This is a genomic window from Dyella marensis (genome assembly GCF_049532885.1).
Classification (GTDB): domain Bacteria; phylum Pseudomonadota; class Gammaproteobacteria; order Xanthomonadales; family Rhodanobacteraceae; genus Dyella_D; species Dyella_D marensis.
Genome location: NZ_CP064029.1, coordinates 515,691 through 571,751, shown reverse-complemented (window position 1 = coordinate 571,751; position 56,061 = coordinate 515,691). Strand labels below are relative to the sequence as shown.

54 protein-coding genes (2 of these 54 running past the window's edge) are annotated in these 56,061 nt (G+C 68.7%); 23 read left to right on the top strand and 31 right to left on the bottom strand.

Annotation, left to right across the window (positions count from 1 at the left end; translation table 11 throughout):
- The 9 genes from ISN75_RS02425 to ISN75_RS02385 all read left to right on the top strand — a co-directional run.
- Positions 1-2,923 carry the 3' portion of a TonB-dependent receptor gene (locus tag ISN75_RS02425; RefSeq protein WP_167252622.1) on the top strand. 74 nt of this gene lie to the left of the window's left edge, so the window shows 2,923 of its 2,997 coding nt (coding positions 75-2,997); its start codon lies beyond the left edge, outside the window; the stop codon is at positions 2,921-2,923.
- A 79-nt stretch (positions 2,924-3,002) separates the two neighbouring features.
- Positions 3,003-4,286 carry a diaminopimelate decarboxylase gene (lysA, locus tag ISN75_RS02420; protein ID WP_343819538.1) on the top strand — a complete coding sequence of 428 codons (1,284 nt, stop codon included), beginning with the start codon at positions 3,003-3,005 and terminating at the stop codon, positions 4,284-4,286.
- Positions 4,283-5,491, top strand: a complete 1,209-nt coding sequence (locus tag ISN75_RS02415; protein WP_343819539.1) for a dipeptidase — start codon at positions 4,283-4,285, stop codon at positions 5,489-5,491. Before lysA ends, ISN75_RS02415 begins: the two co-directional genes overlap by 4 nt.
- Entirely contained in the window at positions 5,475-7,016 is a 1,542-nt protein-coding gene (locus tag ISN75_RS02410) for a serine hydrolase domain-containing protein (RefSeq protein ID WP_343819540.1), read from the top strand. Before ISN75_RS02415 ends, ISN75_RS02410 begins: the two co-directional genes overlap by 17 nt.
- A complete protein-coding gene (locus ISN75_RS02405) occupies positions 6,955-7,716 on the top strand; it encodes a M15 family metallopeptidase (RefSeq protein WP_168649271.1) in 762 nt (253 codons plus the stop codon). Before ISN75_RS02410 ends, ISN75_RS02405 begins: the two co-directional genes overlap by 62 nt.
- Positions 7,717-7,728: 12 nt before the next feature.
- Positions 7,729-8,766 carry a serine hydrolase domain-containing protein gene (locus ISN75_RS02400; protein WP_343819541.1) on the top strand — a complete coding sequence of 346 codons (1,038 nt, stop codon included), beginning with the start codon at positions 7,729-7,731 and terminating at the stop codon, positions 8,764-8,766.
- A gap of 346 nt (positions 8,767-9,112) precedes the next feature.
- Positions 9,113-9,646, top strand: coding sequence for a hypothetical protein (locus tag ISN75_RS02395; RefSeq protein ID WP_167252628.1), 534 nt, complete (start codon positions 9,113-9,115; stop codon positions 9,644-9,646).
- Positions 9,647-9,658: 12 nt separating this feature from the next.
- Positions 9,659-11,134, top strand: a complete 1,476-nt coding sequence (locus tag ISN75_RS02390) for a DUF2235 domain-containing protein (RefSeq protein ID WP_343819542.1) — start codon at positions 9,659-9,661, stop codon at positions 11,132-11,134.
- Positions 11,135-11,150: 16 nt separating this feature from the next.
- Positions 11,151-11,714: a hypothetical protein gene (locus ISN75_RS02385; protein ID WP_168649268.1), complete on the top strand. Its 564-nt coding sequence runs from the start codon at positions 11,151-11,153 to the stop codon at positions 11,712-11,714.
- Between the two features lie 112 nt (positions 11,715-11,826).
- On the opposite strand, the gene ISN75_RS02380 is transcribed toward ISN75_RS02385, so the two are convergent.
- From ISN75_RS02380 to trpE, 3 genes are all read right to left on the bottom strand, one after another.
- The gene (locus ISN75_RS02380; RefSeq protein WP_343819544.1) at positions 11,827-12,513 is read right to left on the bottom strand and encodes a hypothetical protein; all 687 of its coding nucleotides are present in this window, start codon (positions 12,511-12,513) and stop codon (positions 11,827-11,829) included.
- Between the two features lie 218 nt (positions 12,514-12,731).
- Positions 12,732-13,445 (bottom strand): hypothetical protein, encoded by a 714-nt coding sequence (locus ISN75_RS02375; protein ID WP_343819546.1) that lies wholly within the window; start codon positions 13,443-13,445, stop codon positions 12,732-12,734.
- Between the two features lie 13 nt (positions 13,446-13,458).
- Positions 13,459-14,949, bottom strand: a complete 1,491-nt coding sequence (gene trpE / locus ISN75_RS02370) for an anthranilate synthase component I (RefSeq protein ID WP_167252632.1) — start codon at positions 14,947-14,949, stop codon at positions 13,459-13,461.
- Positions 14,950-15,104: 155 nt separating this feature from the next.
- Here trpE and ISN75_RS02365 point away from each other — a divergent pair, with 155 nt between their 5' ends.
- Positions 15,105-16,127: a hypothetical protein gene (locus ISN75_RS02365; protein WP_343819548.1), complete on the top strand. Its 1,023-nt coding sequence runs from the start codon at positions 15,105-15,107 to the stop codon at positions 16,125-16,127.
- Between the two features lie 108 nt (positions 16,128-16,235).
- Here the strand turns inward: ISN75_RS02365 and ISN75_RS02360 are convergent, their stop codons facing one another.
- The 5 genes from ISN75_RS02360 to ISN75_RS02340 all read right to left on the bottom strand — a co-directional run bounded on the left by ISN75_RS02360 (position 16,236) and on the right by ISN75_RS02340 (position 21,646).
- Positions 16,236-18,263 carry an ATP-binding protein gene (locus ISN75_RS02360; protein WP_343819549.1) on the bottom strand — a complete coding sequence of 676 codons (2,028 nt, stop codon included), beginning with the start codon at positions 18,261-18,263 and terminating at the stop codon, positions 16,236-16,238.
- Between the two features lie 106 nt (positions 18,264-18,369).
- The gene (gene pdsR, locus ISN75_RS02355; protein ID WP_167252635.1) at positions 18,370-19,059 is read right to left on the bottom strand and encodes a proteobacterial dedicated sortase system response regulator; all 690 of its coding nucleotides are present in this window, start codon (positions 19,057-19,059) and stop codon (positions 18,370-18,372) included.
- A 660-nt stretch (positions 19,060-19,719) separates the two neighbouring features.
- Positions 19,720-20,388, bottom strand: a complete 669-nt coding sequence (gene rpe, locus ISN75_RS02350) for a ribulose-phosphate 3-epimerase (RefSeq protein WP_214569344.1) — start codon at positions 20,386-20,388, stop codon at positions 19,720-19,722.
- 146 nt (positions 20,389-20,534) lie between these two features.
- The gene (djlA, locus tag ISN75_RS02345; protein ID WP_167252637.1) at positions 20,535-21,338 is read right to left on the bottom strand and encodes a co-chaperone DjlA; all 804 of its coding nucleotides are present in this window, start codon (positions 21,336-21,338) and stop codon (positions 20,535-20,537) included.
- Positions 21,335-21,646 (bottom strand): c-type cytochrome, encoded by a 312-nt coding sequence (locus tag ISN75_RS02340; RefSeq protein ID WP_167252638.1) that lies wholly within the window; start codon positions 21,644-21,646, stop codon positions 21,335-21,337. Before ISN75_RS02340 ends, djlA begins: the two co-directional genes overlap by 4 nt.
- A gap of 117 nt (positions 21,647-21,763) precedes the next feature.
- Here ISN75_RS02340 and ISN75_RS02335 point away from each other — a divergent pair, with 117 nt between their 5' ends.
- The 3 genes from ISN75_RS02335 to ISN75_RS02325 are packed head-to-tail and all read left to right on the top strand — an operon-like array spanning position 21,764 to position 23,564.
- Positions 21,764-22,660 (top strand): phosphoribosylaminoimidazolesuccinocarboxamide synthase, encoded by an 897-nt coding sequence (locus tag ISN75_RS02335; RefSeq protein WP_343819552.1) that lies wholly within the window; start codon positions 21,764-21,766, stop codon positions 22,658-22,660.
- Between the two features lie 8 nt (positions 22,661-22,668).
- A complete protein-coding gene (locus ISN75_RS02330; protein ID WP_343819554.1) occupies positions 22,669-23,160 on the top strand; it encodes a DUF962 domain-containing protein in 492 nt (163 codons plus the stop codon).
- A complete protein-coding gene (locus ISN75_RS02325; protein ID WP_343819555.1) occupies positions 23,157-23,564 on the top strand; it encodes a hypothetical protein in 408 nt (135 codons plus the stop codon). Before ISN75_RS02330 ends, ISN75_RS02325 begins: the two co-directional genes overlap by 4 nt.
- Positions 23,565-23,594: 30 nt before the next feature.
- Here ISN75_RS02325 and ISN75_RS02320 read toward each other — a convergent pair whose 3' ends face one another.
- From ISN75_RS02320 to ISN75_RS02310, 3 genes are all read right to left on the bottom strand, one after another.
- The gene (locus ISN75_RS02320; protein WP_343819586.1) at positions 23,595-25,691 is read right to left on the bottom strand and encodes a beta-agarase; all 2,097 of its coding nucleotides are present in this window, start codon (positions 25,689-25,691) and stop codon (positions 23,595-23,597) included.
- A gap of 148 nt (positions 25,692-25,839) precedes the next feature.
- A complete protein-coding gene (locus ISN75_RS02315; protein WP_168649261.1) occupies positions 25,840-27,171 on the bottom strand; it encodes an APC family permease in 1,332 nt (443 codons plus the stop codon).
- Positions 27,172-27,276: 105 nt separating this feature from the next.
- Positions 27,277-27,960 carry a type 1 glutamine amidotransferase domain-containing protein gene (locus ISN75_RS02310; protein WP_343819558.1) on the bottom strand — a complete coding sequence of 228 codons (684 nt, stop codon included), beginning with the start codon at positions 27,958-27,960 and terminating at the stop codon, positions 27,277-27,279.
- Between the two features lie 202 nt (positions 27,961-28,162).
- Between ISN75_RS02310 and dinB the strand changes: the two genes are divergently transcribed.
- Positions 28,163-29,257 carry a DNA polymerase IV gene (dinB, locus tag ISN75_RS02305; RefSeq protein ID WP_343819560.1) on the top strand — a complete coding sequence of 365 codons (1,095 nt, stop codon included), beginning with the start codon at positions 28,163-28,165 and terminating at the stop codon, positions 29,255-29,257.
- 67 nt (positions 29,258-29,324) lie between these two features.
- Positions 29,325-30,008, top strand: a complete 684-nt coding sequence (locus ISN75_RS02300; RefSeq protein ID WP_343819562.1) for a hypothetical protein — start codon at positions 29,325-29,327, stop codon at positions 30,006-30,008.
- A gap of 5 nt (positions 30,009-30,013) precedes the next feature.
- On the opposite strand, the gene dapB is transcribed toward ISN75_RS02300, so the two are convergent.
- Positions 30,014-30,817: a 4-hydroxy-tetrahydrodipicolinate reductase gene (gene dapB, locus ISN75_RS02295; RefSeq protein ID WP_343819564.1), complete on the bottom strand. Its 804-nt coding sequence runs from the start codon at positions 30,815-30,817 to the stop codon at positions 30,014-30,016.
- Positions 30,818-30,949: 132 nt separating this feature from the next.
- Between dapB and ISN75_RS02290 the strand changes: the two genes are divergently transcribed.
- Together ISN75_RS02290 and ISN75_RS02285 are read left to right on the top strand one after the other, a co-directional pair.
- The gene (locus tag ISN75_RS02290) at positions 30,950-31,630 is read left to right on the top strand and encodes a hypothetical protein (RefSeq protein ID WP_168649259.1); all 681 of its coding nucleotides are present in this window, start codon (positions 30,950-30,952) and stop codon (positions 31,628-31,630) included.
- 473 nt (positions 31,631-32,103) lie between these two features.
- Positions 32,104-33,132, top strand: a complete 1,029-nt coding sequence (locus ISN75_RS02285; protein ID WP_167252648.1) for a hypothetical protein — start codon at positions 32,104-32,106, stop codon at positions 33,130-33,132.
- Positions 33,133-33,191: 59 nt separating this feature from the next.
- Here the strand turns inward: ISN75_RS02285 and ISN75_RS02280 are convergent, their stop codons facing one another.
- The 6 genes from ISN75_RS02280 to ISN75_RS02255 form a co-directional block, all read right to left on the bottom strand.
- Positions 33,192-33,962: a substrate-binding domain-containing protein gene (locus ISN75_RS02280; protein ID WP_423385162.1), complete on the bottom strand. Its 771-nt coding sequence runs from the start codon at positions 33,960-33,962 to the stop codon at positions 33,192-33,194.
- Positions 33,963-34,026: 64 nt separating this feature from the next.
- Positions 34,027-35,349, bottom strand: coding sequence for an MFS transporter (locus ISN75_RS02275; protein ID WP_423385122.1), 1,323 nt, complete (start codon positions 35,347-35,349; stop codon positions 34,027-34,029).
- Between the two features lie 315 nt (positions 35,350-35,664).
- Positions 35,665-37,449, bottom strand: coding sequence for a dihydrolipoyl dehydrogenase (gene lpdA, locus ISN75_RS02270; RefSeq protein WP_167252651.1), 1,785 nt, complete (start codon positions 37,447-37,449; stop codon positions 35,665-35,667).
- A gap of 16 nt (positions 37,450-37,465) precedes the next feature.
- Positions 37,466-39,163 carry a dihydrolipoyllysine-residue acetyltransferase gene (aceF, locus tag ISN75_RS02265; protein WP_423385121.1) on the bottom strand — a complete coding sequence of 566 codons (1,698 nt, stop codon included), beginning with the start codon at positions 39,161-39,163 and terminating at the stop codon, positions 37,466-37,468.
- Positions 39,164-39,458: 295 nt separating this feature from the next.
- Entirely contained in the window at positions 39,459-40,283 is an 825-nt protein-coding gene (locus ISN75_RS02260; protein WP_343821687.1) for a mechanosensitive ion channel family protein, read from the bottom strand.
- Positions 40,284-40,449: 166 nt separating this feature from the next.
- Positions 40,450-41,292 (bottom strand): DUF2884 family protein, encoded by an 843-nt coding sequence (locus ISN75_RS02255; protein WP_343821689.1) that lies wholly within the window; start codon positions 41,290-41,292, stop codon positions 40,450-40,452.
- Positions 41,293-41,478: 186 nt separating this feature from the next.
- Here ISN75_RS02255 and ISN75_RS02250 point away from each other — a divergent pair, with 186 nt between their 5' ends.
- Positions 41,479-43,137 (top strand): FAD-binding dehydrogenase, encoded by a 1,659-nt coding sequence (locus ISN75_RS02250; protein ID WP_343821691.1) that lies wholly within the window; start codon positions 41,479-41,481, stop codon positions 43,135-43,137.
- Positions 43,134-44,150, top strand: a complete 1,017-nt coding sequence (locus tag ISN75_RS02245) for a 2-dehydropantoate 2-reductase (RefSeq protein ID WP_343821693.1) — start codon at positions 43,134-43,136, stop codon at positions 44,148-44,150. The genes ISN75_RS02250 and ISN75_RS02245 overlap by 4 nt, the downstream gene beginning before the upstream one ends.
- 106 nt (positions 44,151-44,256) lie before the next feature.
- Here ISN75_RS02245 and ISN75_RS02240 read toward each other — a convergent pair whose 3' ends face one another.
- From ISN75_RS02240 to ISN75_RS02200, 9 genes are all read right to left on the bottom strand, one after another.
- Positions 44,257-45,483, bottom strand: a complete 1,227-nt coding sequence (locus tag ISN75_RS02240) for a low temperature requirement protein A (RefSeq protein WP_343821695.1) — start codon at positions 45,481-45,483, stop codon at positions 44,257-44,259.
- Positions 45,484-45,548: 65 nt separating this feature from the next.
- Entirely contained in the window at positions 45,549-45,863 is a 315-nt protein-coding gene (locus tag ISN75_RS02235; protein WP_343821697.1) for a DUF2845 domain-containing protein, read from the bottom strand.
- A gap of 117 nt (positions 45,864-45,980) precedes the next feature.
- Positions 45,981-46,256 carry a DUF2845 domain-containing protein gene (locus ISN75_RS02230; protein ID WP_167252659.1) on the bottom strand — a complete coding sequence of 92 codons (276 nt, stop codon included), beginning with the start codon at positions 46,254-46,256 and terminating at the stop codon, positions 45,981-45,983.
- Between the two features lie 33 nt (positions 46,257-46,289).
- Positions 46,290-46,871 carry a DUF924 family protein gene (locus tag ISN75_RS02225; protein WP_343821699.1) on the bottom strand — a complete coding sequence of 194 codons (582 nt, stop codon included), beginning with the start codon at positions 46,869-46,871 and terminating at the stop codon, positions 46,290-46,292.
- Between the two features lie 8 nt (positions 46,872-46,879).
- Positions 46,880-47,317, bottom strand: coding sequence for a PA2169 family four-helix-bundle protein (locus tag ISN75_RS02220; RefSeq protein WP_343821701.1), 438 nt, complete (start codon positions 47,315-47,317; stop codon positions 46,880-46,882).
- A 129-nt stretch (positions 47,318-47,446) separates the two neighbouring features.
- The gene (locus ISN75_RS02215) at positions 47,447-48,193 is read right to left on the bottom strand and encodes a DUF2884 family protein (protein ID WP_343821703.1); all 747 of its coding nucleotides are present in this window, start codon (positions 48,191-48,193) and stop codon (positions 47,447-47,449) included.
- Positions 48,194-48,262: 69 nt separating this feature from the next.
- Entirely contained in the window at positions 48,263-48,736 is a 474-nt protein-coding gene (locus ISN75_RS02210) for a hypothetical protein (RefSeq protein WP_343821705.1), read from the bottom strand.
- Complete coding sequence (locus ISN75_RS02205; RefSeq protein ID WP_168649246.1) at positions 48,736-49,296, bottom strand: peroxiredoxin; 561 nt, start codon at positions 49,294-49,296, stop codon at positions 48,736-48,738. The genes ISN75_RS02210 and ISN75_RS02205 overlap by 1 nt, the downstream gene beginning before the upstream one ends.
- A 101-nt stretch (positions 49,297-49,397) precedes the next feature.
- Positions 49,398-49,850: a hypothetical protein gene (locus ISN75_RS02200; protein WP_167252665.1), complete on the bottom strand. Its 453-nt coding sequence runs from the start codon at positions 49,848-49,850 to the stop codon at positions 49,398-49,400.
- Between the two features lie 199 nt (positions 49,851-50,049).
- Here ISN75_RS02200 and ISN75_RS02195 point away from each other — a divergent pair, with 199 nt between their 5' ends.
- The 3 genes from ISN75_RS02195 (at position 50,050) to ISN75_RS02185 (ending at position 51,826) form a co-directional block, all read left to right on the top strand.
- The gene (locus ISN75_RS02195) at positions 50,050-50,388 is read left to right on the top strand and encodes a glycine zipper 2TM domain-containing protein (protein ID WP_343821708.1); all 339 of its coding nucleotides are present in this window, start codon (positions 50,050-50,052) and stop codon (positions 50,386-50,388) included.
- A 33-nt stretch (positions 50,389-50,421) separates the two neighbouring features.
- On the top strand, positions 50,422-50,835 hold the full coding sequence (locus tag ISN75_RS02190) for a universal stress protein (RefSeq protein WP_168649244.1): 414 nt from the start codon (positions 50,422-50,424) through the stop codon (positions 50,833-50,835).
- Between the two features lie 169 nt (positions 50,836-51,004).
- The gene (locus ISN75_RS02185) at positions 51,005-51,826 is read left to right on the top strand and encodes a ferritin-like domain-containing protein (RefSeq protein ID WP_167252668.1); all 822 of its coding nucleotides are present in this window, start codon (positions 51,005-51,007) and stop codon (positions 51,824-51,826) included.
- Between the two features lie 155 nt (positions 51,827-51,981).
- On the opposite strand, the gene ISN75_RS02180 is transcribed toward ISN75_RS02185, so the two are convergent.
- The 4 genes from ISN75_RS02180 to ISN75_RS02165 form a co-directional block, all read right to left on the bottom strand.
- Positions 51,982-52,245 carry a hypothetical protein gene (locus ISN75_RS02180; RefSeq protein WP_168649243.1) on the bottom strand — a complete coding sequence of 88 codons (264 nt, stop codon included), beginning with the start codon at positions 52,243-52,245 and terminating at the stop codon, positions 51,982-51,984.
- Positions 52,242-52,700 carry a DUF6491 family protein gene (locus tag ISN75_RS02175; RefSeq protein WP_167252670.1) on the bottom strand — a complete coding sequence of 153 codons (459 nt, stop codon included), beginning with the start codon at positions 52,698-52,700 and terminating at the stop codon, positions 52,242-52,244. Before ISN75_RS02175 ends, ISN75_RS02180 begins: the two co-directional genes overlap by 4 nt.
- Positions 52,701-52,766: 66 nt before the next feature.
- Positions 52,767-53,507, bottom strand: a complete 741-nt coding sequence (locus tag ISN75_RS02170) for a hypothetical protein (RefSeq protein ID WP_343821712.1) — start codon at positions 53,505-53,507, stop codon at positions 52,767-52,769.
- Positions 53,508-53,570: 63 nt separating this feature from the next.
- Positions 53,571-54,458 (bottom strand): LytTR family DNA-binding domain-containing protein, encoded by an 888-nt coding sequence (locus ISN75_RS02165; RefSeq protein ID WP_343821714.1) that lies wholly within the window; start codon positions 54,456-54,458, stop codon positions 53,571-53,573.
- Positions 54,459-54,614: 156 nt separating this feature from the next.
- Here ISN75_RS02165 and ISN75_RS02160 point away from each other — a divergent pair, with 156 nt between their 5' ends.
- Positions 54,615-56,061: the 5' portion of an FAD-dependent oxidoreductase gene (locus ISN75_RS02160; RefSeq protein ID WP_343821716.1), read on the top strand. 374 nt of this gene lie beyond the right edge of the window; only the first 1,447 of its 1,821 coding nucleotides appear in the window; it begins with the start codon at positions 54,615-54,617; its stop codon lies beyond the right edge, outside the window.

Here is a 56,061-nt window from a genome sequence, read left to right as displayed (position 1 = left end):
GGCGCATGCCGCCAACAACGACGGCACCATCGTGGGCCGCACGCAGCCCGGCGCGGTGGTGACCGTGCGCGACCCGGCCACCGGCCTGTCGCGCAGCACCACGGCGGACGAGAAAGGCAATTACCGCATTCCGTTCCTGCCGGTGGGCAGGTACGTGCTGGAAAGCCGCAAGGACGGCAACCTCACCACCCAGCCGGCCGACGTGACGGTGACCCTGGGCAATGCCACCACGGTGAACCTGGGCGTGAAGGAGCTGGAAGGCGTGAGCGTCAGCGCCACCAGCGTGATCACCAAGGTGGACGTCACTTCCACCGAGTCGGCGGTCAATATCAGCCGCGAGGAACTGCGCCGCCTGCCGGTGGATCAGAACATCGCCTCGGTCGCCCTGCTCGCGCCGGGCGTCAACAAAGGCAATTCCAGCTTCGGCGGCATCAGCTTCGGCGGTTCGTCGATCGCGGAGAACGCGATCTACGTCAACGGCCTCAACGTCACCGATTTCTACAACCGCAACGGCTTCTCCGAAGCGCCGTTCGCGTTCTACCAGGAGTTCCAGGTCAAGACCGGCGGCTACTCGGTGGAGTTCGGCCGCACCACCGGCGGCGTGATCAACGCGGTGGCGCGCTCGGGCAGCAACCAGTTCAAGTGGGGCACCGAGCTGACCATGGAACCGGGCGCCTGGCACGACAAGCCCAAGAACCGCTACGACGCGCAGGGCAACCGCTACCTCGCCTCCAGCGAGGACCGCGACTCACTGATGAAGACCAATGTCTACGCGTCCGGCCCCATCGTGAAGGACAAGCTGTTCTTCTTCGCCATGTACGAGGCGCGCGGCAGCTCGCCGCGCAATACCAGCGACGACGGCACCACCTTCACCAGCAACGGCGCCCACAACGGTTTCTGGGGCGCCACCATCGACTGGCACATCAACGACAACAACCTGCTGTCGCTGATGGCGTTTTCCGACAAGAGCAAGAACACCGGCGACGTCTACGACTACACCTTCGACACGCGCACGCTCGGCGCCAAGACCAACGAGATCTACACCGACTCCGGCGGCAAGAACTGGGCGCTGACCTACACCAACTACCTCACCGACGACCTGTCGATGAAGCTGCTGTACGGCAGCAACAAGCGCAACGCCTATACCCGCTCGCTCAGCGATATCGAATGCAACCGCGTGGTGGCCGAAACCAAGGTGACCAATGCCGTGCCGGTGCCGGGCGGCGTGCCGCTGGGCTGCACCACCAATTCCACCGTGGAGAAGCGCGACGACACCCGCAAGGAGATCCGCGCCGATTTCGAATGGAAGCTCGGCGACCACCTGGTGCGCTTCGGCTATGACCACGAGAAGGACACCTCGATCTACCAGCGCCACTACACCGGCCCCGGCGCGGTCTACTACAACCTCTACTACGCCACCCCGGGCTCGACCATCAACAACACCGGCGGCGTGCTGCCGGCCGGGTATACGGCGTACGTGCGTGCGCGCCGCTACGAGATCGCCGGCACCTTCGAGACCACCAACTCGGCGTATTACCTGGAAGACAACTGGCAGATCACGCCGACCTTCCTGTTGAACGCGGGCATCCGCAACGACGGCTTCGACAACAAGGCCGCCAACGGCAGCAGCTACATCAAAATGAAGAACATGTGGGCGCCGCGCTTCGGCTTCTCCTGGGACATCAAGGGCGACGGCACCACCAAGCTGTTCGGCAACCTGGGCCGTTACTTTTTGCCGGTGGCCAACGTGATCAACATCAAGCAGGCCGGCGGCCTGCTCGACGAGCGCACCTACTACGCCTTCAGCGGCTGGCAGATCGTCGACCGCAACGGCAACAAGTACGCGATGCCGGTGCTCGGGCCGCAGCTGGGCGGCGTGGACACCTCGCAGGGCGACGGCAAGGTCGGCGACCTGCGCTCGCAGGTGAACAAGGACATGGACCAGGTGTTCCAGGACGAAGCCATCCTCGGCTTCCAGCAGATGCTGGACAAGAGCTGGTCCTGGGGCGTGAGCGCCACCTACCGCCGCCTGCACAACGCGATCGACGACATGGAGATCAGCGCCACCGGCAAGTGCGGCGCCAACGGCTATATCGGCTGGGTGATGGGCAACCCGGGCAAGAAGAACACGGTGTGGGGCGACACCAACTGCGACGGCGTGGCCGACGGCTGGGTCACCGTGGACACGGCGAAGGAAGGCTGGGCGATGTACGACGCCGACGGCAATTACCTGGGCCAGCGCGGCTGGGTGAAGCCCAAGCGCACCTTCACTTCGGTGGAGTTCCAGCTGGACCGCGCCTGGGACAACCAGTGGGCGTTCAACGCCTCGTATACCTTGTCGTGGAACCGCGGCAACGCGGAAGGCCCGGTCAACTCAGACACCAACTTCGACGACACCGGCCGCACCGAGAACTTCGACAACCCCTGGGTGAACTTCGGCGGCGACGGCTATCTGCCGAACGACCACCGCCACCAGCTGAAGCTGCGCGGCACCTATGCGCTCACCCCGCACTGGCAGTTCGGCGGCGACCTCACCGTGCTGTCCGGCGGCCCGATCACCGGCTTCGGCGTGGGCAATCCGTACGACGCGACCAACTACCACAGCTACTACATCTGCGTGGCCAACTGCTCGTCCGACCGTTCGGAAGACCGCGTGTACGAGCGTTCCCCGCGCGGCAAGTACGGCACCATGCCGTGGACCTACAACCTCGGCGCCAGCGTCACCTACCTGCGCTCGCTGGGCGAGACCGGCCAGCTGCGCGTGAAGTTCGCCATCTACAACCTGCTCAACCAGCAGCGCACGGTGGCGGTGGATCAGGACCTGCAGACTTCGATCAGCGACGGTACCAATTCCACGTTCCGCCAGGCGCTGCGCTTCCAGGATCCGCGTTTTGCCCAGCTCACCGTGTCGCTGGATTTCTGAGCATGCATCGCTGAAGGTGTACTCCCCAAGGCGGCCCGCGTGAGTTCGGGCCGCCTTTTTTTCAGCACACGGCAGAAACATGTCCCACACCTCGTCCCTTCCCGCCGAACCTGCGCTCCACCCCGACACCCTGTTCGACGGCGTCGACCTGCGCCGCCTCGCCGAACGCATCCCCACCCCGTTCCACGCCTATTCCGCCAGCGCGATCCGCGCCCGCATCGATGGCTTGCAGCAGGCGCTGCAAGGCCTGGATGCCACGCTGTGCTACGCCGTCAAGGCGAACAGCAATCTGGCCATCCTGCAGCTGATGGCGAAAACGGGCGTGGGTGCGGACATCGTCTCCTCCGGCGAGCTATGGCGCGCCCTGCATGCGGGCATTCCGGCGCAGCGCATCGTGTTCTCCGGCGTGGGCAAGACCGCGGCCGAGATCGCCGAGGCCCTGGCCGCCGGCATCCAGCGCTTCAATGTCGAATCGGCGGACGAACTGGACCTGCTGCAGCAGATGGCGGCCGAACTGCACGTCACCGCGCATGCGGCGGTGCGCATCAACCCCGACGTCGACGCGCAGACCCACGCCAAGATTTCCACCGGCAAGGCGGAAAACAAATTCGGCGTCAGCATCGACGAGGCGCGCCGCTGGTTCGACCACGCGGCGCGCCACCCGAACGTGCGGCTGGACGGCCTGCACGTGCATATCGGCTCGCAGATCCTCAGCGTCGAACCGTTCCGCCTCGCCTTCGCGCGCGTGGCGGCGTTCTGGCGCGAGCTGGAAGACGCCGGCCACGCCATCGCCAGCATCGACGTAGGCGGCGGCCTGGGCGTGCGCTATCGGGACGGCCAGGTGCCGATCGCGCCGGCGGACTACGCCGCGGCCATCCGCGAAGCCCTGGGAGCGTTCAAAGGGCGCCTGCTGCTGGAACCCGGCCGCTACCTGGTCGCCGAGGCCGGCGTGCTGCTCACCCGCGTGATCCGCGTGAAGCAGGGCGACCGGCGCCGCTTCCTGGTGCTCGACGCGGCCATGAACGACTTGCTGCGCCCCAGCCTCTACGAGGCCTGGCACGACATCGTCCCCCTGCTCGACGGACCGCGTCCGCACTGCCGCTACGACGTGGTCGGCCCGGTCTGCGAAACCGGCGACACCTTCGCGGTGGAACGCGAGCTGCCCGAGCTGCGCAGCGGCGACCTGGTGCTGATCCGCACCACCGGCGCCTACGGCGCCTCGATGGCGTCCACCTACAACTCGCGCCCGCTCGCCGCCGAGGTGCTGCTCGAGCGCGGCCGCCATGCCATAGTGCGGCGGCGGCAGAGTCTCGAAGACATGGTCGCCGGCGAACAGCCGGCCTCGCATTGGGAAAGCGCATGAAGCTATGGCCTTATCTCGGCGCGCTGGCGCCGCTGCTGCTGTGGACCGGCACCGCCACGGCGGGCGAGGACCCGCCCGTCACCATCGACACCCACGTCGATATCCCGCTGGCCTACATGCACGAGCCGCGCTTCGACGCGGGTCACGACACCCCGCTGCAGGTGGACCTGGGCAAGATGGAACGCGGCGGATTGAATGCCGCGTTCTTCGTCATCTACGTCGAGCAGGGCCCGCTCAATGCCAAGGGCTATGCCAAGGCGGTAGCGCAGGCCAGGCGCAAGTACGAGGACATCCACCTGCTGGTGCAGCGCTATCCGCGGCGCATCAAGCTGGCCACCACGCCGGAACAAGTCCTCGCCAACCGCAAGGCCGGCGTGCTGTCGGCGATGATCGGCATCGAGAACGGCTATTCGCTCGGCCACGACCTGAAGAACATGGACTGGGTGTTCGCCCAGGGCGCGCGCTATATCGGCCTCACCCACGTCGGCCACAACGATCTTTGCACCAGTTCGATGCCCACCGCCGAGCTGGGCGATCCGCCGCTGAGCGACGCAGGGCTGAGTGCGTTCGGCAAGCAGGTGGTGGAGCGCGCCAACCGGCTGGGCATCATGGTCGATGTCTCGCACAGTTCGGATGCCTGCGTGCGCGACGTGCTGGCGCTGTCGAAGGCGCCGGTCATCGCCTCGCATTCCGGCGCGCACGCGCTGGTGAACCATCCGCGCAACCTGCCGGACGATCTGCTGCGTGCGATCGCGGCAAAGGGCGGCGTGGTGCAGGCGGTGGCGTACAAGGGTTTCCTCAAGCTGGATCCGGGCCGCGAGCTGGCGGAGAAAGCCTTGCAGGCGCAGGTGGCCAAGCAGGCGGGCGACAAGCAGTACGACAGCGAGAAGCACGATTTCCTGCCGGCGTATGTCCAAGGCATGGCGCGCATCGACAAGGCCTTTCCCTTGCCGACGCTCGACGATTACCTGGCGCAGATCCGCCATATGGTCGACGTCGCCGGTATCGACCACGTCGGCATCGCCTCGGACTTCGACGGCGGCGGCGGCATCGACGGCTGGCGCGACGCCAGCCAGACCCGCAACGTGACCGCGGCGCTACGCAAGGCCGGTTTCAGCGATGCGGACATCGCCAAGCTGTGGGGCGGCAATCTGCTGCGCGTGTGGAAGGCAGTGGAGCAGACGGCCGATGCGCCGGCTCGCTGAAGTCCTGTCGATCGCACTGCTGCTCGCCGCCGGTGCGGCGCAGGCGCAGACGCCGAAGGACCGCTTCGATCCGCTGGTCGATGCCGTGGTGGCGCGCTATCGCCTGCCCGGCATCGCCGTCGGCGTGATCGAGAACGGCGAGGTGGTGTACCGGCATACGGCGGGCGAACTGGCGCTGGGATCCGGCCAGCCGGTCACCCCCGATGCGCTGTTCAAGATCGCCTCCAACAGCAAGGCGATGACCTCCGCCCTGCTCGCGCGCCTGGTGCAGCAGGGCAAGCTGCGCTGGGACGATCCGGTGAAACGCTGGATTCCGGCTTTCCGTATGTACGACCCATGGGTGACCGAGCATATGCAGGTCGGCGACCTGCTGACGCATCGCAGCGGGCTGGGCGAAGGCGCGGGCGATCTGATGCTGTGGCCGGAGCCGAACGGCTTCACCCGCCAGGACATCGTCGCCGCGCTGGCCTATCTGAAGCCGCGCTACAGCTTCCGTGCCGGCTATGCGTACGACAACCTGCTCTACGTGGTGGCGGGCGAAGTCGCTGCCGCCGCGGGTGGCGCGCCGTATGAAACGCTGCTGCGCCGCGAAGTGTTCGAACCGCTCGGGCTGGCACGCTGCCAGGTCGGTACCTGGCGCCGCGATGCGCTGGCGCCGGTCGCGGTGCCGCATGCAAGCCGCGGTGACGGCTTCGTACCGCTTGCGCCCACCGACCCCGTGGTGCACCCCACCACCATGGAAGCGGCCGGCGGCGTGCAGTGCAGCCTCGATGACATGCTGATCTGGGCGCGCCAATGGCTGGCGCCGACGCCACAGCAGCTGGCCTGGCTGCCGCAGGCGCAGCGCGACCCGCTGTGGACGCCGTACACGCCGATGCCGATCTCCGCGCAGCGCCGCGCCTGGGATGGCACCAAGCTGTATGCCTACGGCTATGGCTGGCGCATCGCCGATGTGGATGGCGTGCAGACCGTATCGCATACCGGCACGCTGTCGGGCATGTATTCGGCGCTGTACCTGGTGCCGGGCCGGCGCGACGGTTTCGTGGTGCTGATCAACGGCGATGCGGAAGACGCACGCACCGTGCTGGTCGAAGTGCTGCTGAAGCAGTTCACCGCGCCGGAGAAAGCACGCAGCGTCGCCGCCTATGCGGACGAACTCGCCGCGAAGGAAAGCCACCGCCACGCGTCGCGCGTGCCCGATACGTCCAGACGCCAAGCCGCCACGCGCAAGGAACTGGCCGGCCTGCTTGGCGTATGGCGCGATCCCTGGTTCGGCGAAGCGCGCCTGTGCCCGAGCGGCGACGGCGTGGCATTCGAAGCGATCAAATCCCCTCGCCTGCGCGGCCCGGTGATGCGCGTGGGCCACGGCTACCTGGTGCAGTGGGAGCACGGCGACGCCGAAGCCTGGCTGCATGCACCCACCGGCAAGTCCGGCAACCTGCAGATGAGCAAGGTCGATCCCGATGCCGATTTCAGCTACGACTTCGAAGATCTCGCGTTCAAGCGCGTACGCGGCTGCGACTAGGCGGCTGGCGCTGCTGGCCGCCGCGCTGCTGTGCGGCTGCGCCGCGCCGGCCGCGAAGCCGCCCGTCGCCACCGGCACGCTGGCGCAGGCGAACCTGGTGGATATCCGCACGCTGGCGCCGGATATCGCCGAGGACATCAAGTACGCCGGCAGCGACAACTTCGTCGGCACGCCGGTCGACGGCTACGCGGCGGCGAAGTGCTATCTGCTGCGCCCCGCGGCCGCGGCGCTGGCCAAGGTCGAACGCGACCTGCACGCCAAGCACCAGCGCCTGCTGCTGTGGGACTGCTACCGTCCGGCCCGCGCCGTCAGCCATTTCGTGCGCTGGGGCGGCGACCTGGCCGACCAGCGCACCAAGGCCGCGCACTATCCCCATCTCGACAAGCGCGTGCTGCTCGGCGACTACATCGCGCCGCGCTCGGGCCACAGCCGCGGCGCCACCATGGACCTCACCCTGATGCAATGCGATGCGCGCGACGAGCACTGCGCGCCGCTCGACATGGGCACGCCGTTCGACTACTTCGACCCGCTGGCCAATACCGACAACCCGGACGTCACGCCCGCACAGCGCGCCCATCGCGACCTGCTGCGCGAGGCGATGCGCCGCGGCGGCTTCCGCAACTACGCGTTCGAGTGGTGGCATTACACGCTCGAGCCGGAACCGGCGCCCGACACCTACTACGACCTGCCGATCCGCTGACCGGGACCCGCCATGCGCCACTTCGCGTTCCTTGCCGCGCTGCTGCTGTTTTCCGCCCGCGCCCCCGCCGCCGACGCCGACACCTCGATGCAGCCCTACACCGGCAAAGTCCCCGGCGCCTCGCTGCTGGTGCTGAAGGACGGCAAGCCGGTGCTGCGCAGGGCCTACGGCTACGCCGACCTGGAACACGGCGTGGCCGCCACGCCAGCCACCAACTACCGGCTGGCCTCGATGAGCAAGCAGTTCACCGCCGCCGCCATCCTGCTGCTGGCGGAAGACGGCAAGCTGAAACTCGGCGATTCGGTGCGCCGCTGGCTGCCTTCGCTGCCGGCGAGCGACCAGGGCATCACCATCCATCACCTGCTCTCGCATGCGTCCGGCCTGATCGATTACGAAGACCTGATGCCGCCCGGCACCACCAGGCAGCTCAACGACGGCGACGTGCTGCGCATGCTGTCGGCCGAGACGCGCGGCTATTTTGCGCCCGGCACCGGCTACCGCTACAGCAACAGCGGCTACGTGCTGCTGGGGCTGATCGTCGAACGCGCCTCCGGCCAGCGCCTGCCCGAGTTCCTGCGCCAGCGCATCTTCAAGCCGCTGCACATGGACCACACCCTGCTGCGCGAAGCGGACGGCCCGCAGCCCGCGCACCGCGCCTACGGCTACAGCCAGCAGGACGGCCGCTGGGTGCGCACCGACCAGGACCTCACCAGCGCCACCCGCGGCGACGGCGGTATCTATTCCTCCATCGACGACCTGGCGCGCTGGGACGCGGCGCTCTACGACGGCCGCCTGCTCAAGGACAGCTCGCGCGCCCTGGCCTTCGCCGCGCAGAACCAGGTCACGGGTGAAGAAGACGTCGACGCCTATGGCTACGGCTGGCGCATCCATGGCGACGTGCGCTGGCATTCCGGCGAAAGCATCGGCTTCCGCAACGTGATCGTGCGCTGGCCGAAGCAGCATCTGACGGTGATCCTGCTGAGCAACCGCAACGATCCGGAGCCGTACCGGACGGCCATGGCGATCGCCCGGCCGTACCTCGCACCCTGACGTCACCCTCCCCCCTCGTCATCCCGGCGCAGGCCGGGATCCAGTAGCGACGCGCTGGCTTGTGCGTGAAGGTCGTAAGGTTCAGCTTTTGGGCTTTCGCGACAACTAGCCGGTATCGTCACTGGATCCCGGCCTGCGCCGGGATGACGAATGTGCGGTACTTCGCTGACTGGCCGGTCGAAACTGGCCACGCTGGCGCAGCGAGGTAAGATGGCCGGGGCCATCGGACTCCGCATGGCCGACACGAAGACAAGGGATTGCTCGCATGCGCACTTCAGCCCTCCGGCTTCAGGCCTCGCTCGTACTGGGCCTCACGGTTTCTCTCTCTACAGGATGTGTTTTCGCCATGTCACTCGACGACACGCAGGGAACTGCGGCACCGGCGCCGGCTCTGACCCGCCAGGTACCGCTCCATTTCAAGCGCCATAACTTCGAGGCGTTCTGCTACGACACCATCGGCTGCAGCGTCATGTACAACGGCCGCTACCAAGTGCAGAAGGCCGCGGACGAAGCTTCGCCGCCCAAGCCCGCCGGCGATTACCGCGAAGGCTGGGGCTCGGCGGAACTGGGCATCAGCAACTTCCCGGCGCCGGCCGAAGTCCGCTGGAAATCCAAGGACGGCACGGCGCACGAGGCCAAGGTCGACATCGCGCAGATCTTCAAGGACGAGCTGATCTGGCACAACGTGCCCAAGGAAGCGATGACCGACTTCTATTCCGGCCCCGTGGCCGGCGCGCCGGACATCTACCTGGAAGTGGACGACCGCACCATCAACGTCTACACCGCGATGTTCATTCCCACCCGGCAGCCGCAGGTCCCGGGCAACAAGGACAGCGACTTCAGGAAAGACATCTTCCTGGTCTGGAGCAGGACTTACTAAAGGAGCTGCACCATGCCCAAGGAAACCCACAAGCCCGACGCGGACGGGATACTCAACGACGGCGTAGGCACTTACCCCGCCGACGCCGCCCGCCTGCAGAGCTACGACACCGCGCGCGACCAGCTGGCGAAGTTCGAGGCGCCCGTGCTGATCCATGCCAACAACCCGCACGAGCGCGTGTTCGTGGCGGCGTTCGACGGCACCGGCAACGACGTGGCGCACGATCCGGAGCACGCCACCAACGTGGCCAAGATCCATGCGCAGATCCAGGAGCGCAACCGCGGCGGCGACCGCAGCATCGTGTCCGGCTACCTGGCCGGCCCGGGCACCCAGGACAACGGCGTCACCAAGACCCTGGACGGCATGCGCGGATACACCTACGAGCGCCGCACCGAGGAGATGTACAAGCAGTTCATCGAGCAGTCCAAGCAGTGGCGGCGCGAGGACCCCGAGGCCAAGATCAGCGTGGTCAGCATCGGCTTCAGCCGCGGCGCCGAACAGGCGGCCGGCTTCACCCGGCTGGTGGAAGAGCGCGGCATCGAGGATCCGAGCGGCGCCAAGTACACGTACGAGCGCGACGGCATGATCAAGAACGCGCAGTACTCCAAGCCGCGGCTGGAAGAAGCGGGCAAGGTCGCCCAGGTCGAGGGCCTGTTCGATCCGGTCGGCACCGGCGTGCCGCAGAAGCACGACCGCCGGCCGCCGCCCTCGGTGATTTCCGGCTTCCAGATCATCGCCGCGGACGAGCGCCGCGGGCTGTTCAAGGTCGACCACATCATTCCGCCGGGCGAAAGCAAGGACGGCCGTTTCCTCGGCGTCACCGTGGCGGGCGCGCATTCGGACATCGGCGGCAGCTACCACCGCGACGGCCTGGCGGTGCGCAGCAACAACCTGATGGTCGATTACCTCAACACGGTGAGCGACAAGCCGTTCCTGCAGAAGGCGCAGGTGCCGACCGATCCGGGCATGAACGTGGTGCACCGCTCGGAACAGGGCATGCTGCTGTACCGCTTCAACCAGGTGGACCGCAACACGCCGGCCGGCTACAACACCGTGCTGGTGCCGAAGAAGGAATGGAACGGCGTCGGCACGCGCACCAGTGCGGAGCCGGTCAACGAAGAGCTCAGCAAAGCCTATCCGCGCCAGCCGGTCACGATCGGTCCGGTGCCGCAGGGGCAGGGGCAATCCGTACAGGGGCAGCAGGCGCCGACGCCGTCGTCGCCGCAGCAGCCGGTCGCGGCGCCTTCGGTCAACGACCAGTTCGAGGCGCTGACCCGCGCCGCGGCCACGCAGAACGATGCGGCTTCGCGGCAGATCGCGCAGTCGTACGCGCAATCGGGCGAAGGCCAGGCCCTGCTTGCGCAAGGCCAGCAGGCCAACCGGCAGCTGCAGGCGCAGCAGCAACAGCAGCAGGCCACGCCCGCGCCGACGCAGCAGCAGCCGCCGAACCCGCAGCAGCAACAGCAGGGGCCCACGCTCCGGCAATGAACGCGAGTAGACGCGCATGACCCAGGACGACATCAAGGCCATGGCGGTGAAGCTGTCGATGCTGGTCGACAGCTTCGAAACCCGCGGCGACAAGGTGGTGCAGCAGAACGCGCAGGCGGCGGAGACCATCCGCATGGCGGCGCAGAGCGTCAGCCAGGTGGCGCAGCAGGTGTCGGCCAGCGCGGTGGAGGAATTCCGCCAGGCGGCCGGCGCCACGCTCAGCCACGGCCTGCGCGAGCCGTTCGCGCAGGCGGAGAAGCATCTGGAAAGCGCCATGCTGGACGTGCGCAACGCCGCAGCGGACCTGCAGCAGCGCATCAGCAGCGCCGGCCGGGTGCATACGGCGACGGCGTGGAAGGCCTTCATCGCCTGCGCCGTCGGCGGGCTGCTGGTGATCGGCGCGGCGGCTTATACGGTGATGCACGCGCATACCGAGCTGTCGAATGCGGCGTGGACGTCGCAGATCAATGCGGCGATCGCGGCGGGGAATCTGGCGCCGTGCGCGGAGGGCGGGATTTGCGCGCGGGTGGATGGGAAGCGGTGGGTGCGGCTGGATCCGCCGCAGGATCCCCGCCACTAAGCCATCAACGACGGCGTAGGTTGGGGTGAGCCAAAGGCGAACCCCAACGGACCTTGCACGGTCGCCGGCACGTTGGGGTTCGCTGCGCTCACCCCAACCTACGCCATGTGCGTCAGTCCTTGTGCACGGCCACGCACTTGTCGCCATCGCACTCGATATGCACCGGCTCGGCGCCCGGGCAATTCGCTTCCAGCAGCGAGCGTGCGCCATCGGCCATCACCACGTGCAGCGCACGGTCGCACTGCCTGGCGGCGGCCACGTTCTGCGCGGCATTGAAGGTGGCCGGCGCGATGCGGCGATCCAGGCTGGCCAGGTCGCCGGCGGCGGCCGGCACCGAGGCGGCGGCGCTGCCGCTGCCCATGGTGGCGGGTGCGCTACCGGCCATCGCGGCCGCGTCGTAGTGCTTGTTGTACGAGGTCACGCTCAGGTGATCCGGATAGTGGTGCGCGGCGCCGTTGGTGAAGTCCACCACGATGCCGATCAGGCCGCCGAACAGAAGGTTGCCCCACACCATGCCGCGGGTGCTGGCGTGGTAGGTCTGCTGGCCGATCTGGGCGCCGTCCTTCTGGCAGCTCACGTCCAGCGCGCCGTCGGAGCGGCGCACGCGGGCGGTGCCCGGCGTGGTGACGCTGACGGTGCCGCGGTCGTTGCTGAGCGTGCACTGGGCGGCGATGCTGCTCTGGTCGGACGCCTTGGTGTCGACGCTGACGTTCTGGTACTTGCCGCCGACGATCGTCGCGCACGACGACAGCAGCAGCGCGCATGCGGCGACGCATGCGGTCCTGGCGATGAGTTTCATGTTTTCCCCTGTTGCTTTGCTGCGGCCCGCGCGCTCCCCCGGAAGCCACCATGGCGTCCGCGTCGCGGGGGTATTACCGGAAGAGGTTCTGCGGCATCGGGCCCCGGTTCCCTGGGAGCGTGCCTGGACGGCACGCGGCGCAATGGCGACCGCCCTTCCCTGCGATCGCCGTCACATTCTGGCAGATTTTGTGACGCGGTTCTTACGCCGGGCTTGCGCTAGGGCGTCGGCGCCAGCAGCGACGAGGGCATGGCCAGCACGTTCGCCGTATAGCTCTCCACCACCAGGCTGAAGGGCTGGTTGTCGCCGCTCACCAGCACCGCGCGGTGCTGCAGCACGTGGGCGGGGATGTCCAGCGGATGGCGGGTGGCCGGCGGCAGCGGCGCGCCGGCGTCCCAGCCGGCCGGCAGCGGCGACCACAGGAGCTCCGCGGCCAGGGTCTGGCGGCGGAAGCGCAGCGGCTGCACCACCTTGCCGAACGGGGTGTCGCTCTCGTCCAGCTCGCGGTTCATCGCCTCGCTCAGGCGCGACGGCACGTACCAGTTGTCGGCTTCCGACAGCACCAGGCCGCCGCAGACCAGCTGCACCTGGCGGTAGCGCACCGGTTCTTCGGCGCCGATGCCCAGCTGCTCGCGGGCGCCGTCCGGCAGCGGCTTGTCCGCGCCCTTCACCACGCGCGCCACCACCTTGGCGTCGTGGGCCAGATGATGCGTGCCGCACCAGCGCTCCAGGGTGAGTGTGGCGCTGGGGTGGCTGAGCAGGTCGGCGTTGAGCGACTGCAGCATCGCCATCGCCTTCATGCGGCTGTACGGGTCGTCGACCCAGCGCGTTTGCGCCGGCTCGCGCGCGGTGGCGGTGAGCGAATACAGCAGCGGCAAGGCGACGATGCCGGCGCGCGTGATCGAAAGACTGAGCTGGCGTTTCCTGTGCATGTCCATCGCCGCCTTACAGGCCCTTAGCCGCCTGCGCCACGGCGCGGAACAGCGCGCGGCCCTTGTTCATGGTCTCCTCCCACTCGGCGGTGGGGTCGGAGTCGTAGACGATGCCGGCGCCGGCCTGCACGTGCAGGCGGCCGTCCTGGATCACCGCGGTGCGGATGGCGATGGCGGTGTCCGCGTCGCCCCACCAGCCGATCCAGCCGATCGCGCCGGCGTAGATGTTGCGCTTGTAGGGTTCCAGCTCCTGGATGATCTCCAGCGCGCGGATCTTCGGCGCGCCGCTGAGCGTGCCGGCCGGAAAGGTGGCCTTGAGCACGTCCATGTAGCCGACATCCGGGCGCACCTGGCCCTGCACCTGCGACACGATGTGCATCACGTGCGAGTAGCGCTCGACCACGAAGGACTCGCTCACCTCCACGCTGCCGGTCTCGCTGATGCGGCCGATGTCGTTGCGGCCCAGGTCGATCAGCATCACGTGCTCGGCGCGCTCCTTGGGGTCGGCCAGCAGTTCCGCTTCCAGCGCCTGGTCTTCCTCCTCGGTGGCGCCGCGCTTGCGCGTGCCGGCCAGCGGGCGCACCACCACCTTGCCGTCCTTCAGGCGCGCCAGGATCTCCGGCGAGGAGCCGACGATCTGCGTGCCGCCCAGATCGACGAAGTACATGTAGGGCGACGGGTTCAAGGCGCGCAGCGCGCGGTACACGTCCACCGGGCGCGCGTTGAAGCCGACGCTCAGGCGCTGCGAAGGCACCACCTGGAAGATGTCGCCGGCGCGGATGTATTCCTTCGCGCGCTCGACCATCGCCTCGAATTCCTCCTTGGTGAAGGAGGATTTGAAATCGCCCTCGTCCAGCGCCACCGACTGGGTGAGCTGCGGGTACGAGGCGCCGCCCTGGCGCAGGCGGTGCACCAGCGCGTCGAGCCGGCGCTGCGCCTCGGCGTAGGCGTGCGGCCTGGCGGGGTCGGCATGCACGATCAGGTACAGGCGGCCCTTGAGGTTGTCGAAGACGGCGACTTCCTCGGCCAGCATCAGCAGCACGTCGGGCGTGCCCAGTTCGTCGGCGCGGTCCCAGCGCGCCAGGCGCGGCTCGATATAGCCGATGGTCTCGAAGCCGAAATAGCCGACCAGGCCGCCGCTGAAAGCCGGCAGCTGCGGCAGGCGCGGCACGTCGTACTGCAGGCGCAGTTTTTCGATCTCGGCCAGCGGGTCGTCCAGGTGGCGGCGCTCGGTGACTTCGCCGCTGTCTTCCACTTCCAGCTCGTGGCCGCGCAGGCGGTACACGCGCCGGGCCGGCAGGCCGATGATCGAATAGCGTCCCCAGGTGGCGCCGCCCTCGACCGATTCGAACAGGAAGGTGTACGGGCCGTCGGCCAGTTTCAGGTACACCGACAGCGGCGTGTCGAGGTCGGAAAACACCTCGCGCACCAGCGGGATGCGCGTGTGGCCTTGGGCGGCCAGCGCGTCGAATTGCTCGCGGCCGATCTTCTCTGGTGAGCTCACGTCGTGGGAATCCGGGAAGCCATGCGGGGAACACTCAAGGCGGCCATTGTAGGCATAACCGCGGCGGCGGCGGCGCTCGTGCTTGTCCGCTCCGGGCGCCGCGCCTACCCTTGGGCGGATGGGCGCGGCACCCGCGCCTCCCGGTGGGAACCGATATGGATCAGTACTGCCTCGTGCTCACCGGCCGCCTGCTGCCCGGCCACGACCCGGACAGCGCGCACGCCCGCATGGCCGAAGCGTTCGGCATGCAGGACGCGGATTTCCGCAAGCGCGTGTTCGGGCGCGCGCCGCTGCTGATCCGCCGCGGGCTGGAGCTGTCCGCCGCCCAGGCCCAGGCCGCGCAGCTGGAAGACATGGGCGTGGAAGCGCGGCCGGAACCCGACGACGCGCCGCTGGTATGGCTGCTGCGCGCCGGCCAGGTACGCGGCCCGCTGCCGGAATCCGCGCTGGCGCGCTATGCCGAAGGCGGCGACCAGTGGTGCCATGACGGCGGGCAGCAGTGGTTCCCGTGGTCGCCCGCCGGCGCGGGCGAGCCGTTGCCGCCGCCACTGCCCACCGACGCAACGCACGCCATGCCGCCGCCGATCCCGGCCGCCGCCGCGCCTCGCCGGAGCTGGCGCGTCCCCGGCTGGGCCATCGCCGTGCTGGTGATCGCCGGCGCCGGACTGGCGCTGTGGCTGTACAAGCCCGCGCCGGCCAGCGCGCCCGAAGCCGCGCAGCGCTATGTGCCGCGGCCGCTGCAGCCGCTGGAATTCGAGGACGACGACGCTGGCGACGACGCCTCCGTCACCAGCGCCAACGCCGGCCAGTGCGCCGCCGCCGCACCCTCGGCACGCAGCGATGAGGACCGCTTCCTGCTCACCGGCGGCCAGCGCCTGCTCACCGGCCGCGCGCAGCGCAAGGGCGATACCTATGTCGCCGAGGCCGCCGCGAGCTTCGACCGCGCCTGCCATCCGTCGAGCCTGCAGCTGTACGTGTTCCGCAGCGGCGTATTCATCGGCACCGCGCTGGAGAATGCGGCAGGCGCGGCCAGCGAGAAGCTGGCGGATTTCAAGCTGGATGACGACCAGCACCTGAGCGTGACGCTGGTGCCGTGCAAAGGGGAGACCTGCGGCGCACCGGCCGTGCAGCAAGTGCAGGTGCTGCACAGCGCGGGCGGATGGATGGTGAGGCGCTAGCCCCGGTAGCGTGACGTAGGTTGGGGTGAGCCGAAGGCGAACCCCAACATCGCACCGTCCAAACGCACCGCATTGTTGGGGTTCGCCTCCGGCTCACCCCAACCTACGTTACAGGCGCTGGCGCGGCATGCCTTGCAGGCTGAGGGTGAAGGCCACGCCGCTGCCATCCTCCAGGTTCCGCGCCGACGCCACCCCATGGTGCCGCTCGGCTACCAGCCGCACCACGTACAACCCCAGCCCAAGATGCGGCACGTCGCCCGGCGTGGCCTTGTCGCGCAGGCTCACCAGGGAATCGAACAAGCGTCCCTGCATCGCCGCCGGCAAAGGCTCGCCCTGGTTGGCCAGCTCGATCTCGGCGCCGTCGCCGGCCGCACGCAGGCTCAGCCGCATCCAGCCGCCATCGGGGGTGAACGAGAGCGCGTTGTCGAACAGCTTGTCCAGCGCCTGGGCGATCAGCTCGGGCGCGCAGTGCAGGCGCAGCGGACCATCCTGCAGCACGCAATCCAAGCGGCGCGTGCCGGCCAGCGGGCGGTAGGCGTCGGCGCAGCCGCGCACCACTTCGGCCAGGTCCACGTCTTCCGGTTCCGCCGCGGCGATGGCGCGCTCCATCCGGCTGGCTTCGCTCATGGCGCGCACCAGGGTGCCCAGGCGCGCCACGCCGTCGCGGGCGCGGGCCAGGTAGGGCGCGGCTTCGGGCGGGAGGGCGTTGCGGTCGGTGAGCGAGTGTTCGAGGTTGTCCAGCGAGGACTTCACGATCGCCAGCGGCGTATTCAGTTCATGCGACAGCTTGGACGCCAGCGTGCGCAGGTAGTCGGTATAGCCGCCGACCACTTCGAACAGGCGCTCGAAGCTGCGCGCCAGGTCGCCGATCTCGTCCTGCGCGTCGGTCATCGGGAAGCGCGCCAGCATCTGGCCGTCCAGACGTCCATCGTTGGCCTGCGCGCGCTCGGCGGCGTTGCGCAGGCGCGACAGCCGCAGGCTCAGGCGCGTGGCGAAGGCCAGCAGGATGCCGCCGGCCACCAGCAGCACGCCGAAACTCGTGGCCAGCAGGCCGAGCAGGGCGCGGTTCGCCAGCAGCGGCACGGCGCGGCTGGACTGTTCCAGCAGCAGCACGCCCTGCACCTTGCCGCCCTGCTCCACCGGCACCGCCGCGGCCAGCACCACACTGCCGCGCGCCTCGCCCTGGCGCCACAGCGTGGACGGCGCGCCGCCGGCGGCGGCGTTCACTTCGCGCACGTCCAGGCGCGGGGCGTCGTCGGTCCAGGGCTCGGCGTCTTCCAGTTGATTGGCCAGCAGCGAGCGGTACACCAGCGAGGCGAACCAGCCCGGCTGCTCGCCGGCCGGCACCGCCGTGCTGCCCAGGCGCCCGCTGCGCGCCAGCAGCCAGCCCTGCGGCGCCAGCACGCGGGCGCGCACGTTCCCGGGCGCGAGCTGGGCCAGTTCGTGCGAAAGCTCGGCGGAATAGCCCAGCAGCGGGCGCACGTCGGCCGCCTGCGGATCGCTGTCCGGCGCCGCGGCGTCGTAGATGCCCACGCCCAGGCCGTCCAGGCCCAGCGCGCGCGGCAGGCGCAGTTCCACGCGGTAGCCGCTGCCGTCTTCCTGCCACTGCGCGGCGATCCACTCCGGGAAGCGTTCCACCGCCGGATCCAGCGGCCGCGCCGTAGCCGGCCCCGGCGCGGCGCTGGCGATCAGATAGCGGCGCAGCTGGCCGCCCTTGCGCAGGCCCAGGATCAGGTGATCCGCCGCCAGCGCATTGGCGTCGGCCGCGTCGGCGCGGGTGCGGTGCGTGCTGCGCACGTCCACATAGAGGTACAGCCAGTCGCGGTCCTCGGCGAGCAGCAGCTTGCCGCGCTTGTCCAGCGACTGGCTCCACGGCGTGAGCGGCGCCCAGTCGTCGCCATAGCCATCGACGGTGATGGGATTGACCGCCTGCTGCACGTACCACCCGTTGCCCCCCGGCGGCAGCGGCGCATGCGTCACCACCAGGCTGCGCGCCACCGCGCGCGCCGACGCCACCAGCGCCTGCGCCTGGCCTTCGCGCAGCAGGGTTTCCATCTGGCGCACATACAGCCAGCCCGCCACGGGCAGGGCCAGGGTGCACAGGGCGACGAGCAGGAGCTTGCGGCGGAGGGTCATCTGGAAGCCGGGAATAGGGAATGGGGAATAGGGAATAGGAAAAGCGGGGTGCGACAGGCTTGCAGGGTGCTGCTTTCCTATTCCCTATTCCCCATTCCCGATCACCTCACGGACGCCAGCGATAGCCGACGCCGTGCACGGTCTCGATCGCATCGAACTCCGGCGCCACCGCGATGAACTTCTTGCGGATGCGCTTGATGTGCGAGGTGATGGTGGCGTCGTCCACTACAAGCTCGGCCTCGCGCATCAGCTGGTCGCGGTTCTTCACGTGGCCGGGGAAGCGCACCAGGGTGTGCACCATCCAGAACTCGGTGACGGTGAGCGGGATCTCTTCGTTGTTCCAGGTGATGCGCATGCGCTCGGATTCGAGCTTGAGCGGGCCGTGCTCGATCACCGTCTCGCTCGACGCCGGCGCCTTCATCGACTCGATGCGGCGGAACAGCGCCGCGATGCGCGCGGCCAGCTGGTGCAGGCTGGTGTCCTTGCTCAGGTAATCGTCGGCGCCCAGGCGCAGGCCGGAGATCACGTCGAAATCGGAATCGCGCGCGGTGAGGAAGATGATCGGCAGCGTCGGCGATTTCGCGCGCAGCTCGCGGCACAGGTCGAAGCCGCCTTCCGGTTCGTCGCCCAGGCCGATGTCGATGATCACCAGCTCCGGCAGGCGCATGGCGAAGGCGGTCGAGGCCTCCTGGCGCGAGCCGTAGCCGCGCGTGTCGTAGCCGAAGCGGTTGAGCGCCTCGACGTAGTTGGCGCGGATCAACGGTTCGTCTTCGACGATGGCAATGCTGCGGCCCATGGAGCGTTCCCTCTCGGTGCGGATGGCGCGCAGGGTGCTATGCCGACTCGCGCGGCGCAAGGCGGAGGCTGGCGCTGCCCGCGTTTTGCCAGACGCCATCGCGCCTTCGCCCGCACCGTGCCGGGCCGCGCGCCCGCCGCCGGCGCCTCATAGGCAGCACTTCGACGCACCCCGGATGCCGCCATGAACAAGCCCGAACCCACCGACCCCAATGCCGAACTGCGCGGCTTCGAACCCCTGCGCGTGGTGCTGGCCCTGGGCGCCCTGCTGCTGGGCCTGGTGATGAGCATCCACTGACCCCGACTCTGTAGTGAGCTGCCGTGGAAGGCATGGGCGGCCGGTGCGCAGGGAGGCGTACCGGGCCGCCGGGGCAAGGAGCCCGCCGCGATACCGTCAACCGAGTGCCCCTTCCCGTCCTCCTCCGGACGGTGAGTTCCGCCCCGCTCCCTCGCGGGGCTTTTTTCTTGCGGCGGAAATATTTTCGTCCTGCAAGGAACCATCCGGGGAATGCCCTGTCAGAACTTGCGGTGGCGCCCGAGTCCATTGCCGTGGAACCCGCAGGAGCGTAGGGCGCAACCAGCGTGGTCTCCTCTGGCGTCGTTCCGACGTCTTATCCCGGCGCTTCCCCGCGCCGGGATTTTTATTGCCCGCGGTTCAGGCTCAGGCGCCCAGCTGGGCGTGCATGGCCTTGATCACCGCCTGGTAATCCGGCGCATTGAAGATGGCCGAGCCCGCCACGAAGGTGTCCGCGCCGGCGGCGCCGATCGCGCCGATATTGTCGGCGGTGACGCCGCCGTCCACTTCCAGGCGGATCGCGCGGCCGCTCTCGTCGATGCGGCGGCGCACTTCGCGCAGCTTGTCCAGCGCATGCGGGATGAACTTCTGGCCGCCGAAGCCGGGATTGACCGACATGATCAGCACCAGGTCGAGCTTGTCCAGCACGTGGTCCAGCCAGTTCAGCGGCGTGGCCGGGTTGAACACCAGGCCGGCCTGGCAGCCGGAATCCTTGATCAGGCCGATGGTGCGGTCGACGTGCTCGCTGGCTTCCGGATGGAAGCTGATCACGCTGGCGCCCGCCTTGGCGAAGTCCGGCACGATGCGGTCCACCGGCTTGACCATCAGGTGCACGTCGATCGGCGCGGTGACGCCATAGTCGCGCAGCGCCTTGAGCACCATCGGGCCGATGGTCAGGTTGGGCACGTAATGGTTGTCCATCACGTCGAAGTGCACCCAGTCCGCGCCGGCGGCCAGCGCCTTGGCGGTGTCCTCGCCCAGGCGGGCGAAGTCGGCGGAGAGGATCGAGGGGGCGATGACGTTGGGCTGTTTCATGGGGGCCGGGAATAGGGAGTCGGGAATAGAGAATAGGAAGAGCCTAACACCCGACCTGCTTGCAGCTCGCCGGAATAGCGGATGTCACCCAGGAATCCAGGTAAGGCATGGAGGCGAGCTCCTCCTATTCCCTATTCCCCATTCCCTCACTTAAACCCGCGCTCGGCCTTGATCCGCTCGTACGCCGCGTTGATCTCGCTGGCGCGCGCTTCGGCCCGCTTGCGCATGTCCTCGGGCAGGTCGCCCAGGCGGTCGGGGTGGTGTTCGGAAATCAGCTTGCGGTAGGCGCGCTTCACGGCGCGGTCGTCGACGTCGCGGCCGATGCCCAGCACGGTGTAGGGATCCGGGCCGCTGGTATTGCGCTGCGGCGGCGCGTAGCCGTTGCCGTTGCCATAGGCCTGGCCGCGGTAGTTGGCGCCAGCGTTCCAGGCATAGCCCTTCATCGCCATCAGCGCCATCAGCTCCATGTCGCTGACCCTCAGGGCGAAGGCGAGCTGGCGCAGGATGGCCATTTTCTCCGGGGGCGGATTGCCCTCGGCCAGCACGGTGTCGATCACCACGTCCAGCACCGGGAAGGCATGGTCGCGGCGCACGCCCACCCACTGGCGCAGCTCGTCGATGGCCGGGGTCACGTCGAACTCCGGCGCCTTGCCGGCGTTGAAGGCGGCCACTGCCTGCTGGCGCTGCTCGGCCGGCAGGCCCATGCGCGACATCAGGCGCTCGGCGACGGCGATCTCCGCTTCCGACACCCGGCCATCCGACTTGGCCACCGCGCCCAGCAGGGCGAACAGCGGGCCGATATAGCCGCCCTCGGACGGGGTACGGCGGCGCCGGGTCTGGCGCATGCTGTCGATGACGAAGCCGACCACGCCGCCGGCGATCATGGTCGACAGGCTGTGGCCGAAGACCAGGCCCAGGAAGGCCAGCACCAGGGTCCAGGACATGCTCATGGCTGCGCCTTCACCGGCGCCTGCTGGCTGTACCAGCGGGCCAGTTCGTCCAGGTCCGCCTCGCTCACCGGGCCGATCGCCGCCTGCATGATCGGCGCCTTGCGGCGGCCGTCGCGGTACTGGCGCAGGGCCTCGCGCAGGTACTCGGCCTTCTGCGCGGCCAGGTGCGGCGCGCCGGGAATCTGCGCGATGCCGGTTTCGCCATGGCAGGCCGCGCACAGGCCCAGCCGCGCCGGCTTCGGCGGCGTGGCGGCAACGGCAGGAAGGCTGGCGGCGAGAACGAGTACCGCAGTCAGGGCGAGGCGCATCGGCGACACAGGTGAGGGGCTAAAGACTCCCATACTAGCAGCCCCGCCACGGCGATCCGCGGTCCACCCGCCGCTACAATAGCGGGCTTGCCCGCCCCGACCGCCCAGGAGTCCGCCGTGCCCACCACCCTGCTGCAATCCGATCTGCCCGGCCTGGAACTGCTCCACCGCGGCAAGGTGCGCGACGTCTACGCGCTGCCCGGCAACCGCCTGCTGATCGTGGCCAGCGACCGCCTGTCCGCCTTCGACGTGGTGCTGCCCGACCCGATTCCCGGCAAGGGCGAGATGCTCACCCAGATCTCCAACTTCTGGTTTGCCAAGACCGAACACCTGGTGCCGAACCACCTGCTGCACACGCCGCTGAGCGAGGTGCTTCCCGCCGGCACCGACCTGGCCTTGTACGAGAAGCGCGCCGTGGTCACCCGCCGCCTGAAGCCGGTGCCGGTGGAGGCGATCGCGCGCGGCTATCTGATCGGCTCGGGCTGGAAGGACTACCAGGCCACCGGCGCGGTCTGCGGCATCGCGCTGCCGGCGGGCCTGAAGCAGGCGCAGCAGCTGCCGGAACCGATCTTCACCCCGTCGACCAAGGCCGCCGTTGGCGACCACGACGAGAACGTCAGCTTCGACGCGGTGGTCGCCGCGGTGGGCGCGGAGCTCGCCGAACAGGTGCGCGAGGCCACCCTCGCCATCTACAAGTGGGCCGCCGCCTATGCCGCCGGGCGCGGCATCATCCTGGCCGACACCAAGCTGGAATTCGGCACCGACGAAGACGGCAAGCTCTACGTGATGGACGAGATGCTCACGCCCGACTCCTCGCGCTACTGGCCGGCCGACGAATACCAGGTGGGCATCAGCCCGCCCAGCTACGACAAGCAGTTCGTGCGCGACTACCTGGAAACGCTGGACTGGAACAAGACCGCGCCCGGCCCGCGCGTGCCGGCCGAGGTGATCGGCCGCACCGAAGCCAAGTACGCCGAGGCGCTGCGCCGCCTGGCCGATATCGAGCTGGGCTGAGCGCCGCCATGCGCACCGCGGAACCGCGCACCGGCCTGGGTCCCTGGCTGGACAGCTACGCCGGCGACCATCGCCACCCCGTCAACCAGCGGCTGCACGAGGTGTGCGTGCCGCTGATCCTGTGGAGCGCCATCGCGCTGATGTGGACCATCCCGGTGCCGGCCCTGCTCGGCCGCCCGGGTTTCTGGTCCGTCGCCGCGCAGGTGCTGGCCTTTGCCTGGTACTGGAAGCATTCGCGGCGCATGGGCGGCGCCATGTTCGTGGTGTTCGTGCTGCTGGACCTGCCCACCGCATGGATCCACGCGCAGTGCGGCGCCAGCGTGCTGCGCTGGAGCGCGGTGGCGGTGTTCGCGGTGGCCTGGGTCGGCCAGTTCGTCGGCCATGCGATCGAAGGCCGCCGCCCCAGCTTCCTCACCGACCTCTCCTACCTGCTGGTCGGTCCCGCCTGGCTGCTGGACAAGCTGATGCGCCGCCTGGGCCTGGGCGGGGAGCAGGCATGAACACCTTCCTGGTGCTGCTCAGCAGCCTGCTGTGGTGGGTGCTCTACAGCAGCATCGGCGCGCTGTTCCTGGCGATCATCGCGTGGGCGGTGCTGCGCTGGATCGAACGCAGCCCGGTGGTGTTCAACCGCACCTACCTGGCCTGCCTGCTGTGGATGCTGCTGGACGTGATCGTCGGCGGCGCCGTGCTGATGAAGCACGGCGCGCAGGTCGACCCATTGGCCCTGCTGCGCACCGCCGGCTGGCGCGCCGCCATCGTGCTGAACATGCTGATCGGCGCCGTGCTGCTGCGGCGGCTGGTGCCGCGCATCGACGCGCGGCGCATCAAGCCGACCAGCGCCTGCCTGGCGGTGGCGGTGATCATGCTGGTGGTGTTCGGCGCGGTGACCAGCCTCGTCGGTTGAACACTCTCTCGGCTGATCAGGCTCGACTGATCAGCGCGCGCCGGCCTGCTCGTTGGCCTTGCGCACCGCGTCGACGAAGCTGCCGAACGGGATATCGGTAATGCCGACCAGGCCGACGTGCGAGTTCTCGCCGTCCAGCGTGCGGCCGCTTACCGGCTGGTCGCTGTACTCGAACCAGTGCGCGCCGACCACGTTCGGGTCCTGCGCCGCGGCCTGCACGTAGCGCGCATACGCCTCGCCGCGCTGCGCCTCGTTCCACACCGGCACCACGCCGCGGCCGAACGGTCCGCGGTCGTCGGAGCCGAAATGGAATTCGGTGAGCATCACGGGCTTGCCGAGCTTGGCGATGGCCGCCATGTCGACGCCGTGCTGCGGCACGTCGGTGTAGGCGTTGAAGCTGAGCACGTCGCAGTAGTGCGCACAGGCAGCGACGGCTTCCGGCGTGTTCACCGCGAAGCGGCCGCCGAGGAACAGGTGGTGCGCATCGTGCCTGTGCAGCGCTTCGCTCACCACGCGGAAATATTGCTCGGCGTATTGCCGCAGCCAGGCGCTGTAGTCGGCGGCGACCGCCGGATGCGCTTCGCTGGGCAGCGGCGCGTTGTAGCCCGTGGCGTCGAGCGCATCCCATGAAGGCAATGCGATGCCCCACGCCGCCGCCAGCTTCGCCGGTTCGCCGTACTTGCGCTTGAGCGCCGCGATAAAGGCCTGCTTCGCATCGCTGCGCGCCTCCCCGCGCAGCGTGCCCAGCGCAAGGCCCCAGCGCCCTTGCGGCCCCTGGCCGGCCCACGGCAGTTCGTTGTCGGCGAAATAACCCAGCAGCCAGGGATCGCCGGCCACGCCCTTGCTGGCCTTCACCGCCGCTGCTTCCGCCGCCTGCGCGAAGCGCGGGTCGAACGGATCCGGCATGCGGCCCCAATAGTCGTAGCCGCTGGAGACATTGCCGAATACGCCGGCCACTTCGATCGAACGCGTATAGGCCAGGCGATTCGTGCGCTCGCCCGCCAGCGCCTCGTCGCTCCAGTTGCCCAGCGTGTTGAAGCCCCAGGCGTGCAGGCGCGCCAGCGTGCGCTGGCGCCAGGCCCGCGGCCAGTCCGCGCCGTCGAGGCGATACAGGTTGGCTGCGTAGAAATCGAACCAGCGCCCGTGGTTGTAGCCGATGCCTGCGGCGGCCTGCGCATCGGGCGAGCGGTTGTCGCCGCTGCCGTAGAAGGCATGCCAAGCGCCGCTGTCGGGCGGCAGGCCGGTGAACATCCACTCGCGGCCCTGCACGTAGCTGCGCTGCTCCGTGGTCACCGCATTGACGCCGAGCGAGAAGAACGCATGGCCATCCGGCGTCACCAGCGACCAGCGGCCGTCGCGGCGCTCGGTGTGGAACCAGCCGTTGGCTTTGAACGCAGGCAGGTCGGTGCGGCCGCCGTAGGGATCGCGCTTCGCCGGCGACGGCGCCGCAACGGACTTGGCCTGCGCGGCGCGCAGCGCGGCATCGCTGTCGATCTTCTCCGGCCATTGGCCGCGCGTGTACTGGCCGTAGGCGTCGACGATGGCGGTGTAGGCATCGCGCAGCGCCGTATCGCCGGCCACTGTCTCCAGCTTGCCGAACAGCAACGTCTGCGCGGCTTGCGGCGCAGGCATGCTCAGGCGCACTGCAGCGACCTTGTGCAGATCGAGCTGCCCTTCGACCACGGTGGCGACCAGCACGCGCTGGCCCTTGCGCTCGTACGGCATCGGCGGCCCCGCCTGCATGCCCTGCGCGCGTGGCGAGACGGCATGCAGCGGCACCACCACGGTCTGCGGAGGACCGGCAGGAATACCAACCGTGGCGTGCAGCGCCTGATCCTTGCCGGCGCCATCGATATCGATGCGCAACGTTACCGCCCAGGCCATGCCGCTCTGCACGCGCAGGTGCAGTTCGCCCTGGGCGCTCCAGTCCCAGCTGCCTTGAGCGGGTGCGAGCGTGAGATGCGGAGCGGCAGCGGGCTGAAACACGAAGGGCTGCAGCACCGCGGCGCCATCGCGCACTTCATGGGCGCCACGCTGTACCTGTTCGAGCGCGGCCTTGGCGGAGGGCTGGCCGAGATCGACCACCTGCCCGGCCACGGCGGACCCGCCGCACAGGGATGCCAGCATCAAGCAGCCGAATGTATGCCATCGCTTCACGTGCCACTCCTCCACCCCGACTGGAGCGCCGTAGGTTGGGGTGAACGCAGTGAACCCCAACAACACGGCACCCGGCAGCGCTTGTTGGGGTTCGCTGCGCTCACCCCAACCTACGGCGTCACGCCGGACCTTGCCGCCGCTGCCACGCACGCCACACCAGATAAACCGGCACGCCGACCAGCACCAGCAGCAGGCTCATGCCGGCGTCTCCCGGCGAATCGAACACCGTCGCCGCGATCACACCCAGCACCGTCAGCACGAACAGGAACGGCAGCACCGGATAGAACGGCACCCGGTACGGCGCCGGCTCCGCCGCGAAGCGGCGGCGATACCAGAACAGCGTGGCAATGCCGAAGGCATGGAACAGCCACTCGCCCACCGTGGTGTAGTTGAGCAGCTGGCCGAAGCTGCCGGACAGCACCAGCACAATGGCCCAGCCGCCGAGCACCGCCAACGCCACCTGCGGCGCGCGCGACCGCGCGTCGATGCGGCCCACCGCGCGGAAGAACATGCCGTCCGCGCCCATGGTCTGCAGCACGCGCGCGCCGCCGGCAATGGCGATGCTGCAATAGCCGAAGGTGGAACAGGCGATGCCGATCGCCATCACCCGCGCGCCGGCTTCGCCGAACAGCTTGTGCATCAGGTCCGCAGCCGGCGCATGGCTGGCGGCCAGGCCCGCATGGCCGAGCCCGGCCAGATAAGCGAAGTTGACCAGCAGATAGCACAGCACCACCGCCGCCAGCCCCAGGCCCAGTGCGCGCGGCAGCGTGCGCTGCGGTTCGCGCACTTCGCCGGCCAGGTCGTTGAGGTAGTGGAAGCCGCCGTAGGTGAACAGCACCGGCAACAAGGCGCCGAGGAAATCCCATGGCCGCGCCTGGTGCACCGGATCCGGCGCCAGCGCCATGCCCAGATGCCCGCGCGCCAGCACCAGCGCCGCCGCCACCAGCATGGCGATGGCGGCCAGCTTCAGCACGGTGAACAGGTTGAGCATGCGCGAGCCGGCACGGATGCCGAAGAAATTCACGCCGACGATGAACAGGATCGCCGCCGCCGCCACCGGCTTCACCCACGGCAGCGGCAGGCCGACCGCGGCGCAGAAGTAATCGGCGAAGGTGGTCGCCACCGCCGCCACGCTGCCGGGATAGTTGATCAGCGCCATGGTCCAGCCGAACAGGAACGCCGGCAGCTGGCCGAAGGCCTCGCGCAGATAGATGTAGATGCCGCCCGCCTGCGGCCTCCGCGCGCCCAGCTCGGCGTAGCACAGCACGCCGGCCAGGGTCAGCGCGCCGCCGATCGCCCACAGCAGCAGCAGTTCCGCGCCGGAAGAGGTGCGCTCGGCCACGGTGGAGGTGCTGCGGAAGATGCCGCCGCCGATCACGCCGCCGATCACGATGGCGGCGGCGTCCCAGGTGCCGAGGCGGCGGAGGTACGAAGGTGAGGTATCGGTCATAAGCGTCGACGATAACCCGGGACGCCCCCGCATGACTGATGACCTATGCCCTATGCGCGGCAGCATGGAGACGGGCAGGCCGCCCTGCCCGTCTCCGCGCGCGGCTCAGTCCTCGTTGCGCAGCAGCGCCAGCACGGCCTTGGCCGCATCCACCGACGAGGCCGGGTTCTGTCCCGTCACCAGGTTGCCGTCGGTGACGGCGTAGGGGTGGAAGTCGGCCTTCTTCGAATACTCCGCGCCGTGCGCCTTGAGCATGTCCTCGACCAGGAACGGCACCACGTCGGTGAGCCCGACCGCGGCTTCCTCGCCGTTGGTGAAGCCGGTGACGCGCTTGCCGCACACCAGCGGCTCGCCCTTGAAACGGGTGTGGCGGAACACCGCCGGCCCGTGGCACACCGCGCCCACCGGCTTGCCGGCGGCGTAGGTGCGCTCGATCAGCGCGGCGGAGCCGGCATCCTCCGCCAGGTCCCACAGCGGGCCGTGCCCGCCGGGATAGAACACGGCGTCGTACTGCGCCTTGGCCGCCTCGGCCAGCGGCTGGGTATGGGCCAGCGCCTCCACCGCCTTGGCATCGGCGCGGAAGCGGCGGGTGGCCTCGGTCTGCGCGTCGGGCTCGTCGCTCTTGGGATCGAGCGGCGGCTGGCCACCCTTGGGCGAGGCGAGCACGATCTGCGCGCCGGCGTCCTTGAACACGTAGTACGGCGCGGCGAATTCTTCCAGCCAGAAGCCGGTCTTGCGGCCGGTATCGCCGAGCTGGTCGTGCGACGTCAGCACCATCAGGATCTTCATCGGTTTTTCCTCGCGTGATTGCCGCCCATCCTGGCAGGCGGGGCGGTAAGTGCACGTGATCTGCGGGCCGGCGCGGTGCCTTCAAGCGTCGCGCCAGCGGATCGGCAGAAATGGGCAAGCCCGGCAGCGGATCGGGCAGGCGCGGCGGTTCCGTGCTTAACTCTCGCCGCCATCCACGCTTGCGATCCCTGCCGCTCCGCTCGTGCCACCGCCTCCGCGCAAGATCATCCACATCGACATGGACGCGTTCTACGCGTCGGTGGAGCAGCGCGACGACCCCGAGCTGCGCGGCAAGCCGGTGGTGGTGGCCTGGCGCGGCGCGCGTTCGGTGGTGTGCGCGGCCAGCTACGAGGCGCGCAAGTTCGGCGTGCGTTCGGCGATGCCGGCGGTGCGCGCGGAGCGGCTGTGCCCGCAGGCGATCTTCGTGCCGCCGGATTTCAGCCGCTACAAGGCGGTGTCGCGGCAGGTGCGCGAGATCTTCGCGCGGCATACCGAGCTGATCGAACCGCTGTCGCTGGACGAGGCCTACCTGGACGTCACCTCGTCGATCACCGCGCTGCCTTCGGCCACCGCCACCGCCGAGGCGATCCGCACGGCGATCCGCAAGGAAACGCAGCTCACCGCCTCGGCCGGCGTGGCGCCGAACAAGTTCCTGGCCAAGATCGCGTCGGACTGGAAGAAACCAGACGGCCTGTTCGTGATCCGCCCGCACCAGGTGCTGGACTTCCTCGCCCCGCTGCCGGTGGGCCGCCTGCCCGGCGTGGGCAAGGTGATGGAAGCCAAGCTCACCGCCATGCATATCGCCACCGTGGGCGAGCTGCGCAACGTCGCGGCGGAAGAACTGGAACAGCGCTTCGGCCGCTGGGGCCGGCGCCTGCACGAGCTGTCGCTGGGCATCGACGAGCACGCGGTGGAACCGGACCGCCCCACCCTGCAGGTCTCCGCCGAGGACACCTTCGAGAGCGACCTCACGCTGGACGAACTCGAACCGCATATCCGCCGCCTGGCCGGGAAGACCTGGGCCGCGCATGAGCGCGAGGCCGCGGGCGCGCACGGGCGCATCGCGCGCACCGTGGTGCTGAAGCTCAAGACCAGCGACTTCCACACGCTGACGCGCAGCCTCACGCCGTCGACGCGCCCCACGTCAGCCGAAGAACTGGCCGACCTGGCCTGCGCCCTGCGCGCCCGCGTGGAGCGGCCGGCGGAAAGCCGCTACCGGCTGGTCGGGGTGGGGCTCTCCGGCTTCGTCGAGCAGGACAGCTTCGTCGCCCAGGGCGACCTGTTCGAGCACGGCTAGGCGCACTGCTGCGCCGCGCCGGGATCGGCTACGCTGCGCCTCCTCCAGCCTTGCCGAGACGTACGACATGCATCTCGAACTGCCGAAAATGCGCTTGCATTCGCTGACCGATTTCACCAAGCACTATCTGATGATCGTGCTCAGCATTCTTACCGCGCTGGGGCTGGAGGCGTGGATCGAGCGCTCGCATCATGCGCATGCGGCGGAGACGGCGAACCGGCATATCCGCGCGGAGATCGAGGCCAACCTCAGCGACGTGCGCCTGTCGATCAAGACCAACGAGGCCTTGATCAAGCCGCTGATCGAACTGGACGAGACGGTGAGCGCGGATATCCGCGCGGGCGCCACCGCGGCGGCGATCAACCAGCATATCCAGGCGCGCCACGCCTCGTTCAAGCTGAGCGTGAACTGGCCCACCGTGGCCTCGCAGGCTTGGGACGTGGCCGTGGCCAACCAGTCGGCCAGCTGGATGGACGATGCCGACCTGCGCCGTTATTCCGCGGCCTATGCGGACCTGCACGACGCCTCCAACTGGCTGACCCACGACAGCATCATCCTGCTCAATGCGCCGAGCATGGCGGCGCTGCGCACGCGGATCGAACTCCATGCGGCGGTCGATCCGCTGGAATTCGCCACGGTGCTGCGGCAGATGATCAGCACCTCGCAGGAAATCCAGTCGCACCTGCACCAGCTGGAAGGCCATCTGGTGCATGCGCTGGAACGCGACGACACCGGCACCGCGCACGGCTGAAGGCTTCAGATTTCCAGCACCTTGTCCAGGCCGCGGTGCAGGCCGGGCGCCAGGCCCGGCACCTTGCGCAGCGCCAGCAGCGCGCCGTCGACGTAAGGCTTCGCGCTGCTGCCGGCGTTATGGCGCAGGGTGAGCGTCTGGTCCGGCATGCCGAAGATCACCTCGGCGCCGAGCACGAAGCCCGGCAGGCGCACCGCGTGCACCTGTGCGCCGCCCAGGGTGCCGCCGCGCGTCTCGCGTACGCCGCGGGTCTGCTCCAGCGGCAGCCCGAGTTCCGGCTGGCGCACCTGGCCCAGGCGTCCGGCCAGTTCGCGCACGGTGCCGCTGGGGGCGTCCGGCTTGCCTTCGTAGGCGTAGTCGATGATTTCCCAGCTCGGGATGTACTGCGCCGCCTGCTCGGCGAATTTCTGCAGCAGCACCATGGTGAGTGCGAAGTTGCCGCAGGCGAGCACGGCGCGGCCCCTGGCGCGCGCGGCCTGGTCGATCTGCGCGTAGTCCTCGTCGCTCAGTCCCGAGGTGCCCACCACCACGTGCGCACCGTGTTCCAGCGCGGCGAGGATGTTGGCCTTGGCGCTGTCCGGCCTGGTGTATTCCATGAACACGTCGACCGGCCGGGCCAGGGCCTCGGCGGCGGTGGCGAACACCGGCGCATCCAGGCGCGCATCGCCCAGCGCCTGCCCCAGCGTGCCGCCGGCATGCTTGCGCGATACCGCGCTCACCAGCTTCAGGCCATCGGCGGCGGCCAGGCCGCGCGCCAGTTCCGAACCGGCCCAGCCGGTGGCTCCTGCCAGACAGACGTTCAAGCCCATGGGTCACCTCGCCAGTCAAAGAAAACCAGATGCCGCCGTGCCGGGCGCTTTGCAAGCCCTTGCGCACTGCCGGCCCGCGGCGCCTTCGGTTAGGCTCGGCAGCTTCCCGCATATCGCCGCCCGGACGCTGCCATGCACCTCGAATTGCCCAGAACGCGCCTGCAATCGCTCAAGGATTTCATCAAGCATTATCTGATGATCGTGCTCAGCATCCTCACCGCGCTGGGGCTGGAGGCGTGGATCGAGCATGTCCATCACAAGCACGCGGCCGAGGAGGCCAGCGTGCGCATCGATGCGGAGATCCAGCAGAACCTGGCCGAGATCGAGCGCGTGCTCGAACACGACCGGGCGCGCATGGAAGCACTGGCCCACCTGCGCGACGTGCTCGCCGCCGACATCAAGGCGCATGCCTCGGACGAAACGATCCGCCAGCACGCCCATGCGAACGCACCCGACGGCCTGTACCTGGACTACCGCTGGCCGGTGCTGCGGCGCGAAGCCTGGGACCTGGCCGTGGCCAACCAGTCCGCCAGCTGGATCGACAACGAGCGCCTGCGCGCCTATTCGTCCATCTACGCGTCCCAGACCGCCAGCCTCAACAATCTGGCGGCCGACATTCCGCTGGTGTTGAACGGCCCGCATGCGATGGACATGGGGCTGGACTTCGACAACGACGATTACCAGCCGCGCGAACTGCTGCACGTGGCCAGCCAGATGGCGGGCACGGTGCACGAGGTGGTCAGCATGCTGGACGGGCTGCACAAGCGGATCGAGGCGGCGATCGCGGCGGACAAGCAGCACGGGCACTCGTAGCAGCACCTCGTCATTCCGGCGCAGGCCGGAATGACGAGCGTTCGCTCTTCACACCTTGCACACGTATTCGCATCGCGCGTTTTTTCGAATGCACGAATCGTTGAACATCATTAACGGCGCGCGCTCTCTTTCACCCGGAAGCTATTTTCAAGGCATGTGCGAAGCGCCTTCGCGCGCGCATCGGGCGATTTGCATCGCAGGTGCTTGACGCAGTCTCTTTCGATTTGCAAAGCGCACCGAAGATGCATTACCAAAGCCGCCGGAACGTTTGTGGCCCGGATGGCCGGACGCTCTTTCAGGGGATGCGTCATCGCTCGACTCTCCGCCGTGGGATGCAGCGGAGCACAGGTAGTCGCATGAATCGTCGCCACCGCGATGCGGTCGGCGCGCAGGTGAGTTGTTGCCCGAAACCGGCGGCTGGAATCCTCCAGCGCCGGAACCGAAAACTTATTTTTCGCATCAGGGAGAATTCAATGCTTGCGAAGTTGACGTTTGTCGTAGCCGCCGGCGTGCTCAGCGCCGCCTGTGTTTCCGCGGCCTATGCCGCGCAGCCCACCACCGACCTGGTCGGTGCGCTGGAAGCGCAGGCCCATGCGCAGTGGCGCGAGGACATCTCGCATATCGCCACGCCCGCCGAAGGCTGCTTCCATGCCACCTATCCCAGCGTCGTGTGGGAGCGCGCCGCATGCACGGCGGCGATCCCGCGCGTGACGCCGACGCCGCGCTGGCGCAGCTTCGGCCCCGCGCAGAACGCCGGCAACGGCAACGACTACACGCTGCATTCGTCCACGCTGATCACCAAGGCGGTGGGCAGCTTCCCGAGCGTGACCGGCGTGACTTCGGAATCCGGCGTGGGCGTGGCCGCCTACGGCGGCGGCGGCATCCTCGGCCCGAACGAGTATTCGCTGCAGATCAACTCCAGCTTCGACGACACCACCTCGGCCTGCAAAGGCCACTCCGGCTGTACCGTGTGGCAGCAGTACGTGTACGCGCCGGACTACGAAGTGGACGGCCAGGCGGCCGTGTTCATGCAGTACTGGCTGATCGGCTACGGCGGCAGCAGCTGCCCCAGCGGCTTCGGCAGCGACGGCGCCGGCGACTGCTACAAGAACAGCGCCGCGGCCACCGCGCCGGACGTGCCGGCCACCCAGCTGGCCAACGTGAAGCTGACCGGCACGGTGAGCTCGGGCGGCAACGACACCGTGGTGTTCACCAACGGCACCCAGGCCTACAGCTCCAGCGGCAAGGACAGCGTGCTGTACCTGGCGACGGTGTGGAAGGTGGGCGAGTGGAACGTGGTCGGCAATGCCGGCGGCTCGATGGCCAAGTTCAACACCGGCTCGTCGATCACCGCGAAGCTGGCGGTGACCAACGGCTCCACCTCGGCGCCGTCGTGCGTGGCCAACTCCGGCAGCACGGGCGAGAGCAACAACCTCAACCTGGGCAGCTGCTCGACGGGTGGCGGCTCGACGCCGTACATCCAGTTCACCGAGTCGAACTGAGCTCGGCGCAAGGCAAAGAAAAAGCCCGGGCATGCCCGGGCTTTTTCCGGCGCCGCATTTCAGTGTGCGGGAACGGGATCGAGCCCCGTCGCCTTTACCTCCGGCTGCGCCTCGGGCGACGCGAGATAGTCGAGCAGCGCCTTGGCTTCCTCCGGATGCCGGGCGCCCGCGGGGATGCCGCCGGCGAAGCGCGTGACCGATTGCAGCGACTCGGGAATCTTGCCGACGAAAGTTGCCCCCCGCACGGGAAGCAGTTCGCTCACCTGCTGGAGGCCGATGTCGTAGTTACCGTTGGCCACGACCGACGCCACCGGAACCCGCGGAATCATCTTCGCCTTCGACTTGACCTGGTCCTCGATGCCAAGCTTCCTGAACAGCTCCCGCTCGACATAGACACCGCTTGCGCTGTCCGAATAGGCGATCGATTTCGCCTGCAGCAGTGCCTGCCTGAGGCCTTCGACCGACCGGATGTCCGGTTTCGCCGCACCTTCGCGCACTACCATGCCAATACGCGAATCGGCCAGCTCGACGCGTGACCCCGGCAGGACCCGGCCTTGCCTGATCAACTCGTCAAGCGCGTAACCGACCATGATGACGACGTCCGCGGGTTCGCCACGCGCAAGCCGGCTCGGTATCGCCTCGGGCGATTTGCCCATCGACGGCCCCAAGGTGGTCTCGAGCGTATGGCCCGTATGGGCGGCGAACCGCGGGCCCAGCAGCTTGTAGGCGGCGGTGAACCCGCCGGAGGTCATCACTTGCAACTGGGCGGCCTGCACGTTCGCGAAGCAGGCGGAGGCCGCGACGATCGAGGCCGCGCATAGTTTCAGGATGGGATTTTTCATGGCGGTGCCCGTACGGATCTGGCGGTGTTCGTGAGGCGGGACGAGCCTGGCGTCAGTGCGCCGGCGCCAACGCGGATGCGCCGCGGCGGTAGAGCACGAACGTCGCGATGAGCGCGCATGCCGCGGCGAAGCTCATCCAGTAGCCGGGAGCGGCCTTGTCGCCCGTCATGTGAATCAGCGCCATGGAAACCGCTGGCGTGAAACCGCCGAACACAGCCGTCGCGAGGCTGTACGCCAGCGAGAATCCGGCGACGCGCACCTGCACCGGCATCACCTCCGTGAGCGCGGCGACCATCGCGCCGTTATAGATGCCGTAGATGAAGGAGAGCCACAGCAGGACGAGCAGCATGCTGACGAACGAAGGCGCATGGGCAAGCAGGGACAACGCCGGATACACGGTAGCGATGGCGAGCACGGTCATGCCGACGAGAAGCGGCCGGCGGCCGACGCGGTCGGAGAGCGCGCCGCCGATCGGCAGCCATACGAAGTTGGACACTCCAACGCAGAGCGTCACGAGCAGGCTGTCGGCGGTACTGAGGTGCAGAACCGTCCTGCCGAAGGTCGGCGCGTAGACGGTGATCAGATAGAAGCTCGCGGTGGTCATGGCCACCAGCATCATCCCGGCGATCACCACGACCCAGTTCCGCGCCAGCGTGCCGAGCAGTTCTTTCATGTCCGGCCGATGCTGGCGTGCCTTGAATTCCTGCGTCTCCTCCAGGCGGCGGCGCAGGATGAAGATGAACGGCACGATCATGCAGCCGACGAGGAACGGTATGCGCCATCCCCACGAGGCGATGACCGGCGCGCTCAGCCATCGATCGAGCGCGAAACCCAGGCCGGCCGCCACGACAATCGCGACCTGCTGGCTCGCCGATTGCCAGCTGGTGAAAAAGCCCTTGCGGCCCGGCGTGGCCATCTCGGCCAGATACACCGACACGCCGCCCAGCTCGGCACCGGCCGAAAAGCCCTGCAGCAAGCGTCCGAGCAGCACGAGCGCGGGAGCCAGAAGGCCGATCGTCGCGTAGCCCGGTACGAAGGCGATCAGGATCGTGCCGCTGGCCATGATCGACAGCGTGACGATGAGACCTTTGCGGCGGCCGACGTTGTCGATATAGGCGCCAAGCACGATCGCTCCGAGCGGCCGCATCAGGAATCCGGCGCCGAAGGCGGCGAAAGTCATCATCAACGAGGCGAATTCGCTTTGCGCCGGGAAAAAGACCTGGGCGATCTGCGTCGCGTAGAACCCGAACAGGAAGAAGTCGAATTGCTCAAGGAAGTTCCCCGCCGTCACGCGAAGGACCGCAGCGGCTTTCGAAAGGCCGGCCGGAAGGCTGGGCGAAGGATCCATCGACGTGTCTCCTGGTCTCTTGAACATGCGCAAGCGGGCGAACAATGACTTCCCGGCGGTATCGGCCCCCGGCGGTATCGGCAACGGAAAGCACGATGGGCCAAGGCGGGATTGGATCGGCGATTTCGAGCAGCCATGGAAAATATCAGAACGCGCGAACGCGTCAGCACGGACCAGCTCTTAAAATGACTTTCATCGCGCGTTTTGCCGTGCAGGCGGCAGAACGAAAACTTTCTGATTTATCGCCATGGCGAGCCGGCGTAAGGAAATGACATGATGCGCGGCTTGGTCAGCCAAGAGAAAAAGCCTGGGCATGCCCAGGCTTTTCAATGATGGCGGCACTTACTTCCGCTTGGGGATATACAGGTCGGTGATGGTGCCTTCGTACACCTCCGCCGCCATGCCCACCGACTCGCTCAAGGTGGGGTGCGGATGGATGGTGAGGCCGATATCGGCCGCCTCGCTGCCCATCTCGATGGCGTGGGTGATCTCGGCGATCAGGTCGCCCGCATGCGGGCCGACGATGGCGCCGCCGACCACGCGGTGGGTTTCCTCGTCGAAGATCAGCTTGGTGAAGCCTTCGGTGCGGTCGATGCCGATGGCGCGGCCGCTGGCCACCCACGGGAACTTGCCCACGCCGATCTTCAGGCCCTTCTCCTTGGCCTCGCGCTCGGTCACGCCGACCCATGCCACTTCCGGATCGGTATAGGCCACGGACGGGATCACGCGCGCATCGAAGTAGCTCTTCATGCCGGCGACCACTTCGGCGGCGACGCGCGCCTCGTGGGTGGCCTTGTGCGCCAGCATCGGCTGGCCGACCAGGTCGCCGATGGCGAAGATGTGCGGCACGTTGGTGCGCATCTGCGTGTCGACGTTGATGAAGCCGCGCTCGGTCACCGCCACGCCGGCCTTGTCCGCGCCGATCTTGTTGCCGTTGGGCGAGCGGCCCACGGCGACCAGCACGCGGTCGAACAGCCTGGTCTCGGGGATGCTGTCGCCTTCGTAGGCGACCTCGATGCCCTTCTTGGTGGCCTTGGCCTCGGTGACCTTGGTTTTAAGGTGCACGCCCTTGAGCTTGCCGCCCAGGCGCTTGGCCAGCGGCTTGATCAGGTCGGTGTCGGCGCCGGGGATCAGCTGGTCCATGAATTCGACCACGGTCACTTCGCTGCCCAGCGCGCCATACACCGTGGCCATTTCCAGGCCGATGATGCCGCCGCCGACGACCAGCAGCTTGCCCGGCACGTCCTTCAATTCCAGCGCGCCGGTGGAATCCATCACGCGCTCGTCGTCCCAGGGGAAGGCCGGCAGCTTCACCGACTGCGAGCCGGCGGCGATGATGGCCTGCTCGAAGCGGACCAGCTTCTTGCCTTCGGCCGTCTCCACTTCCAGTTCGTGCGGCGACACGAACGTGCCCACGCCCTGCACGGTGCGCACCTTGCGCTGCCTGGACATGCCGGCCAGGCCGCCGGTGAGCTGGGCCACGACCTTGTTCTTGAACGAGCGCAGCTTGTCCAGGTCGAGCTTCGGCTTGCCGAAGCTGACGCCGTGCGCGGCCATCGCCTCGGCCTCGTCGATCACGGCGGCGGCGTGCAGCAGCGCCTTGGACGGGATGCAGCCCACGTTGAGGCAGACGCCGCCCAGGGTGGCGTAGCGCTCGACCAGCACGGTGTCCACGCCAAGGTCCGCGGCGCGGAACGCGGCGGTGTAGCCGCCGGGGCCGGAGCCGAGCACCACCAGCTTGCATTCGATGTCGGCGCTGCGGCCGGAGGCGCCGGCCGCCTGCGGGGCGGGTGCCGGAGCCTTGGCGGCGGCAGCCGGCGCAGGCGCCGGTGCCGGAGCGGGCGCCGCGGCCTTCGGCGCTTCGGCCGCGGGCGCGGCGGCGTCGCCGGCGACTTCGAGGATGGCGATGACGGCGCCTTCGGACAGCTCGTCACCCACCTTCACTTTCAATTCCTTGATGGTGCCGGCCGCGCTCGAGGGGATTTCCATCGTCGCCTTGTCGGACTCCAGCGTGATCAGGCTCTGGTCCTTGGTCACGCTGTCGCCGGCCTTCACCAGCACTTCGATCACCGGCACGTTCTCGTTGCCGCCGATATCGGGGACTTTCAGTTCGATCGTATTCGCCATGTCGTCGGTCTCCGCGTCAGAGCAGCAGGCGGCGGATGTCGCCGAGCTGGGTGGCGAGGAAGGAGGCGAAGCGGGCGGCCAGGGCGCCGTCGATCACGCGGTGGTCGTAGCTCAGCGACAGCGGCAGGATCAGGCGCGGGGCGAATTCCTTGCCGTTCCACACCGGCTTGGTCTGCGCCTTGGACACGCCCAGGATGGCCACTTCCGGCGCATTGACGATGGGCGTGAACGCGGTGCCGCCGATGCCGCCCAGCGAGGAGATCGAGAAGCAGCCGCCGGACATGTCGTTCGGGCCGAGCTTCTTGTCACGCGCCTTCTTGGAGATTTCGCCCAGTTCCACGGCGAGGTCCAGCAGGCCCTTCTTGTCGCAGTCGCGGATCACCGGCACGACCAGGCCGTCCGGCGTGTCGACCGCGATGCCGACGTGGAAATACTTCTTGAGGATCAGCTTTTCGCCGGTCTCGTCCAGCGAGGCGTTGAACTGCGGGAACTTCTTCAGCGCCGCGACCACCGCCTTGATCTGGAACACCAGCGGGGTGATCTTCAGGTCCTTGTTCTCTTCGCCGAGCTTCTTGCGGAAGGCTTCCAGCTCGGTGATGTCCGCGTCCTCGTGCTGCGTGACGTGCGGAATCATCGCCCAGTTGCGCGCCAGGTTGGCGCCGGAAATCTTCTGGATGCGGCTGAGCGGCTTCTCCTCGATCGCGCCGAACTTGGCGAAATCCACCTTCGGCCACGGCAGCAGGTTGAGGCCGCCGCCGGCCGGCTGGGCCGGACCGCTGGGACGCGCGCCGGAGGCCAGCGCGTGCTTGACGTAGGAGGCCACGTCCTCGCGCACGATGCGGCCGCCGCGGCCGCTGCCCTTGACCTGGCGGATGTCCACGCCCAGCTCGCGCGCGAAGGCGCGGATGGCGGGGCTGGCGTAGGGGGCGTCGCCCGGCATCACGATGCGCGAGTCGAACGGCGGGCGGGCCGCCGGCGCCACGTCGCCTTCCGGCGCGTTGCCGGGCAGGACGCCGCGGCCGCCGAGCGGGGCGGGCTTTTCTTCCACCTGGGGCACGGCGGCCTTGGCCGGTGCCGGGGCCGGCGCCGGCGCGGCGGCCGGGGCGCCTTCGCTGCTCTCGATCAGGGCGATCACGGCGCCTTCGGACAGCTCGTCGCCGACCTTGACCTTCAGCTCCTTCACCACGCCGCCGAACGCGGCGGGCACTTCCATGGTGGCCTTGTCCGATTCCAGCGTGATCAGGCTCTGGTCCTTGGCCACGGTGTCGCCGACCTTGACCAGCACCTCGATCACCGGCACGCCTTCATGGCCGCCGATATCCGGCACCAGGGCTTCGCGCACGCCGCCGGCGGCCGGCGCGGGAGCGGCGCGGCTGGGCTCGGCGGCCTTGGCCGGGGCGGCAGCGGGAGCCGGCGCGGGGGCCGGGGCGGCGGCCTGGGTGGCCGGCGCGGGTGCAGGCGCGGGGGCGGAGGCCTCGTCGGCCTCGATGATGGCGATCACGGCGCCCTCGGACACCTCGTCGCCCACCTTGAGCTTGACTTCCTTGACCGTGCCGGCGAACGGCGCGGGCACTTCCATGGTGGCCTTGTCCGATTCCAGGGTGACCAGGCCTTGTTCCTTCGCGACCTTGTCCCCGGGCTTCACCAGTACTTCGATCACCGGGACGTTGTCGTGCCCGATATCCGGCACGCGGGCTTCTTTCAGGTCGGCCATGGTTACTCCTGCGATGTCGATGGCGCCGCGCGTGGGGGATGGCGGCACGCAAGAGCCTAATCATAGCGAAGGCGCCCGGTCCCGTCTGGATCGATCTTGGTCGCGGGGGACCATGCGCATACGTATGCACAGGAACTCTTCTCCCCTCCGGGGAGAAGATGCCGGCAGGCAGATGAGGGGTGGGTGCTCGCCAAAACGGATCGACAGGGCGGGGCTTGCTTGCTGCTCCCGCTTCCACGCTCCGCCCGCCCCCTCACCCCAGCCCTCTCCCCGGCGGGGAGAGGGGGCAGAAGCGTCAGTCCGGCAGCTTGCCCTGCACCACCCGCAGCTCGCGCTGCGGGAACGGAATGGAGATGCCCGCGGCCTCGAAGCGCTCCTTGATCCGGCGCAGCAGGTCCGTCTGGGCGCCCCAGATATCCCCGCTGCGGGTGTAGGCGCGGATCACCAGGTTCACCGCGCTGTCGCCCAGGGATTCGGTCCAGATGCCCGGCGCGGGGTCGCGCAGGATGCGCTCGTCGGCGTCGAACAGCTCGCGCACCACGTCCATGGCCTTGCCGATGTCGTCGCCGTAGCCGATGCCCACCTTCAGCTCGAAGCGGCGGGTGCCGCGGCGGTTGAAATTGACGATGGCCTCGGCGCCGATCTTGCCGTTGGGCACGATTGCCTCGCGGTTGTCCGGCAGCACCAGCAAGGTGTGCATCAGATTGATCGAATCCACCGTGCCGTCGATGCCGCCGGCGGTGATGTAGTCGCCCACGCGGAACGGCCGGAACACGATCAGCAGCACGCCCCAGGCCAGGTTGCTGAGCGACCCCTGCAAGGCCAGGCCGATGGCCAGGCCCGCGGTGCTGAGCGCGGCGATCAGCGGCGCCGACGGCACGCCGGCCTGCTGCAGCGCCATCACCACCAGCAGCACGATCAGCACGCCGTTGATCAGGTTGCGCAGGAAGCCGCTCAGGGTCGGGTCGAATTTCGCGCGCTGCATGGCGCGCAGCGCGAAGTTGGCGACGCGTGCGGCCAGCCACAGGCCCAGCAGCAGGATCAGCAGCGCGGCGCCGAGATTGATCAGGTGGTCGATCGCATTTTCGGAAAAATGCAGGCGCACCAGGAAATCGTGCATGGCGGGGAGTCCATCCGGGGAAGGCAGACTTCAAGCCTAGCAGCCATGCGCGCGCGGCCGGAACCCGGCAACGGCGCGCATAAAAAGGCCGCGCCATGGGGATGAACGCGGCATGGAGTGGAGCGTCCGTGGGGGGAAAGCGCGGGAGCGCTCGTTTCGCCTCGCCTCAGCGCGAGGCGACGTCCGGTTCCTGCTTGGCCGGCGTCTTGTCGTTGTGCTTCTCGTAGGTGACCAGCTGCAGGCGCGAGCCGTCGGCCAGGCGGAACTGGAACTGCTGCTGCAACTGATCCAGCGCCTGCAGCCGCGGGCACAGCGCCTTGGCGCGTTCGCCCAGGCGCTCACCCTGCGCGTCCATTTCCTTGTCGATGCTCTTGTCCAGCGATTGCGCACGCGCTTCCAGCGCGGCGACCTTGGCCTGGTCGCCGCTGAGCGCGGCCGTCACCGCGCTGGCGGTGACCTTGCCCACCAGGTCGCCGACCGTCTCGCCGACGCTGTCGGTCAGCGCTTCGCTCACCGCGCCGTGCTTCCAGATGCCGCGGCCCAGCGTGCTGTCGATATCGGCCCGCGCCTGCGCATGGCGGCGGTCGAGGCGCTCGACCAGCTTGCGGCGCTCGCCCTCGCCTTCGGCGAAGGTCATCAGCACCGTGCGCATCGCGGCGAAGCCGACGTCGACGCCGTCGCGCGCGATGCCGGCCACTTCCGGCAGCAGCGCGCGCACCTTGTCCTCGTACTGGCGCAGCCGCGCGGCGTCGGCGGCGGAGACGGCGAGCGCGCGGTCGTCCACGCGCAGCTGGCCGTCGTGCATGAACACGTCGCCGGGCTTGCCGTCGTCGCGCTGGAAGCGGATGCCGGAGGCGTCGACGCGCACGTCGTACGGCGTGCGGTAGCCGCAGCTGTCGTCGTCGATCTGAATGGTGCGGGCCTGCGCCGGCAAGGCCATGGCCAGGCCCAGGCCCAGGGCGAGGGCGAGGGCGAGGCCGAGCAAGGTGGTGGCGGAAGTCTTGCGCATGGTCGATCCCCTCGTGGCATGGCCCGGCCCTCCGCCAGCCCATGTTGCAGACGATGCGTCGGCGCCCGGCGCAGCGGCATGGGCCAGCCGTCATGCCCTGCCATCGGTCACATGCGGCGTCGCGCATAGGCAGGCGCGCCGCCAGCCGCTAAGTTGGCCGGACTATCGGCCTGGGGAAGCACGCATATGCGGGACGGCTGGGATGTGATCGTGATCGGAGCCGGCCTGGCCGGACTGGCGGCGGCGACCGAACTGGCGGATGCCGGGCGGCGCGTGCTGGTGCTGGAACAGGAGCCGGAACAGAGCCTGGGCGGCCAGGCGTTCTGGTCGTTCGGCGGGCTGTTCTTCGTCGACTCGCCCGAACAGCGCCGCATGGGCGTGCGCGATTCGCACGCGCTGGCCCTGGCCGACTGGATGGGCACGGCCGCGTTCGACCGGCCGGAAGACTACTGGCCGCGGCGCTGGGCCGAGGCCTATGTCGACTTCGCCGCTGGCGAAAAGCGCGCCTGGCTGCACGGCATGGGCATGCGCTGGTTTCCGGTGGTGGGCTGGGCCGAACGCGGCGGGCATGGCGCGTATGGGCATGGCAATTCGGTGCCGCGTTTCCATGTGACCTGGGGCACCGGCCCCGGCGTGCTGGAGCCGTTCGTGCGGCGCGCGCGTGCGGCGCAGGCGAAGGGGCTGATCGAATTCGCGTTCCGCCATCGGGTGGATGAGCTGCTGGTGGAAGGCGGCGCGGTGGTCGGCGCGCGCGGCGCGGTGCTGGCGCCGGATGCGATCGAGCGCGGACGGCCGAGCACGCGCGAGGTGGCCGGCGATTTCGAAAAGCGCGCGCAGGCGGTGATCGTCGCTTCCGGCGGCATCGGCGCCAACCATGAACTGGTGCGCCAGCATTGGCCCAGCCGGCTCGGCCCCGCGCCCGCGCACATGCTGTGCGGCGTGCCGGCGCACGTGGACGGCCGCATGCTGGCGATCAGCGAAGCGGCCGGCGCCCAGCTGATCAACCGCGACCGCATGTGGCATTACGTGGAAGGCATCGAGAACTGGAATCCGATCTGGCCCGCCCACGCCATCCGCATCCTGCCCGGCCCGTCCTCGCTGTGGTTCGACGCCACCGGCCGGCGCCTGCCCGGCCCGCTGTGGCCGGGCTTCGACACCATGGGCACGCTGGCCTGGCTGCGCCAGACCGGCTACGACTACAGCTGGTTCGTGCTGGACCAGCAGATCATCCGGCGCGAGTTCGCGCTGTCCGGTTCCGAGCAGAATCCCGACCTCACCGGCAAGAGCTGGCGGCAGGTGGCCAGGCGCGCCGTCGGCAAGGGCGCGCCGGCGCCGGTGGAAGCGTTCAAGCAGCACGGCCGCGACTTCATCGTGCGCGACACGCTGGAGGAACTGGTAGCCGGCATGAATGCGCTCACCGGCGAGGGCCTGATCGATGCCGCCGCGCTGCGGCGCGAAATCGAGACCCGCGACCTGCAGTTCGACAACCCTTACGCGAAGGATGCGCAGGTAATGGCCATCCATAACGCGCGGCGCTATCGCGGCGACAAGCTGGTGCGCGTAGCCAAGCCGCATCGATTGCTGGATCCGGCCAATGGGCCGCTGATCGCGGTGCGCCTGCATGTGCTGACGCGCAAGACGCTGGGCGGGCTGGAGACCGATCTGCAGGCGCGGGTGCTGGCGCCGGACGGGCAGCCCTTGCCGGGCTTGTATGCGGTAGGCGAGGCGGCGGGGTTTGGCGGTGGCGGCTTGCATGGCTATCGCGCGCTGGAAGGGAGCTTCCTCGGCGGCTGCCTGTTCTCCGGGCGGGTCGCGGGGCGTGCCGCGGCGGCGGCGGTGGCTTGAGCGCGGCAGCGGACATCGTCGTCTATGGCACCGGCAGTGTCGGTGGCTATCTCGGCGGACGCTTGCACGGGCATGCGGCGGTGCGTTTTATCGTGCGCGAGCGGATGCGGGCGACGTTGCGCGAACGCGGGATGACGCTGACCGATCTGCATGGGTTTCATCGGACGATCGATGGCGCGTCGCTCGACCTGTGCACGGCGCCGGCGGATGCGGCCGCGCCGCTGGTGCTGGCGACGGTGAAATCCGGCGATACGGCGCAGGTGGGGCAGGAGCTGGCCGCGGTGCTGCCGCCGGATGCGCTGGTGATCAGTTTCCAGAACGGCCTGCACAACGCCGACACGCTGCGCGCCGCCCTGCCCGGCCGCACGGTGCTGGCGGGCATGGTGCCGTTCAATGTGCTGCAGCGGGAACCGGGTGTGTTCCATCAGGGTTCCAGCGGGGAGCTGATGGTGGAGGAGCATCCGGCGCTGCAGCCTTATCTGCCGGTGTTCGCCGACGCCGGGCTGCCGGTCGAGCCGCGCCGCGACATGGCGGCGGTGCAGCGGGCGAAGCTGCTGTTCAATCTCAACAATGCGATCAACGCGCTGTCGGGCTTGCCGCTGCGCGACGAGCTGGCGCAGCGGGGATGGCGGCGCTGCCTGGCGCTGGCGCAGGCGGAAGCGCTGGGGATCTTCGCTCGCTTGCATCTTCCGGTCGCGAAGCTCACGCCATTGCCGCCGCGCTGGCTGCCCGCGCTGCTGAAGCTGCCCGATGCGCTGTTCGCGCGCCTAGCCTCGCGGATGCTGGCGATCGATCCGCTGGCGCGTTCGTCCACCTGGGAAGATCTGCAGGCGGGGCGGCGCACCGAGGTCGATGCGCTGCATGGCGCGGTGGTGGAACTGGCGGAGCGTGCGGGGCGCGAGGCGCCGGTCAACCGGCGCATTGTCGAGCTGGTGCGCGAGGCGGAAGCAAAGCCGGTGGCGTGGACGGCCGAACGCCTGCTGGGCGAATTGCGCGAGGCCGCGCGCCGCTAGCAATGTAGGTTGGGGTGAGCGCAGCGAACCCCAACAAGTGCATCGCCGGATGCGGCCCACGTTGGGGTTCGCTGCGCTCACCCCAACCTACGCCGGTCCGTGACGCTTATCCGTGCCCTGCGTGCGTTGCCAGGCGCCGCCGCACGCCGCGCAGCGACAAGGTCTCCCACACCGCCACCACCAGCAGCACCACCGTGGTGAGCGTGGCCAGCCAGAACACCGACAGCTGCAGAGCAGGCACCGCCAGCAGGGCCAGCAGTACCAGCCCCACCAGATGCGACAGCGGGAAAGGACAGCGCCCCGCCGTCATCTTGAACAGCGCATTGCCCAGCAGATAAAGCAGCGGCCCACCGATCAGCACGATGGCCGCCGGCAGCTCGCAGCGTGCGTGCGGATGGCTGAGGCTCAGTTCGTCGCCCACCGCACTCACCACGATGCCGGCCACGATAGGCAGGTGCAGATAGGTATAGGCCAGCCGCGCCGTGCGCCCCGGATCGGCCGCATGGCGGATCGCGCGGCTGCCGCGCTCCGCGCCCAGGTCGAAATAGATCCACCACATCGCCACGCAGCCCAGGAAGGCCGCCACGAAGGCGGGCGCCGCGTCGGCCATGGCGCTGGATTCGGCGAAGCTCGACCCGGTGACCACCAGCGACTCGCCCAGCGCGATGATCACGAACAGGCTGCAGCGCTCGGCGAAGTGGCCGCCTTCCACGTCCCAGTCCGCGGTGGTCGAACGGCCCAGGCCCGGCACGAAGAAATACGCGGCCGGGCCGAGGTATTCGATGCCGAGCGCGGCGATCCACCACAGGAAGCGCGGCGCGCCGTCCTGCCACGCCCCGATCAGCCAGCAGGCGCCGGCCATGCACAGCCACAGCAGGATGCGTACGAAGTTGGTGCGCTGGGATGCAGTGCCGCCGCGGTGCAGCGCCCACACCATGAACAGCGAACGCCCCACCTGCATCGTCACGTAGGCGCCGGCGAACAGCAGGCCGCGCTCGCCGAACGCTTGCGGCAGCGAGGCCGACAGCAGCAGGCCGGCGAAGGTCAGCGCCAGCATCATGGCGCGCACCGCGATGCGGTCCGGGTCCAGCCAGTTGGTGACCCAGCCGGTGAAGATCCACACCCACCACACCGCCAGGAACAGCAGCAGCACGTGTGCCGCGCCGATCAGGCTGAGGTCGTGCAGCAGGGTGTGCGACAGCTGGGTCACGCCGTAGACGAACACCAGGTCGAAGAACAGCTCGATATTCGTCACCTTGCCGTGCCCGCCGGCGGTGCGTTCGCGCAGCAGGCCGGACGGAGCGTGGTGCGAAGAAGATTTGGGCATGGACATGGCGGGCTTCCCTGGCATCGGCGCCTTTATGGCACGGCATCCGTGCACAGGCTACGGCGCCGCCGCTATTCGATACGCGCCACCTTGCCCTGCACCAGCACGACGGTGACGGTGTGGCGTCCCTGGCGGTATTGCCAGCGCTCGCCTTCCGTGGCCTTGCCTGCCGCCTGTTTCGCGCGGCTGCCGCCTTTGGAGCTGCGTTTGTTCGTTGCCTTCCCGGCCTTGCCGCCGCTGGCCTTGTGGGCCGGCTGACCCAGCAACTCGACTACGCGCGCCGCGCTGTCGCCGGTGACCAGCACCTGCTGCCCGACCCGCAAGCTGTCCGCCCATGCCGGCGCTGCCGCGCAGAGGCAAAGGATCACCCATATCCAGCAACGCATGATTCACTCCCATGGCGCCACCAGCGCCCTGAGAGTGAATTTAGGCTTGCGCGGCGAGACGCATCAGCGGCGCATGCCGCCGCGGCATGTAAGGCAACGCCGCGCCAACAGGCAGGCTCAGTTGCTGAGTTCCTCGATCTTGGTCACCTTGCCGCCGATCACGGTGAGGGTGGTGACCTGGCTGTTCTCGCGCTGGTACTGCCAGCGCTGGCCAACATAGCCGCCGTGCCTGGTCTCGATCGGTTCCTTGAAGCTCGGCTCGCCAAGCAGCTGGATCGCGCGCGAGGCGCTTTCCCCCACGGTCAGCACCTGGCTGCCGATGCGCAGCGTGCTGGCGGCATGTGCGGCAACGCTGGCCAGCGCCAGCACGGACATCAGAACGAGACGGCGCATGGTGGAACTCCTTTCCAGGCAGGGGGAGGGAACTTAGAAACCGGCGCCGGGCTGGGCCAGGTACTGCAACTCTTCGGGTGTGCAGGTGCGGCCGAGCACGGCGTTGCGGTGGGGAAAGCGGCCGAAGCGCTCGATCACCTCGCGGTGGCGCTGCGCATAGCTCAGATAGTTGGCGTACACGGCCTCGCCGGGAAACGCCGCGCACAGGCCTTCGACCAGCGCCACGCTGCGATCCTGCAGGGCGCGGTCCTCGGCATGTTCCAGCGGCATATAGGCGAATACGCGCCAGGCCGGCGGCAGCCGCTCGTCGAAACCCTGCGCGATGCCCTCCAGCGCCAGCCGCTGCGCCTTCGCGTCGCAGGCGAAAGTGCGCGCATCGCCGCGATGGAGGTTGCGGCTGAACTGGTCGAGCACCAGCAGCAGCGCCATCCAGCCTTCGGGCAAGGTGATCCAGCTGTCGAGTTCTCCGCGCGCGGCCCCCTCGTGCAGCGCGCCGAAGCGGCTGCGGATGGCCTCGTCGAAGGCGTCGTTGCGCTCGAACCAGAGCGCCTCGTGATCGGGGTCGAACCAGAAGGCCAGCACATCCTGCGCATCGGTCATGAGGTTCTCAGCCATGGGCGGCATCAGCCATGCGTGGTGCCGGCCAGGCAGTGCATGTCGCGGTGCATGCCGTACAGGCGGTCGAGCTGGCGGCTCAGGCCGGCTTCGGGACGGCCCGCGCGCTGCAGCTGGCGTTCGAAGCTGTGCAGCAGCCAGCATTCGTGCCGGGCCAGGCACTGCACCCACGCGGTATCGCGCTGCGCGGCGAAGCGGGTGGAAAGATCGGCCAGCAGGATACGCAGCGCACCGGCTGCCGTACCGCGCTGTGCGGCTTCGCCACCATCGGCGCTCACCTGCGACTGCAGGTCGGCGATCAGCGAGTCCAGCGTCTGCAGATTTTCGAACAGCAGGATCTGCAGCGCCGGATCGCGCACCCGCTCCAGGGCCCGCCGATGCAGGTCGCGGTCGTCGATACCGCGGCGGATCAGGGCGTTGAACAGAGTCTGGTCGAGATGCGACACGGCGACCGCCTCCGGGCGGTTCGGTGCTTGGGATAGTGGACGATGCGGCTATGCTCGGACTCGCCCGCTTAGCGGGGCATTAATCCCCGGGTGTCCAAAAAAGCCGCGCTCAGCAGCGGTTTGCCGACGTCATTGGGCGATCTGCAAAAGGTTCAGAGCTTGTCCGTTGGCGCCCGGCACGCCCTGCTGCAATTCGGCCAGGCGGCGGATCGACGGGCACAGCGCCTGCAGCTGCGGACGCAGCGCCTGCATGCGCTGCTCCAGCCGCGGGCGCAGCTGGGTGGCCAGGTCGCCGGCGCGGTCGCGCAGGCTGGCGGCGGCCTGCATGTCGCCGCTCATGGCGGCCTGCACGGCCTGCTGACCCAGGTCGCCGGCGATCACCGGCAGCAGGTCGCTGGCGATCTGGTTCGCATACTGGTCGGCCAGGTCGCCCTGCCAGTCGTGGGTGCTCTGGCTGGCGTCGATGCGTTGCTTCAGCTGCGCCACGCGGGCGTCCAGGCGCTGGTTCAAGTCGCCCATGGAGCCGGCGCTCAGGCCCAGGTTGGCCGCTTCTTCGCGCACCGACTGCGCCAGCAGGTCCACGCCGTTGCGCGCCACGCTCTTGGCGCGCGGCGCCAGCGCGCGCAGTTCGCGTTCGAACAGGGCGATGCGGTCCTGGTCCTCCGGCCGCAGCGATACCGGCTGGCCGTCGGTGCGCAGGCTGCCGTCATGCAGCTCGACGTGGAAGGGCGCCGGCTGCGGCCGGTCGAACGACAGCTCGGCCGGTTTCAAGGTGACGTCGTAGCTGCTGCTGGCCTGGCAGGTGGTGGCCAGGTCCTGCGCGTGCAGGCCCAAGCTGGCCAGGGCCAGGAAGGTGGACGGGATCAGGCGGCGCATGCGGCGTCCTCGGGCGGAAGGCATGCAGCGATAGCCCGCCGCCGGACAACCCGGGCTGAACTTGCCGGCTCAGCGCCGCCGCGTATGGAACTGCGCGGCGACCTTGGGGCGGCCCATGGTCCAGGCCAGCCACAGCAGCAGGGGCACGCCGATGGCCTTGATCGCGATCACCACCTGGAAGGTGCGCCGCGCGCGCTCGACCATCAGCAAGGCCACGTCGCCCAGCTGCGGATTGGCCAGCGCCGCCTGCCGCGCCATGTCGAACTGCTCGCGCCCCTGCCACATCGCCACGCCGGAATAGACTGCCCAGCACGCCAGCAGCACGGCGGTCGCGCGCATCGCCAGCCGCGCCCATTCCTGCCGCAGCACGCAGCCGGCGCAGACCACGATCACACCCAGCGCGCCGGCCAGATAGTCGTAGACGCCGAAGCGCAGGTACTGCACGCCGCCATAGGCGGCGAGCAGCAGCAGCAACCAGACGGCGACCGGCCACGCGGCGAACTCGCGCGAGCCCGCCGCGTCCTTGCGCACCTTCAACAGCATCAGGACGAAGCCTTGTCCGAGGACTTCAGCGTGGTCAGGTCCGACTGCACCTGGGCGGAGTTCTTCTCCGGATCCACATCCTGGTAGACCTTGGCCACCTTGCCTTCCGGATCGATCAGGAAGGTGGTGCGCCTGGCGTAGTTCATGCCCATCTTGGAGGTCAGCACGCCGTAAGCGGTGGCCACCTTCTTGTCGCTGTCGGCCAGCAGCGGGAACGGCACGTGGTACTTGGCGGCGAAATCGGCATGCGACTTGACGTCGTCCAGGCTCACGCCCACCACCATCGCGCCGGCCTTGCGCAGCTTGGCGACGTCGTCGCGGAAGGTGCAGACCTGGGTGGTGCAGCCCGGGGTGAAGTCCTTCGGATAGAAATACAGCACCAGCCAATGGCCATGGAAATCAGCCGGCGTGTGCCACTTGCCGTTCTGGTCCTGCAGGCGGAAATCCGGCGCGGCCTGGCCCACCTGCGGCAGTGCGGAAGCCGGCGCGTCGTCGGCGAAAGCCGGGGCGACCATTCCGACCAGGAGAATCAAGGCGAACAACAGGAAGTTACGACGCATGAGAGCACTCCACGGGGAAAAGGGAACTCCGGGAGTGTACGCCTGCGCCCAAAAAGAAGGGCGCCCTCGGGCGCCCTTCCCATGCGTCAAACCGGCAAAGCTTACGGACGCTTGATGCTGAACTTGCCGATCGACACGCCGAGGTTCACGCCCTCGCCGGTGCCAGCCAGCGCCAGCGAGGTGGTGCCCTTGGTCAGCACCTGCGCCTGGCCGCTCTTGACCACGCCGGCCTCGGCGCCGGCCTGGGCGTAGTCGCCGAACACGTCGTCGATCGAACGCACGTGGCTGATCTCGCCCTTGCCGTTGTCGATGCGGTACTTGCCCGCCGTCAGGCCGCCGCCGACCACTTCGATCTTGACCGTGGCCTGCTGGCCGTTGTCGCAAGTGATGGTGCCGTTGCCCTCGGCGTGCTTGTAGATGATCGACCAGCCCGAGAGATTGAACCGCAGCTTGCAATCCACGTTCGCGTCGGCAGCCCGTGCGCTTCCCGTCGCGGCCATGCCGCCCGCCATCGCCAGCACCAGAGCCATCATTCCCATCGAACGCTTGATCATGTCGCTCTCCTTTAACTCGGTTGGGTCAGTACCCGGTCGCCATGGTAGGCGCGCTGGCTGAACAGACGGCGAAGCCGGGCGGTGGCGTTCAGCCTTCGCCAATAGCCGTGAGAGCCGCGTGCAAAACGTGTGTTCTTGATCTACCGCTAACGGAAGTCCGCGCAAACTCTTGCTCCACCGGAACCGATAAGGACTCGCCATGAACACGCGAAGCGCTCTCGCCTTCGGCCTTTCCTGCCTGCTGTGCGCCGGCAGCGCGGTGCATGCGCAGAACTCCACCAGCAAGCCGCGCACGCGCACCGTGTGCGAGAACGTCACCGTGCAGGACCAGCCCAAGGACCAGCACCAGATCGCCGGCATGGCCATCGGCGCCGTGGCCGGCGGCGTATTGGGCAACCAGGTCGGCGGCGGCAAGGGCAAGACGCTCGCGACCGTGGCCGGCGCCGTCGGCGGCGGCTATGCGGGCAAGAAGATCCAGGAAAACCAGCAGACCAAGAAGACGCATGTCGAACGGCGCTGCCGGCAGGTCGCCTACTGAGTTCCAGGCTCCGCCCGCCTGAGGAGGCGGCCCATGAAGTACACGCTGGTCGGCTATGACGGCTCGCCTTCCTCGCAGCGCGCGCTGCGCTTCGCGGTGGCCCTGGCCCAGGCCTGCGGCGGCCGCGTGCGGGTGGTCAACGCGGTGAAGCTGGTGGAAGGCGCGGCCGATACCTGCGCCCTGCTGATGGCCGATTCCGGCGCGCAACGCGCCGGCGAACTGCTGGCCGAAGTGCGCGCCCTGCTGCCCGACGCGGCCGGACTGATCGACGTGGAAGTGATGTCCGGCTGCCCCGGCGAAGTGCTGCTGGAGCAGGTGCGCCGGCACGGCATCGACCACATCGTGATCGGCCACACCGAGCGCGGCGCGCTGGGGCGCTGGCTGCTCGGCTCGGTCTCCGACGATATGCTCGCGCGGGCCCACGTGCCGGTGACGGTGGTGCGCTGAGGCCGCCAGAAGCGGAGCGCGCAACTTCTTGCCGTGCCCCATGCCGCGTCCAGGTCGGCAGTCATTAATCCCGGACCCCGCTCTCGTCGTATGCTTTGTCATATAACAGTCATGCCAGGCCGGCGCGCGCCCCGCTGCGAACGGCCCGGGCCCGCACAGGAAATGCCGCGTGAGCTATAACACCACCCTGCCCTGGACTCTGGACAGCCTGGATCTGGACCGCATCGAATTCGAGCGCGTCCGCCACAACGAAGACCTTTTCTTCCTGCTGTGCAGCGCCTCCTTCGTGGAAAGCGGCTCGGACCTGTACACGCATAACCTGATCGACCACTTCGCCGGCGACGAAGCCCTGCAGACCTGGCTGAGCCAGCACTGGGAACACGAGGAACTGCAGCACGGCCGCGCGCTCGCCGCCTATGTGCGCAAGGTGTGGCCGGAGTTCGACTGGGAGCGCGGCTTCCAGTCGTTCTGGGACGAATACGGCAAGGTCTGCACCGCCGACGAACTCGAGCCCAGCCGCGGCCTGGAGCTGGCCGCGCGCTGCGTGGTGGAAACCGGCACCGCCAGCCTGTACCGCGCGCTCAACGACATCACTGACGAGCCCGTGCTCAAGCAGCTCACCAACCACATCAAGAGCGACGAAGTGCGCCACTACAAGCACTTCTACCAGCACTACCGGCTATACCGCGAACGCGAAGGCTTCGGCCGCTACAAGGTGTTCCGCACCCTGCTGCGCCGGGTCAACGAGATCAAGAGCGAGGACAGCGACATCGCGCTGCGCCACGTGTTCAACCAGTGCTATCCGCAGCACGTGGACAACCAGGCGGAGTTCAAGCGCATCACCGGCCGCGCCCAGGCCCTGCTCCGCCGCAACATCCCCGCCGAGATGACGGTGAAGATGCTGCTCAAGCCGCTGGACCTGCCGCCGCGCGTGCAGGGCATGGTGGAGAAGCCGCTGGCGAAGATTGCGGAGAAGCTGTTTCTCAACTGACGCCGTCCAGGCGTCATCCCGGCGCAGGCCGGGATCCAGTAGCGAAAGACGGCACGATGGCTTGGACGTCCAAAGACTGACTTGGGCGTTATTTCGACAACCGGCTACTGGCGCTACTGGATCCCGGCCTACGCCGGGATGACAGTAGGTGGCGCTCAGTCGCGCCCCACTTCCAGCTCCCGCTCGCGCTCCCGCGCACTGCCCTCCGGCCAGTGATACCAATCCTCATGCGGCGAGAACTGCCGGCACGACGGGCAGAACGTGATCTGCCAGCGATAGCTGCAGCCGGGGCAGACGCCGGCGGTCCAGAAGGTGTTCCACACCGTGCCGCAGCCGCCCATGCGCGGCGAGCATTGCCAGCGGTCCTCGCCCTGCGGGCGCCAGGCGCAGCGCGGGCAGAAGATCTGCGGCTCGTTCATGGCGAAGGCTGGTCCGCCGCGGCGGCCGCGCGCTGCGCGGACTGGATCTTGCGCTGCTCGTGCTCCACCGACTTGAGCCTGGCCAGGTCCACCGGGCGGATCTCGCCGATGGTGCAGGGGATGTCGCGTCGCCCGGTCAGCACCTTGTCGAAGCGCACCTGCACTTCGTTCAAGTTGGAGGTGAGGCCGATGGCGTCGGTGAATTCCAGATCGGGGCACGGCCCCATCACGCTCACCAGGTACGCCTCGTTCGGCCGCGTATAGATGGCCAGCTGGCTGTCGCCCAGCGGTTCCCACGAATACAGCTCGAAGAAGCGGAAGCTGCGCACCGGATCGCGCGCGGCTTCCCTGTAGGCGGCCTGGCGCGCGCCGATGCGCTGCGCATACGGCACGCTGGAACATGCCGCCATGCCGAGCACGGCGATGGCGGCAAACAGAACACGGTGGGCGAACATGGCATGTCCTCCAGTGGAAGGAGACCCGCATCGGAACGCGCGGCGCCTTCCGCGGTGCACCTCGCGTTATTTCTTCCTGGCGCCGCCCTTGCCCACCGGCTGCCACTTGTCCGCGTCGAAGCCGCCGACTTCGTACACCAGGGTGAGCTTCTTCTCGCCGTCCTGCATGGTGACGTCGATCGATATCTTCTTCGACTTCTCCAGCAGGGCGATGAAGGCCTTGTCGTCGCGGATCATCAGCGCCGGCTCGCCGGTGCTGGGCGCGAAGGCCTTGATGCCGGTGTCCTTGCCGTCGACCACGGCCTTGAGCGTGCAGTTGCCCTTGCACACGAAGCCATGCTCGCCGCCGGCATACAGGAACGCGTTCTGCCCCCACTCGGTGTGCCGGCGCAGCACCAGCCGCACGCGGTCGTTGCCGGAAGGCTGGCTGCTGTAGATGGTGGCGGTGGACTGCGTGCCGCCGGCCATCGGCGACACCTGGTACAGCCACAGGCCCTGCAGGCGGTTCTTCTCGCTGTTTTCCTTCCAGCGCTTTTCCACTTCCGGCAGGGTCTGCTGCACTTCCTTGGCGGCCTCGCTGCTGGGGTAGCGACTGACGATCTCCTTGCCCATCGAGGTGGCCATCTCGTCGTTATGGATGCGCAGCAGCTGGCGGTAGGTCTCCAGCTTCTGCGCCGACTCGTCGGCCTGCGGCGCCTGCGCCGGCGCGGCGGCCTGGTCGCCGCCGGACGGCGAGCAGCCGGCCAGCACGCCGGCGAAAACGAACGAAGCGGCCAGGACGGCGGGACGAAGGCGCGGCAGGTTCATCGGCGGTACCCGTGAATTGGAAAGAAGCCAAGAGTGAAACGGCGCGCCCCCAGGCGCAACCGCTCAGGCGCCGGCCGGTGCGTCGCCGAAGCGCTCGCGCAGCTGGCTGCGGTAGCGCCGGCTGCACGGCACCACGGCGCCGTCGCGCATGCGCAGGCGCGCCTCGCCGGCGTCCAGCGGCTCGATCTCGGCCAGGTAGTCCAGGTTGATCGCAAAGCTGCGGTGCACGCGCAGGAAGCGGCGCGCGTCCAGGCGCTCCTCGATGCCGGCCATGGTGCTGCGCAGCGGATAGTCGCGGCCGCGCACGTGCAGGTTCACGTAGTTGCCCGAGGCCTGCAGCCATTCGATCTCGCTGGCGTTGACCAGGAACTCCTTGCCCAGCTTGCGCACCAGGAAGCGCTCCGGCCGCTCCACCGGTTCCACCGGCGGGCCTTCGTCGGGCTCGGCCAGCAGGCGCGCCTCGCCCTGCCAGCGCATCAGCCACAGCCGGGCCAGGCTGACCAGGGCGATGATCAGGAAATAGGTGCGGACGTCCTTGAGGTATTCGTAGCCGAAGTTCGGCCACCAGCTGCCGAAGTCGTAATGCCGGCCCATCGCCGCGTAGACCACGCCCCGCAGCGCCACCATGCCGGCCACGTGGAGCAGGCTGAACGGCACGCTGGCCAGCAGGTGCCAGGGCAGGCTGGCGCGCCAGCTGTCCAGGCGGAACGGCCAGCGCCGCTCCACCGCCAGCACGGCGGGGATCAGGGCCAGGATCAGCAGGCCGCTGCTCCACTCCCAGGTCCAGGGTTCCCAGGCCGGCAGGCGCGGGTTGTCCATCCGCGCGACGATGGCGTTGAACGTCGTATTGAGCAGGGTGACCAGCACCCAGAACGCGCGCACCACCGGCCGGCGCCAGCGCTGGAAATCCCGGTAGTCGAAGCTGGCGTCGAAGCTGGGTCGGTTTTGCATGGCCGGCATTCTACGGTCGGGGCGGCTCGTCACCACGGTCCGCCATTCGTCCCTTGCAGCCCGCGATCAATCACCTGGCGCTGGGTTGCCTGCCGCCCGCCGCACAGCATGGGTGGCATCCGGCGCCGCCGCGCCTTCCACGAGCCAGCCACTCCCATGAACCGCCGCGACCTGCTCAAAGCTTCCCTCGCCCTTCCGCTGCTGCCGCTGGCGCTGCGCGCCGGGGCGCTCCCGTCCGCCAGGGCGGCCCATGTGCTGGCCGGCCCGCTCGCCTTCCAGCGCGTCCGCCCCGGCCAGCCCGGCTGGCCGGCTCCAGCTCAATGGGACGAACTGCGCCGCCAGGTCGGCGGCCGCCTGCTGCAGCCGCGCTCGCCGTTCGCCGAATGTCCGTCCGCCGCCTGCACCCAGGCGCTGAAACAGCTGGACAACCCGTTCGCCCTCGGCGACGACCCGGCCCTGACCCAGACCAGCGGCTGGGCCGACGCCTGGACCTCCCAGCCCAGCGCCTATGCCGTGGCGGCCGAGAGCGCGGCCGACGTCGCCGCCGCGGTGAACTTCGCCCGCCAGCACCGCCTGCGCCTGGTGGTGAAGGGCGGCGGCCACAGCTACCAGGGCACCTCCGAGGCGCCGGATTCGCTGCTGGTGTGGACCCGCCGCATGAACCGCATCGAGCTGCACGACGCCTTCGTGCCGCAGGGCGCCGCCGGCCGCGCCGCGCCGCTGCCGGCGGTGAGCGTGCAGTCCGGCGCGCTGTGGATCGACGCCTACGACGCGGTCACCACCCAGGCCCGCCGCTACGTGCAGGGCGGCGGCTGCGCCACGGTGGGCGTGGCGGGGCTGGTCCAGAGCGGCGGCTTCGGCAGCTTCTCCAAGGGCTTCGGCAGCGCGGCCGGCAACCTGCTGGAGGCGGAGATCGTCACCGCCGACGGCAAGCTGCGGGTGGTCAATGCCTATAACGATCCGGAACTGTTCTGGGGCATCAAGGGCGGTGGCGGCGGCAGCCTGGGCGTGGTGACGCGGCTGACCCTGCGCACCTTCGACCTGCCGGAGTTCTTCGGCGCCGTGATGGGGCGCATCAAGGCCTCTTCGCGCGAAGCGTTCCACGCGCTGATCCACCGCTTCGTGGCGTTCTACCGCGAGGCGCTGTTCAACCCGCACTGGGGCGAGCAGGTGGCCTTCCGCGACGGCGACACGCTGAAGATCTCGATGGTGTTCCAGGGCCTGACCCAGGAACAGGCGCAGCAGACCTGGGAGCCCTTCCTGGCCTGGCTGAAGGAGCATCCGGAATACACCGTGGCCGAACCGGTCCACGCCATCGCCCTGCCCGCCCGGCATTTCTGGGATGCGGTGTTCTTCCGCAAGCACGCGCCGGAATACATCGTGCCGGACGACCGCCCCGGCGCGCCGGCGCACCACATGATCTGGCGGGGCGACCGCGACCAGGTGGGCTGGTTCATCCACTCCTACCAGTCGGCCTGGATGCCGGCCGCGCTGCTGCAGCCCGGGCGGCAGGACGCGCTGGCCGATGCGCTGTTCGCCGCCTCGCAGCACTTCGACTACGCGCTGCACTTCAACAAGGGACTGGCCGGCGCGCCGGCCGACG

Bases quoted from the DNA above. Each gene is read 5' to 3' on its own strand.
- ISN75_RS02200 (WP_167252665.1), bottom strand. From the start codon at position 49,850: ATGATCAAGCGTTCGATGGGAATGATGGCTCTGGTGCTGGCGATGGCG.
- ISN75_RS02380 (WP_343819544.1), bottom strand. From the start codon at position 12,513: ATGAAACTCATCGCCAGGACCGCATGCGTCGCCGCATGCGCGCTGCTG.
- ISN75_RS02230 (WP_167252659.1), bottom strand. From the start codon at position 46,256: ATGCGCCGTCTCGTTCTGATGTCCGTGCTGGCGCTGGCCAGCGTTGCC.
- ISN75_RS02290 (WP_168649259.1), top strand. From the start codon at position 30,950: ATGCACCTCGAATTGCCCAGAACGCGCCTGCAATCGCTCAAGGATTTC.
- ISN75_RS02340 (WP_167252638.1), bottom strand. From the start codon at position 21,646: ATGCGCCTCGCCCTGACTGCGGTACTCGTTCTCGCCGCCAGCCTTCCT.
- ISN75_RS02390 (WP_343819542.1), top strand. From the start codon at position 9,659: ATGCCCAAGGAAACCCACAAGCCCGACGCGGACGGGATACTCAACGAC.
- ISN75_RS02320 (WP_343819586.1), bottom strand. From the start codon at position 25,691: ATGCTGGCATCCCTGTGCGGCGGGTCCGCCGTGGCCGGGCAGGTGGTC.
- ISN75_RS02235 (WP_343821697.1), bottom strand. From the start codon at position 45,863: ATGCGTTGCTGGATATGGGTGATCCTTTGCCTCTGCGCGGCAGCGCCG.
- ISN75_RS02175 (WP_167252670.1), bottom strand. From the start codon at position 52,700: ATGTTCGCCCACCGTGTTCTGTTTGCCGCCATCGCCGTGCTCGGCATG.
- ISN75_RS02415 (WP_343819539.1), top strand. From the start codon at position 4,283: ATGAAGCTATGGCCTTATCTCGGCGCGCTGGCGCCGCTGCTGCTGTGG.
- ISN75_RS02205 (WP_168649246.1), bottom strand. From the start codon at position 49,296: ATGCGTCGTAACTTCCTGTTGTTCGCCTTGATTCTCCTGGTCGGAATG.
- pdsR (WP_167252635.1), bottom strand. From the start codon at position 19,059: ATGGGCCGCAGCATTGCCATCGTCGAAGACGAACCGTTGATCCGCGCC.
- ISN75_RS02190 (WP_168649244.1), top strand. From the start codon at position 50,422: ATGAAGTACACGCTGGTCGGCTATGACGGCTCGCCTTCCTCGCAGCGC.
- ISN75_RS02260 (WP_343821687.1), bottom strand. From the start codon at position 40,283: ATGCACGATTTCCTGGTGCGCCTGCATTTTTCCGAAAATGCGATCGAC.
- lpdA (WP_167252651.1), bottom strand. From the start codon at position 37,449: ATGGCGAATACGATCGAACTGAAAGTCCCCGATATCGGCGGCAACGAG.
- ISN75_RS02215 (WP_343821703.1), bottom strand. From the start codon at position 48,193: ATGCGCCGCCTGATCCCGTCCACCTTCCTGGCCCTGGCCAGCTTGGGC.
- ISN75_RS02400 (WP_343819541.1), top strand. From the start codon at position 7,729: ATGCGCCACTTCGCGTTCCTTGCCGCGCTGCTGCTGTTTTCCGCCCGC.
- ISN75_RS02395 (WP_167252628.1), top strand. From the start codon at position 9,113: ATGTCACTCGACGACACGCAGGGAACTGCGGCACCGGCGCCGGCTCTG.
- rpe (WP_214569344.1), bottom strand. From the start codon at position 20,388: ATGAAACAGCCCAACGTCATCGCCCCCTCGATCCTCTCCGCCGACTTC.
- lysA (WP_343819538.1), top strand. From the start codon at position 3,003: ATGTCCCACACCTCGTCCCTTCCCGCCGAACCTGCGCTCCACCCCGAC.
- ISN75_RS02240 (WP_343821695.1), bottom strand. From the start codon at position 45,483: ATGTCCATGCCCAAATCTTCTTCGCACCACGCTCCGTCCGGCCTGCTG.
- ISN75_RS02325 (WP_343819555.1), top strand. From the start codon at position 23,157: ATGAACACCTTCCTGGTGCTGCTCAGCAGCCTGCTGTGGTGGGTGCTC.
- ISN75_RS02285 (WP_167252648.1), top strand. From the start codon at position 32,104: ATGCTTGCGAAGTTGACGTTTGTCGTAGCCGCCGGCGTGCTCAGCGCC.
- ISN75_RS02195 (WP_343821708.1), top strand. From the start codon at position 50,050: ATGAACACGCGAAGCGCTCTCGCCTTCGGCCTTTCCTGCCTGCTGTGC.
- ISN75_RS02360 (WP_343819549.1), bottom strand. From the start codon at position 18,263: ATGACCCTCCGCCGCAAGCTCCTGCTCGTCGCCCTGTGCACCCTGGCC.
- ISN75_RS02255 (WP_343821689.1), bottom strand. From the start codon at position 41,292: ATGCGCAAGACTTCCGCCACCACCTTGCTCGGCCTCGCCCTCGCCCTC.
- aceF (WP_423385121.1), bottom strand. From the start codon at position 39,163: ATGGCCGACCTGAAAGAAGCCCGCGTGCCGGATATCGGGCACGACAAC.
- ISN75_RS02275 (WP_423385122.1), bottom strand. From the start codon at position 35,349: ATGTTCAAGAGACCAGGAGACACGTCGATGGATCCTTCGCCCAGCCTT.
- ISN75_RS02210 (WP_343821705.1), bottom strand. From the start codon at position 48,736: ATGCTGTTGAAGGTGCGCAAGGACGCGGCGGGCTCGCGCGAGTTCGCC.
- ISN75_RS02315 (WP_168649261.1), bottom strand. From the start codon at position 27,171: ATGACCGATACCTCACCTTCGTACCTCCGCCGCCTCGGCACCTGGGAC.
- ISN75_RS02225 (WP_343821699.1), bottom strand. From the start codon at position 46,871: ATGGCTGAGAACCTCATGACCGATGCGCAGGATGTGCTGGCCTTCTGG.
- ISN75_RS02385 (WP_168649268.1), top strand. From the start codon at position 11,151: ATGACCCAGGACGACATCAAGGCCATGGCGGTGAAGCTGTCGATGCTG.
- dapB (WP_343819564.1), bottom strand. From the start codon at position 30,817: ATGGGCTTGAACGTCTGTCTGGCAGGAGCCACCGGCTGGGCCGGTTCG.
- ISN75_RS02165 (WP_343821714.1), bottom strand. From the start codon at position 54,458: ATGCAAAACCGACCCAGCTTCGACGCCAGCTTCGACTACCGGGATTTC.
- ISN75_RS02310 (WP_343819558.1), bottom strand. From the start codon at position 27,960: ATGAAGATCCTGATGGTGCTGACGTCGCACGACCAGCTCGGCGATACC.
- ISN75_RS02365 (WP_343819548.1), top strand. From the start codon at position 15,105: ATGGATCAGTACTGCCTCGTGCTCACCGGCCGCCTGCTGCCCGGCCAC.
- ISN75_RS02375 (WP_343819546.1), bottom strand. From the start codon at position 13,445: ATGCACAGGAAACGCCAGCTCAGTCTTTCGATCACGCGCGCCGGCATC.
- ISN75_RS02300 (WP_343819562.1), top strand. From the start codon at position 29,325: ATGCATCTCGAACTGCCGAAAATGCGCTTGCATTCGCTGACCGATTTC.
- ISN75_RS02405 (WP_168649271.1), top strand. From the start codon at position 6,955: ATGCCGATTTCAGCTACGACTTCGAAGATCTCGCGTTCAAGCGCGTAC.
- djlA (WP_167252637.1), bottom strand. From the start codon at position 21,338: ATGAGCATGTCCTGGACCCTGGTGCTGGCCTTCCTGGGCCTGGTCTTC.
- ISN75_RS02250 (WP_343821691.1), top strand. From the start codon at position 41,479: ATGCGGGACGGCTGGGATGTGATCGTGATCGGAGCCGGCCTGGCCGGA.
- ISN75_RS02410 (WP_343819540.1), top strand. From the start codon at position 5,475: ATGCGCCGGCTCGCTGAAGTCCTGTCGATCGCACTGCTGCTCGCCGCC.
- ISN75_RS02180 (WP_168649243.1), bottom strand. From the start codon at position 52,245: ATGAACGAGCCGCAGATCTTCTGCCCGCGCTGCGCCTGGCGCCCGCAG.
- ISN75_RS02330 (WP_343819554.1), top strand. From the start codon at position 22,669: ATGCGCACCGCGGAACCGCGCACCGGCCTGGGTCCCTGGCTGGACAGC.
- ISN75_RS02170 (WP_343821712.1), bottom strand. From the start codon at position 53,507: ATGAACCTGCCGCGCCTTCGTCCCGCCGTCCTGGCCGCTTCGTTCGTT.